Annotated in this window: 54 protein-coding genes (2 of these 54 running past the window's edge); 18 read left to right on the plus strand and 36 right to left on the minus strand. The window is 57.4% G+C overall.

The window, feature by feature from the left end:
• The 8 genes from ACKF11_RS04400 to gspG all read right to left on the minus strand — a co-directional run.
• A protein-coding gene (locus ACKF11_RS04400; protein WP_407996102.1) for a secretin GspD/PilQ domain-containing protein crosses the window boundary here: on the minus strand, positions 1-57 show its beginning. 1,890 nt of this gene lie to the left of the window's left edge; only the first 57 of its 1,947 coding nucleotides appear in the window; it begins with the start codon at positions 55-57; its stop codon lies off the left edge, out of view.
• Positions 58-654, minus strand: coding sequence for a hypothetical protein (locus ACKF11_RS04405; RefSeq protein ID WP_407996103.1), 597 nt, complete (start codon positions 652-654; stop codon positions 58-60).
• On the minus strand, positions 651-1,235 hold the full coding sequence (locus ACKF11_RS04410; RefSeq protein ID WP_407996104.1) for a hypothetical protein: 585 nt from the start codon (positions 1,233-1,235) through the stop codon (positions 651-653). Before ACKF11_RS04410 ends, ACKF11_RS04405 begins: the two co-directional genes overlap by 4 nt.
• A gap of 11 nt (positions 1,236-1,246) precedes the next feature.
• Entirely contained in the window at positions 1,247-1,786 is a 540-nt protein-coding gene (locus tag ACKF11_RS04415) for a hypothetical protein (RefSeq protein ID WP_407996105.1), read from the minus strand.
• Positions 1,783-2,439, minus strand: coding sequence for a hypothetical protein (locus ACKF11_RS04420; protein ID WP_407996106.1), 657 nt, complete (start codon positions 2,437-2,439; stop codon positions 1,783-1,785). The genes ACKF11_RS04415 and ACKF11_RS04420 overlap by 4 nt, the downstream gene beginning before the upstream one ends.
• A gap of 112 nt (positions 2,440-2,551) precedes the next feature.
• On the minus strand, positions 2,552-4,231 hold the full coding sequence (locus tag ACKF11_RS04425) for a GspE/PulE family protein (protein WP_407996107.1): 1,680 nt from the start codon (positions 4,229-4,231) through the stop codon (positions 2,552-2,554).
• On the minus strand, positions 4,228-5,409 hold the full coding sequence (locus tag ACKF11_RS04430; RefSeq protein WP_407996108.1) for a type II secretion system F family protein: 1,182 nt from the start codon (positions 5,407-5,409) through the stop codon (positions 4,228-4,230). Before ACKF11_RS04430 ends, ACKF11_RS04425 begins: the two co-directional genes overlap by 4 nt.
• Before the next feature lies 1 nt (position 5,410).
• Positions 5,411-5,839, minus strand: a complete 429-nt coding sequence (gene gspG / locus ACKF11_RS04435) for a type II secretion system major pseudopilin GspG (RefSeq protein ID WP_309565668.1) — start codon at positions 5,837-5,839, stop codon at positions 5,411-5,413.
• A gap of 246 nt (positions 5,840-6,085) precedes the next feature.
• Here gspG and ACKF11_RS04440 point away from each other — a divergent pair, with 246 nt between their 5' ends.
• Positions 6,086-7,864 (plus strand): EAL domain-containing protein, encoded by a 1,779-nt coding sequence (locus ACKF11_RS04440; RefSeq protein WP_407996109.1) that lies wholly within the window; start codon positions 6,086-6,088, stop codon positions 7,862-7,864.
• 10 nt (positions 7,865-7,874) lie between these two features.
• Here the strand turns inward: ACKF11_RS04440 and ACKF11_RS04445 are convergent, their stop codons facing one another.
• From ACKF11_RS04445 to ACKF11_RS04455, 3 genes are all read right to left on the minus strand, one after another.
• Complete coding sequence (locus ACKF11_RS04445) at positions 7,875-8,837, minus strand: PEP-CTERM sorting domain-containing protein (RefSeq protein ID WP_407996110.1); 963 nt, start codon at positions 8,835-8,837, stop codon at positions 7,875-7,877.
• A gap of 152 nt (positions 8,838-8,989) precedes the next feature.
• Entirely contained in the window at positions 8,990-9,499 is a 510-nt protein-coding gene (ssb, locus tag ACKF11_RS04450) for a single-stranded DNA-binding protein (RefSeq protein WP_407993233.1), read from the minus strand.
• Positions 9,500-9,501: 2 nt separating this feature from the next.
• Positions 9,502-10,878 (minus strand): MFS transporter, encoded by a 1,377-nt coding sequence (locus tag ACKF11_RS04455; RefSeq protein WP_407996111.1) that lies wholly within the window; start codon positions 10,876-10,878, stop codon positions 9,502-9,504.
• 94 nt (positions 10,879-10,972) lie between these two features.
• Here ACKF11_RS04455 and uvrA point away from each other — a divergent pair, with 94 nt between their 5' ends.
• Positions 10,973-13,792 (plus strand): excinuclease ABC subunit UvrA, encoded by a 2,820-nt coding sequence (gene uvrA / locus ACKF11_RS04460; protein WP_407996112.1) that lies wholly within the window; start codon positions 10,973-10,975, stop codon positions 13,790-13,792.
• A 720-nt stretch (positions 13,793-14,512) separates the two neighbouring features.
• Here the strand turns inward: uvrA and ACKF11_RS04465 are convergent.
• The 3 genes from ACKF11_RS04465 to ACKF11_RS04475 all read right to left on the minus strand — a co-directional run bounded on the left by ACKF11_RS04465 (position 14,513) and on the right by ACKF11_RS04475 (position 16,835).
• A complete protein-coding gene (locus ACKF11_RS04465) occupies positions 14,513-15,208 on the minus strand; it encodes an FxDxF family PEP-CTERM protein (RefSeq protein WP_407996113.1) in 696 nt (231 codons plus the stop codon).
• Between the two features lie 66 nt (positions 15,209-15,274).
• Complete coding sequence (locus ACKF11_RS04470) at positions 15,275-16,186, minus strand: SdiA-regulated domain-containing protein (RefSeq protein WP_407996114.1); 912 nt, start codon at positions 16,184-16,186, stop codon at positions 15,275-15,277.
• 220 nt (positions 16,187-16,406) lie between these two features.
• Entirely contained in the window at positions 16,407-16,835 is a 429-nt protein-coding gene (locus ACKF11_RS04475) for a GNAT family N-acetyltransferase (protein ID WP_407996115.1), read from the minus strand.
• Between the two features lie 176 nt (positions 16,836-17,011).
• On the opposite strand from ACKF11_RS04475, the gene ACKF11_RS04480 reads away from it, so the two are divergent.
• Complete coding sequence (locus ACKF11_RS04480) at positions 17,012-17,416, plus strand: DoxX family protein (RefSeq protein WP_407996116.1); 405 nt, start codon at positions 17,012-17,014, stop codon at positions 17,414-17,416.
• A 64-nt stretch (positions 17,417-17,480) separates the two neighbouring features.
• Here ACKF11_RS04480 and ispH read toward each other — a convergent pair whose 3' ends face one another.
• The 3 genes from ispH to ACKF11_RS04495 are packed head-to-tail and all read right to left on the minus strand — an operon-like array spanning position 17,481 to position 19,913.
• Positions 17,481-18,407, minus strand: coding sequence for a 4-hydroxy-3-methylbut-2-enyl diphosphate reductase (gene ispH / locus ACKF11_RS04485; protein WP_309565679.1), 927 nt, complete (start codon positions 18,405-18,407; stop codon positions 17,481-17,483).
• Positions 18,408-18,441: 34 nt separating this feature from the next.
• Positions 18,442-19,356, minus strand: a complete 915-nt coding sequence (locus ACKF11_RS04490; RefSeq protein ID WP_407996117.1) for a CobD/CbiB family protein — start codon at positions 19,354-19,356, stop codon at positions 18,442-18,444.
• Positions 19,353-19,913 (minus strand): GyrI-like domain-containing protein, encoded by a 561-nt coding sequence (locus ACKF11_RS04495; protein WP_407993239.1) that lies wholly within the window; start codon positions 19,911-19,913, stop codon positions 19,353-19,355. Before ACKF11_RS04495 ends, ACKF11_RS04490 begins: the two co-directional genes overlap by 4 nt.
• Before the next feature lie 274 nt (positions 19,914-20,187).
• On the opposite strand from ACKF11_RS04495, the gene purU reads away from it, so the two are divergent.
• The 7 genes from purU to ACKF11_RS04530 all read left to right on the plus strand — a co-directional run bounded on the left by purU (position 20,188) and on the right by ACKF11_RS04530 (position 31,683).
• Complete coding sequence (gene purU, locus ACKF11_RS04500; protein ID WP_407996118.1) at positions 20,188-21,042, plus strand: formyltetrahydrofolate deformylase; 855 nt, start codon at positions 20,188-20,190, stop codon at positions 21,040-21,042.
• 402 nt (positions 21,043-21,444) lie between these two features.
• Positions 21,445-23,322, plus strand: a complete 1,878-nt coding sequence (locus ACKF11_RS04505; RefSeq protein ID WP_407996119.1) for a TolC family protein — start codon at positions 21,445-21,447, stop codon at positions 23,320-23,322.
• Positions 23,323-23,335: 13 nt separating this feature from the next.
• The gene (locus ACKF11_RS04510) at positions 23,336-24,097 is read left to right on the plus strand and encodes a hypothetical protein (RefSeq protein ID WP_407996120.1); all 762 of its coding nucleotides are present in this window, start codon (positions 23,336-23,338) and stop codon (positions 24,095-24,097) included.
• Between the two features lie 17 nt (positions 24,098-24,114).
• Positions 24,115-25,401, plus strand: a complete 1,287-nt coding sequence (locus ACKF11_RS04515; protein ID WP_407996121.1) for an HlyD family type I secretion periplasmic adaptor subunit — start codon at positions 24,115-24,117, stop codon at positions 25,399-25,401.
• A gap of 27 nt (positions 25,402-25,428) precedes the next feature.
• Positions 25,429-26,766 (plus strand): hypothetical protein, encoded by a 1,338-nt coding sequence (locus ACKF11_RS04520; protein ID WP_407996122.1) that lies wholly within the window; start codon positions 25,429-25,431, stop codon positions 26,764-26,766.
• 73 nt (positions 26,767-26,839) lie between these two features.
• Positions 26,840-29,968: a beta strand repeat-containing protein gene (locus ACKF11_RS04525; RefSeq protein ID WP_407996123.1), complete on the plus strand. Its 3,129-nt coding sequence runs from the start codon at positions 26,840-26,842 to the stop codon at positions 29,966-29,968.
• Positions 29,968-31,683: a peptidase domain-containing ABC transporter gene (locus tag ACKF11_RS04530; RefSeq protein ID WP_407996124.1), complete on the plus strand. Its 1,716-nt coding sequence runs from the start codon at positions 29,968-29,970 to the stop codon at positions 31,681-31,683. The genes ACKF11_RS04525 and ACKF11_RS04530 overlap by 1 nt, the downstream gene beginning before the upstream one ends.
• A 72-nt stretch (positions 31,684-31,755) precedes the next feature.
• Here ACKF11_RS04530 and ACKF11_RS04535 read toward each other — a convergent pair whose 3' ends face one another.
• Genes ACKF11_RS04535 through ACKF11_RS04560 form a run of 6 tightly spaced genes read right to left on the minus strand, consistent with a single transcriptional unit; the run spans position 31,756 to position 35,392 of the window.
• Positions 31,756-31,944: a YqaE/Pmp3 family membrane protein gene (locus ACKF11_RS04535; RefSeq protein WP_230348638.1), complete on the minus strand. Its 189-nt coding sequence runs from the start codon at positions 31,942-31,944 to the stop codon at positions 31,756-31,758.
• 39 nt (positions 31,945-31,983) lie between these two features.
• The gene (lysA, locus tag ACKF11_RS04540) at positions 31,984-33,234 is read right to left on the minus strand and encodes a diaminopimelate decarboxylase (protein ID WP_407996125.1); all 1,251 of its coding nucleotides are present in this window, start codon (positions 33,232-33,234) and stop codon (positions 31,984-31,986) included.
• A 7-nt stretch (positions 33,235-33,241) separates the two neighbouring features.
• Positions 33,242-33,370 carry an LPS translocon maturation chaperone LptM gene (lptM, locus tag ACKF11_RS04545; RefSeq protein WP_407993248.1) on the minus strand — a complete coding sequence of 43 codons (129 nt, stop codon included), beginning with the start codon at positions 33,368-33,370 and terminating at the stop codon, positions 33,242-33,244.
• 59 nt (positions 33,371-33,429) lie between these two features.
• Positions 33,430-34,119: a monofunctional biosynthetic peptidoglycan transglycosylase gene (gene mtgA, locus ACKF11_RS04550; protein ID WP_407996126.1), complete on the minus strand. Its 690-nt coding sequence runs from the start codon at positions 34,117-34,119 to the stop codon at positions 33,430-33,432.
• Positions 34,116-34,928 carry a shikimate dehydrogenase gene (gene aroE / locus ACKF11_RS04555; protein WP_407996127.1) on the minus strand — a complete coding sequence of 271 codons (813 nt, stop codon included), beginning with the start codon at positions 34,926-34,928 and terminating at the stop codon, positions 34,116-34,118. Before aroE ends, mtgA begins: the two co-directional genes overlap by 4 nt.
• 8 nt (positions 34,929-34,936) lie before the next feature.
• On the minus strand, positions 34,937-35,392 hold the full coding sequence (locus ACKF11_RS04560; protein WP_407996128.1) for a rhodanese-like domain-containing protein: 456 nt from the start codon (positions 35,390-35,392) through the stop codon (positions 34,937-34,939).
• 250 nt (positions 35,393-35,642) lie between these two features.
• Here ACKF11_RS04560 and glnA point away from each other — a divergent pair, with 250 nt between their 5' ends.
• From glnA to ACKF11_RS04590, 6 genes are all read left to right on the plus strand, one after another.
• Positions 35,643-37,052, plus strand: coding sequence for a type I glutamate--ammonia ligase (gene glnA / locus ACKF11_RS04565; RefSeq protein WP_309565695.1), 1,410 nt, complete (start codon positions 35,643-35,645; stop codon positions 37,050-37,052).
• Positions 37,053-37,156: 104 nt separating this feature from the next.
• Positions 37,157-37,645, plus strand: a complete 489-nt coding sequence (locus ACKF11_RS04570) for a DUF4124 domain-containing protein (RefSeq protein ID WP_407996129.1) — start codon at positions 37,157-37,159, stop codon at positions 37,643-37,645.
• Positions 37,646-37,697: 52 nt separating this feature from the next.
• A complete protein-coding gene (gene glnL / locus ACKF11_RS04575) occupies positions 37,698-38,795 on the plus strand; it encodes a nitrogen regulation protein NR(II) (RefSeq protein WP_309565697.1) in 1,098 nt (365 codons plus the stop codon).
• A 55-nt stretch (positions 38,796-38,850) separates the two neighbouring features.
• The gene (gene ntrC, locus ACKF11_RS04580) at positions 38,851-40,239 is read left to right on the plus strand and encodes a nitrogen regulation protein NR(I) (RefSeq protein ID WP_287110050.1); all 1,389 of its coding nucleotides are present in this window, start codon (positions 38,851-38,853) and stop codon (positions 40,237-40,239) included.
• Positions 40,240-40,294: 55 nt separating this feature from the next.
• A complete protein-coding gene (locus ACKF11_RS04585; protein WP_287110048.1) occupies positions 40,295-40,765 on the plus strand; it encodes a helix-turn-helix domain-containing protein in 471 nt (156 codons plus the stop codon).
• Positions 40,758-41,501 (plus strand): nucleotidyl transferase AbiEii/AbiGii toxin family protein, encoded by a 744-nt coding sequence (locus tag ACKF11_RS04590; RefSeq protein ID WP_407996130.1) that lies wholly within the window; start codon positions 40,758-40,760, stop codon positions 41,499-41,501. Before ACKF11_RS04585 ends, ACKF11_RS04590 begins: the two co-directional genes overlap by 8 nt.
• Positions 41,502-41,629: 128 nt before the next feature.
• Here the strand turns inward: ACKF11_RS04590 and ACKF11_RS04595 are convergent, their stop codons facing one another.
• The 9 genes from ACKF11_RS04595 to ACKF11_RS04635 form a co-directional block, all read right to left on the minus strand.
• Complete coding sequence (locus ACKF11_RS04595) at positions 41,630-42,853, minus strand: porin (RefSeq protein WP_407996131.1); 1,224 nt, start codon at positions 42,851-42,853, stop codon at positions 41,630-41,632.
• Between the two features lie 254 nt (positions 42,854-43,107).
• A complete protein-coding gene (locus tag ACKF11_RS04600; RefSeq protein WP_407996132.1) occupies positions 43,108-44,226 on the minus strand; it encodes a deoxyguanosinetriphosphate triphosphohydrolase in 1,119 nt (372 codons plus the stop codon).
• Positions 44,223-45,302 carry a 3-dehydroquinate synthase gene (gene aroB, locus ACKF11_RS04605; RefSeq protein ID WP_407996133.1) on the minus strand — a complete coding sequence of 360 codons (1,080 nt, stop codon included), beginning with the start codon at positions 45,300-45,302 and terminating at the stop codon, positions 44,223-44,225. The genes ACKF11_RS04600 and aroB overlap by 4 nt, the downstream gene beginning before the upstream one ends.
• 2 nt (positions 45,303-45,304) lie before the next feature.
• Entirely contained in the window at positions 45,305-45,817 is a 513-nt protein-coding gene (gene aroK / locus ACKF11_RS04610; protein WP_407993257.1) for a shikimate kinase AroK, read from the minus strand.
• 63 nt (positions 45,818-45,880) lie between these two features.
• Positions 45,881-48,052 (minus strand): type IV pilus secretin PilQ, encoded by a 2,172-nt coding sequence (locus ACKF11_RS04615; protein WP_407996134.1) that lies wholly within the window; start codon positions 48,050-48,052, stop codon positions 45,881-45,883.
• A 10-nt stretch (positions 48,053-48,062) separates the two neighbouring features.
• Positions 48,063-48,596: a pilus assembly protein PilP gene (locus ACKF11_RS04620; RefSeq protein WP_405029506.1), complete on the minus strand. Its 534-nt coding sequence runs from the start codon at positions 48,594-48,596 to the stop codon at positions 48,063-48,065.
• Complete coding sequence (locus tag ACKF11_RS04625) at positions 48,593-49,228, minus strand: type IV pilus inner membrane component PilO (RefSeq protein WP_407996135.1); 636 nt, start codon at positions 49,226-49,228, stop codon at positions 48,593-48,595. Before ACKF11_RS04625 ends, ACKF11_RS04620 begins: the two co-directional genes overlap by 4 nt.
• Entirely contained in the window at positions 49,225-49,815 is a 591-nt protein-coding gene (locus ACKF11_RS04630; RefSeq protein WP_407996136.1) for a PilN domain-containing protein, read from the minus strand. Before ACKF11_RS04630 ends, ACKF11_RS04625 begins: the two co-directional genes overlap by 4 nt.
• Positions 49,815-50,885: a pilus assembly protein PilM gene (locus ACKF11_RS04635; RefSeq protein WP_407996137.1), complete on the minus strand. Its 1,071-nt coding sequence runs from the start codon at positions 50,883-50,885 to the stop codon at positions 49,815-49,817. Before ACKF11_RS04635 ends, ACKF11_RS04630 begins: the two co-directional genes overlap by 1 nt.
• Before the next feature lie 163 nt (positions 50,886-51,048).
• Here ACKF11_RS04635 and ACKF11_RS04640 point away from each other — a divergent pair, with 163 nt between their 5' ends.
• Positions 51,049-53,424, plus strand: coding sequence for a penicillin-binding protein 1A (locus ACKF11_RS04640; RefSeq protein ID WP_407996138.1), 2,376 nt, complete (start codon positions 51,049-51,051; stop codon positions 53,422-53,424).
• Positions 53,425-53,490: 66 nt separating this feature from the next.
• The gene (locus tag ACKF11_RS04645) at positions 53,491-54,123 is read left to right on the plus strand and encodes a hypothetical protein (protein WP_407996139.1); all 633 of its coding nucleotides are present in this window, start codon (positions 53,491-53,493) and stop codon (positions 54,121-54,123) included.
• Positions 54,124-54,282: 159 nt separating this feature from the next.
• Here ACKF11_RS04645 and hemB read toward each other — a convergent pair whose 3' ends face one another.
• The 4 genes in view from hemB to trpD are tightly spaced (at most 30 nt apart) and all read right to left on the minus strand, a layout consistent with a single transcriptional unit that may run on beyond the window.
• Positions 54,283-55,290, minus strand: a complete 1,008-nt coding sequence (hemB, locus tag ACKF11_RS04650; protein ID WP_309565710.1) for a porphobilinogen synthase — start codon at positions 55,288-55,290, stop codon at positions 54,283-54,285.
• 9 nt (positions 55,291-55,299) lie between these two features.
• A complete protein-coding gene (gene trpC, locus ACKF11_RS04655) occupies positions 55,300-56,088 on the minus strand; it encodes an indole-3-glycerol phosphate synthase TrpC (protein ID WP_407996140.1) in 789 nt (262 codons plus the stop codon).
• A gap of 30 nt (positions 56,089-56,118) precedes the next feature.
• Positions 56,119-56,709 (minus strand): DUF3465 domain-containing protein, encoded by a 591-nt coding sequence (locus ACKF11_RS04660; RefSeq protein WP_407996141.1) that lies wholly within the window; start codon positions 56,707-56,709, stop codon positions 56,119-56,121.
• 10 nt (positions 56,710-56,719) lie between these two features.
• Positions 56,720-57,671, minus strand: partial view of an anthranilate phosphoribosyltransferase gene (gene trpD, locus ACKF11_RS04665; RefSeq protein WP_407996142.1) — the 3' portion only. It continues 74 nt past the right edge of the window; the window shows 952 of its 1,026 coding nt (coding positions 75-1,026); the start codon falls outside the window, past its right edge — the gene reads right to left on this strand; it ends in the stop codon at positions 56,720-56,722.

Raw genomic sequence — 57,671 nt, forward strand, 5'->3', positions numbered from 1 at the left:
CAACACCAGCACTACATTGACAAGGCCAGTGACGCGCCATGCATAACTCGACAACATTTAAAGATTCCCCTGTAAATCATCCGGATCGCCCGGCAAATGGCTGGCAGGATTGGCGGCCGGCGCCAGTTTGCTCTTCTTGAGCAGCGTCTTCGGCAGATTAAGCGGCAAATAGGTCAGGTAGAGGTTCTGGTCGTCCTCCTTGTCCAGGCGCCAGGCACGGTCGATATTGCCGCCGACGCTGACGGAATAGAGCTGGCTGGCGCTCGCCAGCAGAATGACGGTGCCTTGCGGCCCGTCCTCGAGCTTGCCGATATAGGCAAATCCCGGCTGCGGCACCGTTGGCGGCGGGGCCAGCTCGGCTGCCGTCTTGGGCGGCGGCACATACCAGCGCTGGGGCCTGAACAAATCCGCCCGCACCTGCTCCGCTCCCGCCGCGACGGAACGCCCTTGCAGCAAGCCCCAGTCAAGGTAATGCTGCCGGGTTTCGATATGTCGGCTGACAGGAGACTGCGCTGATGGCGCAGCTTGGGAGCGCGCGGGCCGGGCGGTTGGCAACAATCCGGCATCCTCTTCGCCCTCCATGCTGAACACCAAGGCCAGGGTCGCCAGCAAGCCCAGCGCCAGCAATCCATGCCGCGTGAATTGCAGCTTCATGCGGCGCGCTTCCTGATGAAGAACACCAAGCGCAGGCGCGTCTTGACCTCATTCTCCATCGCCTCGCCGCGCTCGAAACCAAGCTCGGCCAATGCCACGTTCGGCAAGGCGTCCAATATGTCGAGCACCAGCGCCTTCACCGACTGGTAGCTGCCATGCACCGGCACGTTGGCCTCGAAGCGCCGCACGCTGCCTTGCTTCTTTTCCGAAAGTGAATACTCGCCCTTGACCACTTGCAGGCCATGGCCTTCCGCAAGGCGGAACAACACGCCCAGCTCGTCCGGCAATTGCTGGATGCCGGAAAAGCGCGCGTCAAACTCGGCCAGCTCGTGAGCCAATGCCTGTTCCGGCGAACTCACGGGCTGGCGCTGCGGCTGGGGATGCAAGCGCAACGCCGCCTCCTGCGCTTGCAATTGCTGCTGGAGTTGCGCAACTTCGGCTTGCAATGGCACCAGCCACACCGCCACCAGACAAACCGTCGCCGCCAGCAGCGCGGCCAAGGCCATCCCGGGCCAACCCAACCGGTACTGCACGCGGCGCATGGCCCATCGCAACCACTTGAAGTCCACAGACGCGGCCATCCCAAGCTGCATCACATAGCCCCCCACCTGGCCGTGATGCCGAAACGGATGAAATGCGCCATGCCTTCGCCTTCCGGCTTTGCCATCATCTCATGCTCGTCGAGCACGACGTCATGCATTTCCGGCACGCCTTCCAGCCATTGCAGATAAGCGAGCAGGGAGGCGATATCCTTGGCTTCCCCCTTGAGGCGCAGCTTGCCCTTCGCAGCGTCAGGACGTATCGCCAGCAAGGCGATTTCCGGCTGGGCCACCTGCTCCAGCCGGTTCAGCAAGGCTGGCCATGGCCTGCCCAACTCGTCCAGTATGCCGTTGGCTTCCTTGATTTCTGCTTTTTGCACGGCTGACAATGCCTGCGGCTGGATTGCAGCTACCTGCACCGGCTTGCGTGCCTCCTGTATTTGCTGCAGCTTCTGCTCGATATCCATGCGCTCGGCGCGCATGTTCATCAGCTGCCAGCCACATAGCAAGGCCACAACCGCAGCAACGGCCAGGCCCGCCTGGTAACGGGAGCCCTGGCCCGCTGGAGCCACATGGTTGAGCTCCAGCCTCATGCGATGCCTCCGGCCATGGACCAATCCGCCCACCAGGGCGTCATGCGGAGCTGCACATCCCCTTGTACAAGCTCGCATAATTGCACCGGCGTGGTTTCCGGCAACGCCAGCTGCAGACGCAGCCTGTGCAAGCCTGCGTCCAGCGTTGCCTGCCAGTCGGCAAGCACGGGTTGCAGCTGCACGGCAGACCAGCTGCGGTTTTGCCAGGCCAGCAGGCACAGCCGCTCGGGTTCGCGCAACACGAAAATACCGTCTTGCCCAACCTTGGCAAGACGGTTGAAGGCATGCGCCAACACAGGTTGCACGCTGGTCAATTGCCCTTTTTCCGTTTTGACATGCTCCGCCAGGGCATCCAGCCAATCCTGGTCCACCGCGCTGGCAAGCCCGTTGCCGCCCAGCGCGGCCAGGCTGAGCTGGATACTCCATTGCGCGACGACATCCCCATGCACCCGCTGGAAAGCATGGCGGCACAATAGCGTCAGCTCTTCCCCATTGGCTGCCCCGTCCGGGTTGGGGACGATGGCGTAGCGCATGAAGGCATTCGACAGCACCAGTTCGACCCTTGCCCCTGCGGCGCGGGCCTCACGCATCACTTGCGGCAATGCCGCGAGCAATGGCTGCAAATCCTTGCCATGGTGTTCAACATGCATCACCCCTTGATCCAGCATTTTGGGTTTTAGCCCGCCGCGTTGGCGGGACCAAGCAATATGCCGAGGCTGAATGTGAATGACCACTCTGGACCGCCACCAGTCTGGCAACAGGAACTCACGCCACGAAAGTGACACGGTTGATCTCCTCCAATGTGGTCTCGCCGCGCGCGACGGCTTCCAGCGCCGCCTCGCGCAGGCTCTTCATGCCCCTCGCACGGCCGGCTTCCTTGAGCTTGCGCAGCGGTTCGCGCGCAATGATCATCTCGCGCAGCTCGTCATCCAGCGCCAGCAGCTCCGCTATCGCTTTACGGCCTTTGTAACCGCTGCCACGACAATGCCCGCAGCCCTTGCCTTGGCGCAATTGGTAATGGGCTGCCTGCTCGCGCGTGATCTTGGATTGCAGCAGCAATTCATCATTAGCCTCGACCACTTCGGCGCAATGCGGGCAAACCAGGCGCACCAAACGCTGCGCCATCACGCCGTTCAGCGCCGCCACCAGGCTGTAGGCCTCAACGTTCATGTGCAGGAAGCGGCTGATGACGTCGAAGACATTGTTCGCGTGCAAGGTGGTGAATACCAAATGCCCGGTGAGCGCCGACTGTACGGCGATCTGGGCTGTTTCCGGGTCGCGGATCTCGCCCACCATGATTTTGTCGGGATCATGGCGCAGAATGGAACGCAAGCCGCGCGCGAAGGTGAGCCCCTTCTTCTCGTTGACGGGAATCTGCAATACGCCGGGCAACTGGTATTCCACCGGGTCCTCGATGGTGATGATCTTGTCGTGGCCGTGGTTGACCTCGCTGATGGCCGCATATAACGAGGTTGTCTTGCCGGAACCGGTCGGCCCGGTCACCAGCACCATGCCGTAGGGCTCACGCACCAGCCGGCGGAAATCCTCGATGATGTAATCGTCAAAACCCAGTTGCTTGAGCGACAGCCCCTTGGCCTGGTCGGAGAGGGATTTCCGGTCCAGCACCCGCAGCACGGCATCCTCGCCATAAATGCTCGGCATGATGGACACGCGGAAATCCACGTCGCGCCCCTGCATCATCACCTTGAAGCGGCCGTCCTGCGGCACGCGGCGCTCGGCGATATCGAGCTCGGCAAGAATCTTCACCCGCGACACCGCCTGCTCGGCCATGTCTGCGCCCTGCATGCTGCCAACATGGACGAGCACGCCGTCGATGCGGTACTTGATCACCAGCCCGGCGGCCACGCTTTCCATATGGATATCGCTCACGCCGGCCTTCAAGGCGTCGTACAGCGTGGAATTCACCATGCGGATCACCGGGCTGCTGTCGGCGTTGATGCTCTGCAGGCTCAGGTGCTCCACGTCCGTCTTGTTCGCCTCGGCAGCCTCGCCCGTGGCAATCAGGTTGCCATCCATGGCGCGCAGATCTTCCTCGTGCCGGCTCAGGTAAGCCTCGATATCGCGGAAATGCGCGATCCCGGTATGGAAGCTTTCCGGGATCCATTCCGCGGCCCAATCCAGCACCGTCTGGTCGAACGGGTCGGCAAGCACCAGCCAGAGGGTGTCGTTTTCACGCAAGGGCAGGCACTGCAGGCGGCTGGCCATGGTGAAGCTCATCACATTGAAGGTGGGCTGCATCGCATGCAGGTCTTCCATGCTGAAAAGCCGCAGTTGCACGGCCCCGGCCAGAGCTGCCGCATATTCCTGGTCGTCCAGGGAAGACAATCCCTGCAGCATATCCATCATGCTGCGGTTACTGCTCGCCGCCAGGCTGCGGGCCTCGGCCATGCGCGCCTGGCTGAACATCGTTTCCGCCGCGCTCATTGCAGGCTCCCGGCAAGTTCGAAGATCGGCATATAGAGCATGACCACGACGGCGCCGATGATAAGGCCGATGAAGATCATGAGCAGCGGCTCGAACAAGCGGGTGAACCACTCCAGCCAGCGTGCGATTTCCTCGTCGTGCAAAGTCGCGATATGCTCCATCATCTTGCCCATCTCGCCGCTTTTCTCACCGACGCGCAACATACGCAGCGAGACCGGCGTCACCAGTCCGGCGGCTTCCATCGCCTCTGAAATCGCCCTTCCCTCGCGGATCAATGCCGCCGCCTTGTCCAGGCTCTGGTGCATGGAGGCCGTCAACAGGCCGCGCGCCATTCCCAATGCCTGTTTGATGGTGATGCCGCCCTCCAACAGCATGCCCAGCGTGCGGTAGAAACGCGCCAGCTGGAACACGCGCATTTGCTCGCCTATCGCCGGCAAGCGCCATAGCATGGTCATGATGCGCCCGCGTACGCCTGGGCGCATGAGCGCCGCCACCGTCAATCCAAGAAAAACCAAACCCCCGAGCAACAGGCTCTGCCCATGGGCCTCCATGATGTCGGCCCAGCCCAATACCAGCCTGAGCATCCAGGCCTGGTTCTCGCCGGCATCGGCATATATCTGGGAAAAGCGCGGCACCACGTAGCCGAGCAGGAACAGGACCACCAGACCACCCACGGTGATGAGAAGGAAGGGATAAATAGAGGAAGCGATGAGTTTCTTGCGCAACACTTCCACCTGCTGCTCGTAGCCGATGTAACGCAACAAGGCCTCGGGCAAGTCCCCGGTACGCTCGCTGGCCTTGACCATGGAGGTATACAAGCCAGGAAATGCGGACGGATAGGCTGCGAGCGCGGCCGAGAAGGTCTGCCCGCGGTATAACGCGTCCAGCACGCCCTTGAGCACCTGGGCGATTTCCGGGCGCTGCTCCTTCTCGGCAATGCCCTCAAGGGACTCTACCAGCCCCAGGCCCGCCTTGAGCAGCGACAATAACTCCCGGCTGAACAGCAGCAAGGGGAAACGTGTGCGCTTACTCCTGGCCAGACCTTGCGTACCTGACTTGGTCGCCAGGACCTCATAGCCTTGGCTGCGCGCCTTGGCCGCCGCCTCTTCCGCATGCTGGGCTTCGAACTCCAGCGACACCAGGCGGCCCGCGCTTATCGCCCGTACCTGATAGCGCATATCACCAGTTCACGATATCGACGTTGTCATCGCTACCGCCGGGCTGACCGTCCTTGCCCAGGGAATAGAGGTCGAAATCCCCATGCTCTCCGGGCGACTTGAATTGATAAGGCCGCCCCCAAGGGTCGTTCGGCACGCTCTTCTGGAGGTAGGGCCCTGCCCATTTGCTTTCGCCCGCAGGCGCGGTGTTCAAGGCAAGCAGGCCTTGCTCGGTGGTGGGATAATGCCCGACATCGAGGCGGTATTGATCCAGCGCTTTTTCCAGCGCGCCGATCTGCGCGCGCGCCGTCTTGACCTCGGATTTGCCGAGCTGGGCAAAATACTTGGGCGCCACGTAACCGACCAGCAAACCCAGGATGACCAGTACCACCAGCAACTCCAGCAAGGTAAACCCTGCCTGGCGCTGATTCATTGAATAGGGGTTCTTCATAGCGGCATTGCCAGGTTCCACCCGGCGTTCATACATAAGATTTGATGCCCAGCATAGCCACGATTTATGACGTTTTCATTAAACCCAACCCAGGCGGTTGCCTACATCAATCAAGCCTTCCGTTGCGGCAGGCCGTCATAATTCTGCAATCTTCGCGTGCATAATCTGGGCGGCACATGGTGATCACCTGATCACTTTGATTTCCCATATTGAAGGATTTCCACACGAAGGCCCGGCTCCTGCCTCATGAACACTGCAACCCACTTCAGATTCAACCACAGCGACGACAACCCCACGGTCAAACGCCTGCTGCGGACAGTGGCACCCGTACCGGACGACATGCCCTGCCTGCAAGTGCTGATGATCTTCCAGGAAAACCAGTACATTTTTGCCCTGCCCGTGGTCAACGCGCAGCACCAGCCGGTGGGAATAGTGGAACGGCACGCCTTCATGGAAACCTTCATCAAGCCCTACACCCATGAAATCTACGGCAAGAAGCCAGTTGCCGAATTCATGAACCGCAAACCGCTTGTAGTAAGCAGTCACACCTCGATTGACGACATCTCGCGCATCATCATCGATGCGGGCATGCAGCATATGGTGAGCGGCTTCATTGTCACGGAGCAGGGCCGGTACGCCGGCATCGCCAACGGCCACGACCTGCTCGATGAAATCACGCAGCGCAAGCAGGCCAACTTGTTCTACCTCGCCCATTTCGACCAGCTGACCAAGCTGCCCAACCGGGTGTTGTTCATGGACAGGCTTGCAATGACGCTGGCGGAAGCCTGCCGCACCAATGCGCAAGTCGGCCTGCTGTTCATCGACCTGGACAAGTTCAAGCACTTCAACGACTCCATGGGGCACGCCTTTGGGGATCAATTGCTGATCGCGCTGGCAGGCATCCTGGCTCGCTGCTCGCGCGAGATGGATACAGTGGCCCGCCTCTCCGGGGACGAGTTCACCATCATCGTGGACAACATCAGCAGCCAGAAGGACCTGGACAGCCTGTGCTGGCGCATCCTCGACACCTTGAAATTGCCGCAGCAGATCATGGGACGCGAAGTTTTCATCTCGGCCAGCATCGGCACCGCCATCTATCCGCTCGACGACGAGGACGCCAACAACTTGCTGGTCAAGGCCGATGCGGCCATGTACGAAGCCAAGCGCAGCGGTCGCAATACCTACCGGCATTATGCCGCGGGCATGCAGCTATACTCGCTTGACCGCATGTCGCTGGAAACCGACCTGCGCCTAGCCATCGAGCGCAATGAATTCGAACTGTATTACCAGCCGCAAATTGCGCTCGACAGCGGCAGGGTGGTCGGCAAGGAAGCCCTGATCCGCTGGCACCATCCGCAACGCGGGCTGCTCACGCCAATCCACTTCATCGAGATTGCCGAGGAAACCGGCTTGATCGTGGCGATCGGCCAATGGGTGATCAGCGAAGCCTGCCGGCAGCACCAGGCCTGGCTGCAAGCCGGATTCCAGCCCATGCGCATCTCCGTCAATATTTCCGCGATGCAGTTCTACCAGAACGACTTCTGCGAGATGGTGGAAAACATCGTCACCGACACGGGCATCAACCCGGCCTATCTGGAATTCGAGCTGACCGAGAGCATGTTCATGCAGGATGCGGATGCCGTGGTGCGCACGTTGCGCAAGCTGCACGGGCTCGGCATCAAACTGGCGATTGACGATTTCGGCACCGGCTACTCCAACCTCAGCTACCTGCGCAAATTCCCGATCGACCGCCTCAAGGTCGACCAGTCCTTCATCAAGGGCATAGAACACGAGCCGATCAATGTGGAAATCGTCAAGACGATCGCGGCATTGGCGCGCAGCATGTCGCTGGAACTGGTGGCCGAAGGCGTGGAGACGGACGTGGAGCTGCATTGGGCGGAAAGCAGCGGTTGCACCTTCGTGCAGGGCTACCGCTTTTCCCAGCCGCTGCCGGCAGAAAAATTCACGCGCTGGGTGACGGAATACAAATACCAGGCCAGCCAGCATTCGCTGGCGAATATATAGGCAGGCGGGTTTACTTCTTGACGATGGCGCGCGGCTGCTTGCGATGCCAGCGGCCGAACACCCCGACCAGCCCCAGCAGCATCCAGAAAGTCGAAGGCTCGGGCACCGCGCTCACCTGCCAACCGATGTCGGCCAGCGCCGCATAATCAAGATCGCTCATATATTCCCGATTTCCTGGGGCGGTTCCGGGATCCATCAGGTTGGCAACAGGAACACCATCAATGGTTCCATACACGCCATAGGCCCAGTGGGCGCCTGCGCCATCCACGGGTACGGCGTCGCCGTATACCGCAACCGCGTGCCCACCAGTAAAGACCCATCCACCGTCACCTTGCTGCAATAGGGCCCGCCAGGCAGGAGAGGCGCCGAATCCCAGCAAATGCGCCAACTCATGCGTTGCCGTCGTCAAAAAATCCGGTTGCCCAGCGGACAAGCCGTCGTCGTCCAACCCAAGATACCAGTCATGATGAGTATTGAACCAGATGGAACCACCCCATGGGCCGAAATCCGTGGCAATTTCATCCAGCGCTCCTTCCTGGCCGCGCACCGCCACGGCATCCACGAACTCCTGACTGCCCTGGGCACGTACAGTGCCGGAACCGGCAGCGCCAAGCACAGAGCCGTTGAAGGAGGATGCGCCCACGAAAATCACCAGGCTGTTTTCCGGCACATGCAAGTCCATCACCGTGACATTCTCGATCCAGCTGTTCCAGCTGGGATGCTGGAACCTCACACTCCAGCCATCGCCTGCGCCAGGCTGGATCGCCGACAGGTTGTCGGCCAATCCGCTGAATACCGAGGCCACCTGCTGCAACACGCCGCGCCGCATCAAACCCGCATCGCTATCGGTGCTGAACCAACCGTTGCGATCAAACCGGTAATCAAAAATGATATCGAGCGCATGGGCCGAGCTTGAGACCAAGGCAAGACCGGCGAACAAGGCTGCTTTCAGGGATTTGTGCAGTGAATGCATGATGCAATTCCGAAAATCATTATTGAGAATCATTATATATTTTATCAATAATGATTCTCAATATTATTTTATAGGCAAATGCTTCGCTTCACTGCACTCCAAATAAAAAGCCCCGTAGAAACGGGGCCTTGGAATTTCAGCATTGCCTTACATCAGAACGGAATGTCGTCCTCGAAATCATCGAAGTTGCCACCGCCAGCGGGCTTGGAAGCCGGAGCGGGCGCTGGACGCTGGGCAGGTGCAGCTTGCTGCCTTGGAGCAGACTGGCCGTAGTCCTGGTTGAAGTCATCGCCGCCGCCGTCATAGCTCGCTCCGCCGCTGCCTCCACCGTCGCGACCGCCCAGCATCTGCATCTGGTCGGCAATGATCTCGGTGGTATAGCGGTCCTGACCTTCCTTGGTCTGCCACTTGCGGGTTTGCAGGCGGCCCTCGATGTAGACCGGGCGTCCCTTCTTCAGGTACTCGCCCGCAATTTCCGCAAGCCTGCGGTACATGACGATATTGTGCCACTCGGTGCGCTCCTGGCGCTGGCCGTTCTTGTCTTTCCAGTTGTCGGTGGTGGCAATGCTGAAATTGGCCACCGCCTCGCCGTTGGGCATATAGCGCACTTCCGGGTCGCGGCCCAGGTTGCCTACCAAGATTACTTTATTGACCGATGCCATCCTTAACCCCTTATCAATTGCAGCGCTGCGGAATCATCCCAGTCCGCCTGCATATCCACTTTCAATATCACCATGCCCTCTGCGGGCAAGACAACCGACTCCTTCACGCCGGGCAACGCCGCCAGATGCCGCGACAATTGCGCCGCATCATGCGCGTGCCCTTCCGGCAGGTGGTACATTCTACTACGTACCGCCGCAGGTGCGCGCATTGTCGTCACGCTGACCAGCCATAGCACCATGAGCGCGCCGCAGAAGGCGAACACCGCCGTATATCCGTATTGGCTGGACAGCCAGCCGCCCGACACGCCGCCGACGAATATGCCCAACGACTGCGCCGTGTTGAACACCCCGATCGCCGTGCCCTTGGCTGCGGCAGGCGCCTGCTTGGAAATGGTGGAAGGCATGATCGCTTCCAGCACGTTGAAGGCGATGAAGAAGGTGGTCAGCGCCGCCATGATGCCCCAGAAACTGTCGATCATGAGGCCGAATGCGAGTTCTGCCATCAGCATCACGGCGACACTGATGATGAACACCTGCTTAAGCTTGGCCTTTTTCTCGCCGACGATGATGGCAGGCACCATGAGGACCAGGGAGATCACCATGATCGGCAGGTAGATCATCCAATGGTCGTTCTCGCTCAGCCCGCTGGTCTGCTTGATCGCGAACGGCACCACGACGAACATCGCCATGTGCGAGGCATGCAGCGCGAAGATGCCGAAATTGAGCCGCAACAGCTGCGTATCCTGCAATACAGGCCCCAGCTTGGCCGGCGCGGCCTGAGTATCGGAATGGAACCGGCTGACTTCGGGATCGGGCACCAGGTATTTGATATCCAGCATCGCCAGCAAGGCCAGAATGCCGGTGAGCACGAAAATGCCGGAAACCCCGATCCACTGGTTGAGGGTAGGCCCGAGGATCAGCGACAGCGCAAAGGTGATGCCGATGCTGCCGCCTATCATCGCCATCGCCTTGGTGCGGTGCTCCTCGCGCGTGAGGTCGGCGACCAATGCCGTCACCGCGGCGGATACCGCGCCCGCGCCCTGGATGGCGCGGCCGATGATGATGGTGTGGATGTCGTCCGCCATGCCGGCGACGAAGCTGCCGACCGCAAAGATCAGCAGGCCGATGTAAATCATGGTCTTGCGGCCGAAACGGTCGGACGCCATGCCGAACGGCAGCTGGAACAAGGCCTGCGTCAACCCATAGGCCCCCAGCGCCAGGCCGATATAGAAATGGTCATGCCCGGACGGCAGGGTTTCCGCATAGATGGCGAAGATCGGCAGGATCAGGAACATGCCCAGCATGCGCAGGCCGTAGATCGAGGCCAGGCTCAGGGTGGACCGTAGTTCAACCGGGGACATGCGTTCAGGCTGTGACATTAAAAATCATTGAATTCAACACGCGAAGTTGCGTATATTAACAGGTTGCCCCATCAGACGTTAACCAAACTCAAGGTAAACAGCCCCTACCCCCATGGACTACATACGTATACGCGGCGCACGCACGCACAACCTGAAAAATGTTTCGCTGGACTTGCCCCGCAACAAGCTGATCGTGATTACCGGCCTGTCCGGCTCCGGCAAATCCTCGCTGGCATTCGACACCCTGTATGCCGAAGGGCAGCGCCGCTATGTGGAATCCCTCTCCGCCTACGCCCGTCAGTTCCTCGCGCGCATGGACAAGCCCGATGTCGACCTGATCGAAGGCCTGTCGCCCGCCATTTCCATCGAGCAGAAATCCACCTCGCACAACCCGCGTTCCACCGTGGGCACGGTCACGGAAATCCACGACTACCTGCGCCTGCTCTATGCGCGTGCGGGCGATCCGGAATGCCCGGACCACGGCATCAAGCTGGAGGCGCAAACCGTCTCGCAAATGGTGGACAGCGTCCTGCTGCTGCCGGAGGACACCAAGCTGATGATCCTCGCACCGGTAGTGAGCAACCGCAAGGGCGAGCAACTGGACTTGTTCGAGGAACTCAAGGCGCAGGGCTTCGTACGCGTGCGCGTGGATGGCGAGATTCACGAGCTCGACAGCGTCCCCAAGCTTGCCAAGACCGTGAAGCATAACGTCGACGTCGTCGTAGACCGCCTCAAGGTGCGCGCCGACGTCAAGCAGCGCATTGCGGAATCCTTCGAAACCGCGCTGCGCCTTGCCGACGGCAAGGCCGTGGCGCTGGAAATGGACAGCGGCAAGGAACACCTGTTTTCCGCCAAGTTTTCCTGCCCGGTGTGCGACTACTCACTTGCGGAGCTGGAGCCGCGCCTGTTCTCCTTCAACAACCCGATGGGCGCCTGCCCCAAGTGCGACGGCTTGGGCCAGATCAGCTTTTTCGATCCCAAGCGCGTGGTCGCCTTCCCGCACCTCTCGCTTGCCAGCGGCGCGATCAAGGGCTGGGACAAGCGCAACCAGTTCTATTTCCAGATGCTGCAAAGCCTGGCTCAGCATTACGGATTCGACCTGGAGACGGCTTTCGAGGCATTGCCCGATGAAGTGCAGCAGGTGCTGCTCAACGGCAGCGGCAAGGAAGCGATCACTTTCCAGTACCTCAACGAGCGCGGCAAGCTGTATGAAAAATCCCATACCTTCGAAGGCATCCTCAACAACCTGCAGCGCCGCTACCACGAGACCGACTCCATCACGGTGCGCGAGGAGCTGTCCAAGTACCTAAACTCGCAAGCCTGCCCGGATTGCGGCGGCACGCGCTTGCGCCGCGAGGCGCGCCACGTCAAGGTAGGCGGCAAGAACATCCATGAAGTGTGCGAAGCCCCGCTGCGCCAGGCACTGCATTTCTTCGAGCATATCGAGCTGACAGGGCAAAAGCTCGCCATTGCGGACAAGATCGTGCAGGAAATCGGCAGCCGGCTGAAATTCCTCACCAATGTCGGGCTGGAATACCTCTCCCTGTCCCGTTCCGCCGAAACCCTTTCGGGCGGCGAGGCGCAGCGCATCCGCCTGGCCTCGCAGATCGGCTCCGGCCTTACCGGCGTCATGTATGTGCTTGACGAACCTTCCATCGGCCTGCACCAGCGCGACAACGACCGCCTGCTGCAGACCTTGGTGCGCCTGCGCGACATCGGCAACAGCGTCATCGTCGTCGAGCACGACCAGGATGCCATCATGGAAGCGGATTATGTAGTGGATATCGGCCCCGGGGCAGGCGAGCATGGCGGCAACATCGTGGCCGCAGGCACCCCGGCCGAAATCCAGAACAACCCGCAATCGCTTACCGGGCAATATCTCAGCGGCGCCAAGGAAATTGCCGTCCCCAAGAAGCGCCACGTCCCTGATCCCAAGCGCTGGCTCAAGCTGACGCAGGCCAGCGGCAACAACCTCAAGAACGTGGACCTCGCGTTGCCGGTCGGCCTGCTCACTTGCGTCACCGGCGTATCAGGCTCGGGCAAGTCCACGCTCATCAACGATACCTTGTACCGCGTGGTCGCACGGCATCTTTACGGCAGCTCGACCGAGCCAGCGCCTTTCGAGGAAATCTCCGGCCTGGAATTCTTCGACAAGGTGGTGGATGTCGACCAAAGCCCGATCGGCCGTACACCGCGCTCCAACCCGGCCACCTATACCGGCGTATTCACGCCGATCCGCGACCTGTTTGCCGGCGTGCCGGAAAGCCGCGCCCGCGGCTACGGCCCCGGCCGCTATTCCTTCAACGTCAAGGGCGGACGTTGCGAAGCCTGCCAGGGCGATGGCGTGATCCGCGTCGAGATGCATTTCCTGCCGGATGTCTACGTGCCTTGCGACGTCTGCAAGGGCCACCGCTACAACCGGGAAACACTGGAAATCCATTACAAGGGCAAGAACATCCACGAAGTGCTGGAAATGACCGTGGAACAGGCGCGTGAATTCTTCGATGCCGTGCCCGTGGTCGCCCGCAAACTGCAGACGCTGCTCGATGTCGGCCTCGGCTACATCACGCTGGGCCAGTCCGCGACCACGCTGTCGGGCGGCGAGGCGCAGCGCGTAAAGCTGGCGCTGGAACTATCCAAGCGCGATACCGGCAGGACCCTCTATATCCTCGACGAACCTACCACCGGCCTGCATTTTGCCGACATCCAATTGCTGCTCGACGTATTGCACCGCCTGCGCGACCACGGCAACACCATCGTCATCATCGAGCACAACCTGGACGTCATCAAGACCGCGGACTGGATCATCGACATGGGCCCGGAAGGCGGCGATGGCGGCGGCACCATGATTGCCTGCGGCACGCCGGAAGAAGTTGCTGATACCAAGGCCAGTTATACCGGGAAATACCTCAAATCAATGCTGAAACGCTGAAACAACATCCAAATAAGGGCGAGCGCAGCAATGCCAAGTATGGGGTTGACGTTGAACTCCCCGTCTGGCTGCGCCGAGTAGCGCAGCTTTTAATGGAAACAGGACTGGCGTCTGTCTGAGCGCAGCGAGTTCAGCCAGTCCCCATTAAAAGCGAGCAACGCAGGTTGCCCGGAACGTAGTGTAGGGACGCAGACAATCGGGTCGCCTTTTCTTTCGTATCTTTCTTTTGGCGAAACAAAAGAAAGATACTCGCCCGGCGGGGCGAAACCCTTCCTTGCATCACGCTTCAGTAATGATAAAGACCAGAGCTCGTTGAATTGGATGGGTTTAGTTAGATAGTTGTTGGATTAGAAAGTGGTCTTGACCCCTATCGCAAGTCATTGACCCGTTGCCTTTCGCTTGTCAGCGAGTCCCTTTATTTTGCTTCGCCAAAATACAGGAACCAAACAAAAGGCGACCCCGGAGTCTACGCCGGGAGCAAAGCTCCCGGTCCCCTGCGTTGCTCGTGCTGGATGGCGGCTTGCTGAACTCGCTGCGCTCAGACAGACGCAAGCCTTATTTCCATCCAGCACTGCGCTACTTGGCGCAGCCAGACGGGGAATCCAAACCCAACGTCAAAAGCAACAGTGACTTGGCTTCGCTGCGCTCGCCCTAATAAAAAAAAACGGCCCTCCTTATGGAGAGCCGTTTTCATTTAGATAGTACTTTTAGCTTTACCGCTCAAGCTGCCTTACGGCGGCGTGCTGCAAAACCTACCAAGCCAAGACCGGCCAGCAGCAAGGCATAAGTTTCTGGTTCCGGTACAGCCGCAATCGTCAGGTTGGTCTGGCCAGGGCTGCCGATATCGCCCACTGTGGAACGCCAGGAGCCTTCGGAATCGCCCACTTGCGACAACACCCAACCGTGTACGTTGTTTTCGCCCAGCACGTCCACGCTGCCAGGAATACCGCTGTTGTAGCGTGCGCGAATACCACCAATGGTATTGTCGCCATAGGTCAGGCGGTCCACCAGGTTTTCATCGGCATCGTAGATGTTGATTTCATCAGCGCGGCCCAGATTGGGGTTAAAGTCGCCGATGATCTTGACGGAGTCATCCAGGCCCCAGCGGGTACGGAACAAGTCAGCGCTGATTTCGGTCAGGATGACGGACTCGCCGACCTTGACGATACCAAAATCGGACAGGTCGAAAGTAAAGCTTTGACGGCTGTCGTCGTCGTAGCTCCAGTAAGTGAAATCGACATCGAATTGGCCAAGGTTGGTAAGCTCGATGTACTCGCCCTTTTCATCCGCAACGCGGCTCTGGTAGTTCCACTCGGTGATATAGACGTTGTAGGCGTTAGCCGCGAAAGCAGGAACGGCGGTAAAAGCGCTGGCAGCGAGAACGCCGGCAGCAATCAATTTATTGATGGCATTCATGATTAACCTCTCTGATTTGAAAAATATTATTAAAAAAACAACAACACAGGCACTACAGAAGAATCTTTATGCAGCGCGGCGGCGTGCAGCGAAGCCAAGCAGGCCAAGGCCGGCCAGCAGCAGTGCATAGGTTTCAGGCTCAGGCACGGCAGGCGTCGGGCGCAGGAATACAAACACGCGAGGCTGTTCATCAGAAATATAAATATTGCCCAGTTCATCAATCGTCACGCCTTCGGCAGTGCCACTCAGACGGCGGAGATCGATGGAGCCCAGTATTTCGCCGGTACGAGTCACTTCCAGCAGCAGGCGTGACTCCTGGCTGATGATCAACAGGTTGTCATCCAGTCCGGTGCCGAGGAATGAAGGTACGGTAGCAAGCACTTGCACATCGGAAAGGTCCTGCAAGCCAAGCAGTGCGGCATTGAACAAAATGCTCTGGCTGCCTGTGCGGGCATCGAAATCAACTTCAGCCTCGTAAATTGCCTGAGGATTCTTTTCCTTCACGGCAATCAAGGTGTTAGTACGCGGATCCCAGCTCAAGCCCTCCAGACCCTCGTTATTGCTGTAGCTACCGAAAGAGTAGGCAGGCGTAACTGAGGAAAGGCTCAGCGTCGTGCCAGCCTGGTAATCAATCTTGTACACGCTCTGGGTACGCTCTTCGCCCAATGCGAACTGGCCGTTGCCGATATAAGTCAAGGATTCGGCGTCGAAATTAGAGCCAAAATTCAGTGTCATATGACCGACGACTTCGCCGGTCTTGGTCACTTCGACGATGGCTTCGGCCTCATCGCCGACGACGAACAAGGTGCCGGTATCCCAGTTGTAGGTAATGGCCGAGGCTTCGCCTACCATGCCTATCTGGCCGGGCAGGTTGAATCTGTAACCCAGGGTATAGTCGGAAAGGTTGAGAGAGGGTTGGGCAAATGCCAGGGCAGACATGGAAAGCCCGGCAAGGAGCACTAGAGTACGCGCAATCATTTGAAATTCCCCTAAAAATGGTGATGCAAATATTGTTGATAGTGAACAAGCGGAGGGAATATTGCAGACGGCGAAAGACAACAGGATGAAGACGTGCATAGTCCTCCACCTAGTCTTGAAAACAGGCTCGAGAGACTATTTGCCTTTAAAATGAAGAAAGAAAATGTGCCACATTCGCCGACGCAATGCGGTCGAATAGCAACTTGATAAGAAAAGATAATTAGTTGCTGATGTGCAGCTTCATGGCTTGATGCGGGATGCCCGCATCCATGTACTCTTCGCCGACGCCGTGGAATCCGGCCTGCTCATAAAAAGCCAGCGCATGGGTTTGGGCGGAGACGTGGATATCGAACCAGCCATTCTGCCGGCACGACTCGATGGCCGCCTGCAATAGCGCTTGGCCGACGCCTTGCCTGCGCCAGGCTTGCAAGACGGCCATGCGGCCAATGCTGCCGTCGCTGAGGATACGCGCACAGCCGATCGATTTGCCGTCCTCTGCGACGGCAAGCAGATGCAGGGCCGTCTCGTCCAATCCGTCCCACTCCAGTTCGGCCGGCACATGCTGTTCGTCGATGAAAACTTGCTGGCGAATCGCCGATATCTGCGCTTGATCGCTTATCCAGTCAGCCTGCCTTACATAAAAGCTCATGTCAGTGTTCTTTCTTTTCTTGTGAGGGAAATTCATGCCGGCCCAGCCATGCAGCCTTCACAAGTATTGCGGTGCATGGCGCTTACAGGCATCATCTATGCTCGCCTCGATTGATGAAATCGATATAAAAATTAACGTAGACACATGTTTGTGTACTTGGACGAGAAGGTAAGACGATGACGAAGTTTTTAGGTTTCCTTGGACGTATTCTATTGGCGCAAATTTTCTTGGTCGCCATCCTGTTCCAGCTGGCGATCATCTTTCAAAACCCCAGCGGCTACGAGCAATATCAGATGTACCTCGGCCACTTCGGCCTGCCGGGCGTTTTCGCGCCCTTGATGATCCTGGTGCAGTTGATTTTTGGCCTGAGCCTATTGCTGGGCTTCAAGACCAAGCTGTCCGCCTATGTGCTGGCAGTCTATGCGATCTTCGTCGCCATTTTCCTCAAGCTGCCCGACCCTACCCCCGGCAGCGGCTTGATCGGCCTGATGCAGTACCTTGCCCTGGCCGGAGGCTATATCACCCTGGCCTTGCACGCGCCGACGGCATTCAGCCTGGACAACCTGCGCAAACAATCCTGACGATAGCTCATGTACACAAAAAAGGGCGGTTTGACCGCCCTTTTTTATTTTCAATTTCGATATTTCAAGCCTCGGCCAAGTTGCGCGGTATCTTGAACACCACGTTTTCCACCACGCCGTTGAGTTCCTGCACCTCGGCAGCCCCCAGCTCCCTGAGCTTGTTGATCACTTCCTGCACCAATACCTCGGGTGCGGAAGCGCCCGCAGATACGCCTACGCGCTTCTTGCCGGCGATCCAGGCAGGATCGAGGAAAGAGGCGTTATCGACCATGTAGGACTCGATCCCCTGGTTCTGCGCCACTTCGCGCAAACGGTTGGAATTGGAGCTGTTGGGCGAGCCCACCACGATCACGAGATCGCAATCCCGCGCCATGACCTTGACCGCATCCTGGCGGTTCTGCGTCGCGTAGCAGATGGAATCGCTGCGCGGCGGGGTGATCTCGGGGAACCTGGCCTTGAGCGCGCTCACGATCGACGCGGCATCGTCGATCGACAAGGTCGTCTGCGTCACATAGGCCAATTGCGCCGGGTCTTTCACCTGCAGCGTCGCCACATCCTCCGGCGACTCCACTAGGTACATGCCGCCCTCGGATTGGCCCATGGTGCCTTCCACCTCGGGATGCCCCTTATGCCCGATCATGATGATTTCCTTGCCGGAGGCGCGCATCTTGGCCACCTCGATATGCACCTTGGTCACCAACGGACAAGTGGCGTCGAATACCTGCAGGCCGCGGGCTTCCGCCTCGGCACGCACGTCCTTGGAAACCCCGTGCGCGCTGAAGATCACGGTATTGCCGGCGGGCACCTCGTCCAGTTCCTCGACGAAGATCGCGCCTTTTTTCTTGAGGTCATCGACCACGAACTTGTTGTGCACCACTTCGTGGCGCACATAGATAGGCGCGCCGAATTTCTCCAGCGCCTGTTCGACGATAATGATCGCGCGGTCTACGCCTGCACAAAACCCGCGCGGGTTGGCTAATACAATATCCATAGTCTCTCTACAATGTCGCTCGCTGCAACGCTTGTCACTGGCCCAGCCAGTGGGCAAACGTCAGCAGCAGCAATAATCCGATCAGCAATACCAGCACACGCCAGACGAGGCCCACCGCGCTGCGCAGGTAGTCCGCATCGGCGGCATCGCCCAAGCCGATTTCAGGGCGGAACACCAGAATGCCGTTCATCGGCAACGGCTCGCCTATCCTCACGCCCAATGCGCCTGCGCCGCTCGCGAGGATCATGCCCATCGCCTTGTCCGACCAGGTCTCGGCCTGGGAACGCCAGCAATAGATCGCATCCTCGAAATCGCCCACAATCGCAAAACTGCCCGCGGTCACGAATGCAGGCGGCCAATTGAGCCAGCGGAACACCTTGCGCGCCCAGTCATTGAAGGGCGTCGCCTCATTCGGTTGCCACTCCATGGTAACGATATGGGATAACCGGTAGAACAACGCGCCAGCCGGGCCCAGGATGACAAACCAGAAAATCGGCGCAAACAGGCCGTAATGGGAGCGCGACAAGACCGTCTCCACGCTCACCTGCGCTACCTGGGTCAGCGTGAAGCTGTCGCTGTCGATTTTCTCCCACTGCCCCAGCAAGAGGCGGGCCTCGTCGATATTGCCGGTGCGCAATGCGGCAATGATCTCCTCTGCACGCGGGCCGAACTGGCTCAAGCGCAAGGTGAAGTAAAGCAGCGCCACGCCGAATACGATGCCGAGAATCGCGTTCACCTGCAGCAGCACGTAATAGACCGCGCCGACCAGCAGGCTGGGCAACAGCACGACCAGCGCCCAGGCCGTCATGCCCTGCAGGCGGTTGCCGCCGTTGAAGTTACGCTCGAGCAGCTGGACCAAGGGCGCGACGATCTCCTGCAACCAGTCCAGCTTGCGATGCGGCCGGTAGTAAGTCAGCGCCAGCGCGCCAATCAGTGCAATGAAGTTCAAGGCGATTCTCCCGCATTGCGTTCCGTATTCTGTTCCGCTTCCTCGACCGGCTCCAACGGCATTTCGACACTCAGCACGCTGTCATCCACAATCTCCACTGTGGGCAGGTTCAAAGTCGTATCCTTGGCTTTGACGAAATCCAGCACTTTGGAATACGTCTTGCCGTAAGCAAGCAAGGGATGTGCCTTGATGCTCGCGACAAACACCTTGCGCACAGGCACGGTATCCACCTGGATCGGTGCGGCCGGCTTGGCGTCGGCGTCAATGATGAACCCTGCGCGCGCATGCAGCTCCTTGTACGGCGTGGTGCGCGGATCGCTGAAGATCAGGGTGATTTCCGGGCCGGGCTTTATATTCTGCTCCACCAGTTCGTGCAGCACCTCTTCCTGCTTGCTGGAAAGCTTGGAATACGGCCCTTCGGCTTCCAGGTAGGCGTAACGGTAATTGCCGCGCTCGGCGATCTCGACATCGGCAGATGAAAACAAACCCCACCACCACAGCACCAGGGTCACAGGAATCAGGAATACCAGCAGGAAATAAGGTAATTGTTTTTTCACGGTCTTGACCACACCATCAGACAATTGTCCGCAACGCGCCTTGCGGGCCTGAACAACAGGCTGAGGCTACTGTTATTGTTACTGGCAAACGATACCACAGACACGGCTTGTCTTCATCATAACTTTCAATCCTCCGCAGGCAGGCCGGATTGCCTGCATGAGAGGCTGTTCACGATATTTTCGCCAGAGAGGCAAGCGACAAATCGCCGCCGGACAATGCTCATCAAATCCCAGTATAATGGCGGCTTTTGCGTTTAATGCCGCCAGAGCCACGATGAAAAACACCGCAACCCTACTTGTGACATGTCCCGACCGCAAGGGCATCGTCGCATCGATTGCCGATTTTCTCTATCGCCACGATGCCAACATCCTGCATGCGGATCAGCACCAGGATGCCGAGAACAGCCTGTTCCTGATGCGCGTCGAATTCGACCTGGACGGCGCAAAAGTCAACCTCGACAACTTCAACGAGCATTTTTCGCCGATTGCCGACCAGTTCAGTATGGATTGGGAACTCAAGGGCTCCCAGCGCCGCGCGCGCATGGCCATCATGGTCTCGCAATATGACCACTGCTTGGTCGACCTGCTGCACCGCCACCAGAGCGGCGAGCTGGATTGCGACATCCCGCTCATCATCAGCAACCATCGCGATACTGAGAACCTCGCCAAGTTCTACGGCATTCCTTTCTTCCATATCGAAGTCTCCAAGGAAAACAAGGCCGAGGCAGAAGCGCGGCAATTCGCCTTATTCGACGAATACCAGGTCGACCTCATCGTACTGGCGCGCTACATGCAGATTCTCTCGCCGGATTTCGTCAAGCGCTACCCGCATCGCGTGATCAACATCCACCATTCATTCCTTCCAGCATTCATCGGCGCCCGTCCCTACCACCGCGCTTTCGAGCGCGGGGTCAAGCTGATCGGCGCCACCAGCCACTATGTCACGGAAGTCCTGGACGAAGGCCCCATCATCGAGCAGGATATCGCCCGCATTTCCCACCGCGACCAGGTCGAAGACCTGATCCAGAAAGGCCGCGACCTTGAGCGCGTCGTATTATCCCGCGCCGTGCGCTGGCACATCGAAAACCGCATCCTGCTCTACGCGAACAAAACCGTGATCTTCGATTAAGCGGCCAAGCCGCCGAAAAGCCGACAACAGTGACGGAATGTCGACATTCCGCCGCTGGATTTTGATCGTCCGCCATCCCACCTCAACGCCGCCTTCAAGATATCCCCATAGTCCGATAGGACTAAAAACCCTATAAAAACAATGACATTTATCTAGTACATCATTAGACTAGCCCGCGGCTCATCACATTGGCGCAATAAATGCTCTGTGATGAGTTGCTGCCAGTCGCGTGAGCCAACGGAAGCTCGGTGCGATTCACAATGATTGACATTCAAGCAATGGGTTTTGAGCTAGATTGAAACAACAGGTAGGGAAAAATCCCGCCTGGTTATCTATAAAAATCACTAAGGGTTGAACGTGTTAAACAACCGCAAACACTTCATGTTTAAATGTACATGGCCTATGTTAGTGGTGACAGCAGCCTGGGCTGCCGAACCGCAAGGGGAAATCACCAACGCACCTGCCAGCGTATTGCAGACTGCATCAAGCGCCGCACATGCGGCGGTTGAGGCAGCCAATGCAGCTGCCGCAGCTGCGACGGCCGCAGCCAGCGCCGCTACCGCAGCGGCCAATGCCGCCAGCGAAGCGGTGAAGGCAACCGAGCAGGGCCTGAAACAGCCCCAGCTAGTGGTCGCGCCGACAACGCCCGAGCAGCTGGCCGCGCCTCCCGCAGCGCCAGCACTCGTTGGCAATGCAGCTCAACCACAGCAGGCAGCCCAAACCCGTGTCGCGCCGATTGGCCTGCAATCGCTCAACCTGGACCTGCCGACCCAAGCCCAGTCAGCGGCCGCAGTCGATGAGCTGCACTTGTCGCGCCTGTTCGGCATCAGCACCATTCCCGTGGCGGTTGCCAATGAAATCCACAATGAATACCTGAGCAGCGAATACGCGGAGCAAGTCCACTCCGCGCAATTGCCGGCTACGATCACCGACACCATGGATATCCGCGCGGCCACCGATGCCGCGGTGGACTTCAGCCGCGACGTGCATATCGCCGACGAACGCGTGAACCAGGCAGAAGCGCAATCCAAGCAGGCACGCGGCCTGCTGCTGCCCAATCTTTCCGTGCGCTACGGCAAGGGACGCGAGATATCGTCGCCCTCCTCCGCCATCGACGCACGCACCGGCTCTCGCATGGAGGAGTCGCACCATACCCGCACCGACCGCGTGATCACACTGCGCCAGCCGTTGATGGACCTGCCCAGCATCTATGACTGGAAGCGCCGCCAGGCCGTCATCAATTCGCGCGAGGAAAGCCGCCGCGGCAGCCAGGGCGATGCCTGGCTTTCCACCGTCAACGCCTACCTCGGCCTGACCACCAGCCGGTTGATCGCCGACCTGTCGCTGGGTTACGAGAACCAGCTCAACGAACTGTTCACCTACGTGGACAAGCGCGCCACCGCGGGCGCTTCCAGCGATGCCGACCGCGAACGCGTGCGTGCGCGCAGCCTGTCCGCCCGTTCGGCACGCACCCAGCAGGAAGCCGCCCACTCGGCCGCCAGCATTGAATTCCTGCGCCTGACCAACGTCGCGCCGCAAAACATCCGCCTGCCGGAACGCGAGGACATGGGCGTCATCCCGTCCACGGCTGCCGACGCCATCAAGATCGCGATGAACAACAGCCCCGACATCGCCTCGATACGCGAAGAGCTGCGCGCTTCCCAAATCGACCAGAACGTCGCACGCTCGCGTTATGCCCCGCGCCTGGACCTGGAGCTTTCCAGGTGGACCACCGATAACGCCGGTGGCCCCGTAGGCGAACAGGACGACAAGCGCTTCATGGTGGTATTGAACTGGAACCTGCTCAACGGCGGCAGCGATTACTACATGACCAAGGAAAAGCTCTCGCGCATCGAGGAGGTGCGCTACCGCCTCGACGACCTGCAGCGCCGTATCAGCCAGGCCATGATCTCGCAATACGCCATCCTCGAATCTTCCCGCGAGCAACTGGTGGCGGGCTATCGCGAACTGAACGCCATCACGTCGGCCGCCAACGCCATGTCGGAGAAAATGTTCGCGGGCAACCAATCCCTGCTGGACCTGCTGGATGTTTACGACCGCCAGTACCAGGCGCGTACCCGCCTGGTGACGCTGCATGCGCAGGAAATTGACGCCCTGTCGCAAATCAACCGCCTGCTCGGCCAATCGCAGCCCATGACCGTGGTCGCCGCCAGCAAGACGCCTGGCTTCGGCCCGGCCAGCAATAGCACGGACGATGCCGTGACAATGCCGCTGAACCCGCAGGAAGAAGGCACGGCCACGCCGCTGCCCAAGGAATAGGTGAGAGAACGCCATGCAGCTTGATAACGAACAGGAAGACTCAGGCATTTTCTGGCCCGGCTACGTCGATGCAGTCAGCAACCTGGTGCTGAACCTGCTGTTTGTCGTGGTGATCCTCACCATTGCCGTGTTCATCTTCGCCATGGAACTGGGACGCCGCCATATTAGCGCAGAAACGCCAGTAGCTCCTCCGACCGAGGAACAGCAGTTGGTCTCTCAGCTAACGCCTTCCGATATGGAGGCAGTGGAATCCACTTCGCATCAATCCGATGACGATGCCGCCCGTCTGCGATTGCAGGTCGATGCATTGCAAAAGCAACTCGCTGCGCTCAAAGGCAAGGACGATGAGGCACGCCGCCTCAAGCAGGAGCTGGCCGCATTGCAACATGAAAAATCTGCCGGCCGCGACAGCCCGCGCCGCGTGGTTTCCGCCACCATCCGCGCCGAAGAGCCCGACATGACCATTACCGGTTCCCAGGGCGGCCTGATCGTCGACTTCGTCGATGATGCCATCACCATCTCCACCAACGAGGCCGATGAATTGCGCGGCCCATTGCAAGCCATCGTGGAGAGCGGCGGCGCGACCCTGGAAGTCAGCGTGCCCCCGGGCTTCACTGAAGCGCGGCGCCTTGCGTTCTATCGCGCAATGGCGGTACGCAACCTGTTGATCGAAATGAAGCTGCCCGCAGACCGGATCCGCGTTTCCATCGTAGATGGCAACGCCAGGTCGGACAGCTCGCTGGTATCGGTCGTACCGGCTGGCAATAAGCCTTAAGCAGGTCGCTGAACGGCATGAGCTGGCTACGCAAACAATGGACTGCCATGACGCCTTCCCGGGCCTTCGTCCTGGTCAGTGTCCTCGCAGTCGTGGCGCTGGTCGCCTGGGCAGCCCTGGCGCGGGTTGACCTGATTGTGCGCACGGTGGGCCGCGTAGTGCCGGCAGGCAAGGCGCAGATCGTGCAGCACCTCGAAGGCGGGATTGTCAGGACCATCCTGGTGCAGGAAGGCGAAGTCGTCAAGGCAGGCCAGCCGTTGATCGAGCTTTCCGACATCAAGGCACGCTCCGACCTCGGCCAGGAGCGCACCAAGCGCGACGCCCTGCGAGGCCGCGAGGCGCGGTTGCTGGCAGAAGCACGCGGCAAGAACAGCATCGAATTCCCTGCCGACCTGCATGACGCAGAAGTGAAGCAAGTGGAAGCCGCGGCGCTGCAGGCGCGGGTTTCCAGCGTGAATGAAGAATCCCGCGTGTTGCGCGACCAAAGCGCCCAGCGCCGCGGTGAGATTGCCGAGATCGAGACCCGGCGCAGGAACCTGGTTTCGGAGATAGAGCTGGCGCGCCAGCAGCACAGGCTGATCGAAGGCCTGAACAAGAACGGCGCAGCTTCGAAGATGGAGTTGCTGGATGCGGAAAGCCGCTTGCAACGCATGGAGTCGCAACTGCGCGAAGCAGAAGCGGCGTTGCCCCGCCTGAAGGCGGCGCAAGCGGAAATCGAGTCCAAGATAGGCGAACTTTGGGCGCGCTTCCGTGCGGATGCCACGGCCCAATTGACGGATGTGCGGGCAGAACTGCAAAGATCCACGCTGGAATTCGAGACCAATGTGGACCGCCTGGACCGCAACATCGTACGCGCGCCGATGGCGGGGTTCGTCAACCGCATGATGTTGTCGACGGTGGGGGGCGTGATCCGGCCGGGCGAGCCGCTGCTGGAGATCACCCCGGAAGACGAGCACATCGTGGTGGAAACACGCTCCAGGCCGGACGACCGCGCCAACCTGCGCAACGGCTTGCCGGCGCGGGTGCGCATCGGCGCATTCGACTATGCCACTTACGGCGCCTTGCCCGGCAAGGTCACCGAAGTGAGCGCGGACACGCTGTTCGACGAGCGTGAAGGGTATTACTACCGGGTGAGGGTAGATGTAGGGAGCATCAGCGAAATCAAGCTGGCGAAATCCGCCGGCCCGATCTCGCCGGGGATGTCAGTGACGGCGGATATTGTCGTGGGGAAGCGCACCGTGCTTTCCTACCTGCTGTCGCCGATGATGCGTTTTGGGGATCGCGTATTCCGCGATCCGAGATAAAGATTATTTGTTAAAGGTAAGTTCCACATGCTGAAGCGACTAAGAATTTATTACTTTTACGCGGCTTTGCCATTTGTGCTGCTTTTGCTGGGGGCTGCCGTCTATCATGAGGCCATCCTCAAGACGCTGGTCGAGAACCCTCATCCGCAGATCAATTACGCCATCTTCTTTATCACCATCCTTGGAGGCATCCTGATCCTGTTCAATGTGCGCCGCCTGCTAAAGGAAGCAAACAAGCTGGAGGACTATACCAACGCCGTGCAATCCGGCGAGAGCCCAGCCCAACTGCAGGATAGGGCACAGGCTTACGATGGCGACATCGCATACGTGCTGCGCATGATGGCCACCTCCAGCGGCCGCGGCATCGCCCACCAGGAACAGGTCGCCATCGATGCCGAACTCAACAGTGCCGGCCGCCGCCTGACCAACCGCAACGCCCTGCCGCAGTTCCTCACCAGCCTGCTGGTCGGCCTCGGCCTGCTGGGTACGTTCATCGGCTTGCTGGCGACCCTGGATGACATTGCGGTGCTGATTTCCAGCTTCGCCACCATCAACGTCGGCGTGGACAGCCCGGTCGAAGTCTTCCGCGACATGGTATCGCGCATGCGCGCCCCGATGCGTTCCATGGGCATCGCCTTCTCGGCCTCCCTGTTCGGCCTGCTCGGTTCCATCGTGTTGGGATTCATGATGGTGGCAGTGCGCCGCTGTACCCAGGAAGTCCTCTCCATCCTCGGCTCCGAAGTGGCCCAGCACATCGAACAAGCGATTGCACGCCTTGCCAACAATGGCCAAAGTGGCAATGTCGCCACCACGACAGACGGCGAAACAGTGGTCATCGAGTCCGGGACTGCCGGCGGCGCTGGCTATCTTGCCAACATGGACCCTGCGGAGCTCAAGTTCCGCCGCGAAGTGGCCACCGAGGAAATCCGCGTGCTACGCCGCATCGAGGAACGCCTGAGTGAATCCTCACGCCTACAGGATCGCGCCTTGCAGGCCGAGCTGGACAACTTCAACAAGCAACGCAGCGAGATGATGCGCGCCATGGCGGACCACAACGAATCCGTCTCGCAATTCCGCGGCGAACTGCAACGCGTGGGTCGTCAGCTCGGCACCATCTTGAGCATGATGGAGCGCGGCAACGCCGATATGCTCTCCCAGCTCAACGACCACTTCTCCGAATTGATCCAGACTACCGCACGGCAGGGAACCGATCTCTCTCGCATGAGCGACATGATGACGCGTATGACGGACGACTCGATGGAGCTGCGCACCAACATCACCAACATGATGGACAGATTCTCGCCCGCCGAACAACGCGCCGTGCTGGCGAGCCTGCTGGAAGAGGCAGGCAAGCAACGCCGTTGATGACGACGGCCCGGCCTTAAGTTTTGAGTGTCCCGGCAATAGCCGGGCAGCAAATTAAAGAAGGAGCACTACCATGGCAATTACCCAACCCGCAGTCACTGAACAGCGTAACGGCCCGAGCACCAAGCAGAACCACGTGACCAACGTCACGCGGGTACATGCGGATGCAGACGGCATCATCCGCCTGACGGAAAGCCATGGTGCGCTCAAATCGGTAGACGTTGCCGACGTCGACCTGGTGCTGGGCTTTGCCGATGGCAGCTACATCATCATTCCCAACGGCGCGCTCGACGCCCTGGAGACCGACGCCCCCAAGGTCGAGTTCGACGGCGACAAATTCAACACCAGCCTGACCGAGCTGTTCCAGCAGGTCGGCACCGTCGATGCCGCCGATGCCGGCAACCTGCGCATCATCAGCGAGAACATCGATACCCGCTTGACCGAGCTGCAGCCTGACGAGATCGACTACACCTCGCTGTTCATGGCTCTGAACAACCATACATCGGCTCCTACAGCACCTGCTGCCCCATTGCCGCAAGCACCTACCTTGCCTCAAGCCGCGCAAGTACAACGCGGCAGTATCAATGGGCGTGGTAATAACAGCGGCGAATTCATGGATGCGATTATTCCGCCGAGAGTGGATCAGCCATCTACTTATCGCTTGGGGAATCGGGTTGAATCGTCAGAAACATTAGAAAAATTACAAAATATTGGATTTCCAGTCATTGATGGCAAGTTATATGTAAGTGCTGATTTCAAAACTGGCGCATCATTGCGCAGTGACTTGCCAACTGGTGCACGTGACCCGAATGATGCAACTCACACAGCTAATGCGGGAGAAGCTGCCGCACAAGCTTACCGGGAAATTATTACTGGCAGTTCATCAGGCAATGATGTCATCAATACAAGTGCTCAATTTTCCGGCAATGAATGGAGTAAGAATCTCTTCATTTCAACAAATGGATTTAATACCGTTGATTCTTTTGTCATCATTCCTACCAATCTGCCGGCGGGAGTAACATTAAGCCTAAGCACTGGCAATCCTGGTTCGATTGTACAAGATGGCTCTGGATGGAAAATTTCTGCTGATGCATTAGTGCAGCAAGCAGATGGCTCATACGGTGTCAGCTTAGAAATTACCTATCCGTTGACTGCAGATGGTATAGATGTCACGGATCAGGATTTCACCCTACAAGCGGTTATCCATGGCTCAACAGGCCCATTAAGCTTCCAAGTAGCGAAAGACTTCTATTTCACATATCGAGATGCCACAACTGAAGCACAATTTGCTGCAGTTGATGCTAAAGGGAATGCATTATTTGTGCTACCTGCACGCGGCCTTGGCTATGACATTAATGCTGGCGATGGAAATAACCAAGTCACTGCTGGTGCAGGCAATGACTCTATTGTTTCTGGCAATGGAAATAGCACATTAAATGGTGGTGCAGGTAACGACACTATCGTGGCTGGCGATGGGGATAACGTCATAAATGGTGGTACAGGCAATGATCTCATTATTGTAGGCACAGGCAACAATACGATTGACGGTGGTGAAAATACAGCTACAGGTGCAACAAAAGATTCTGACACTATTAGCTACGTTAACGTAAGTCAATCTGTGTTCGTTGATTTACGCGCTGGTAAAACATGGTGGGATGGATTAAATGGGAGCAATACCAAGGATACGTTAAGCAATCTTGAGAACATTGTTGGCTCAGGGGGCGATGACCATTTAATTGGTAATCAAAATGCCAACTATATTTTAGGGGGCAATGGCGATGATACGATTGAAGGTATTGCTAACACTGGAGCTGCTGGTGACACGCTGGATGGTGGCAGTGGAAATAACAACACACTGAGTTATCTTAACGCCACAGATACTGTGACTGTAACGCTAGGAAATGGTGATGCAAAAGGCTCTGGCAAAATTGGTGCATCTCAGATAGATGACCTATATCACTTTACCCATATCATCGGTTCTGCTACAGCGACCAATAATATTACCGGTAACGACGCGAATAACCTTATCCAAGGCGGTGCCGCTAATGACACGCTGAATGGAGGTGCTGGCGACGATACGTTATATGGTGGCGATGGCGATGACAAGTTAATTGGCGGCACAGGTACCAATCAACTTCATGGGGGTTCAGGCAATAATACAGCCAGCTATGAAGGTATCACCATCAATGTCACAGCCACCTTAAATGATGATGGCACTGGTACCGGAAGTGCTGGTACAGTCGGCCCCAATAACATCTATGTTAGAGACACCTATTCCGACATTAACAACTTAATTGGTGGATCAGGCAATGATAGATTGAGAGGCAACATTCACGACAATCTCATTGAAGGTGGAGCTGGAAATGACACTCTGCTAGGTGGCGGTGGACGAGACACTCTAGATGGTGGTGCTGGAACCAACACAGTAAGCTACGAATACTCATCAGGGGTACCTACCACTACTAATGATTTCAGCTTAATTAACTTGAGCAACGTAAATCGCACTGTCACTGTTGGTGGTAACTCTTATACCATTGCAGCACAATCAACCAATATTAAGGACTACGCAAACTCCGACTTTAATAGCCAAGATACATTGCGCAATATACAAAATGTCATCGGGACTAGCGGTAACGATATTATTATTGGAAGTAGCGGTAGTAATCGCATTGAGGCTGGCGCTGGCAATGATTGGATTGATGCTCGGCAAGGAAAGGACACTGTGCTCGCTGGCTCTGGTAACGACACAATTCTAGGCTCAGTGGATGCATCCGGTGGTACAGCATTCAACAACCGATTCACCAGCATTGATGGTGGTAGCGATACTGATACACTGATTCTTAGTGGCTTTAACGGCTCAGGATATGCACTCTCCACATTAAGTAGCCTAGTTAAAAATATCGACATCCTAAACATCCAGGGGGATAGCACTGCAATTTCCACGACCCTCACCGTTGACTCATCAAGCATAAAAAGTATTGTCACAGGAAATGCAAATGCCTCCGGCAATACCATATTGAGGCTAGAACATGGCAGCGAAGATAATCTGAACTTTGCATTGAACACTGGAGAATATGTCCGTTTAGGTACAGCTTCAACTGACCCAATGGTCACCAACTTCAGCAATCTCTCAGACGGTGTCTATACTATCTACAATAGTGCAAATGTAGCTATAGCACAGGTTACTTGGCACACTGTGTAATGACAGTACCAAGCACACAACGCCCACTTAATTCACTTTGGCAGTTGCTTAAATCGCAATGGCTTGAAGTCAGCCTCTCCAGCCTATTGATCAACAGCGGCCAGATCCTGCTGCCGCTGTTTTCTATGCTGGTGTACGACAAGATCGTCAGCAATGGCGTGTTCGAGACCTTATGGGCACTGGTGATCGGCATGCTGATCTTCATCGCGCTGGACGTGGGCATGCGCGTGACCCGAAACTGGACGGTGGAGCGGGTGGCGGCGGATATGGCGCGCAAGACCGATGAAGGGCTGTGGCACAAGCTGCTCGCTGACCGTGACATGCCGGCAGGCGGCGTGGCGACTTTCCTAGCGCACTATCGTGACCTCACCAATGCGCTGAATTTCGTTTCCTCCACTTACCTGCTCGCCATTGCCGACCTGCCGTTTTACCTGCTCTACATGCTGGTGATTGGCTTCATCGCCTGGCCCATCATGATCCTGGTTGGTGTGCTCACCCTGTTCTACGCTGGCATCGGCTATCTGGTACAGCGCCAGACGCTACGCCTCAATCGTGATGCCGAGAAAACCTCCACCCAGCGCATGGCTTATATCGGCGAGATATTGCAGGGCATGGAGGTCGTGCGCACCATTCCAGGCGTCACCGGCCTCTTGCAAGGCTGGCGCACGCAATCCGATAAAGTAAGTGAACTGGAAGCCGCACGCAGGCTTTCTGCCAGCCATAGCAACACCCTCTCAGCAGGCATGATGACCTTCACCACGGTAGCCGTGCTCACCCTAGGCGCCTACCTGATCGAGGCACGCATGTTGTCTGTGGGCGGCCTCATTGCCTGCTCACTGCTGGCAGCGCGTGCCATGATGTTGGTAACCTCGCTATATCTGGTACTCGGCAAATGGGAAGACTTTGCCCGCTCTGCCAAACGGATGGATGACCTGCTGGAATCCGGCAAGGCTGCGCACGGCGTCAGCCAAGACATTGCACAATCCGCGCCGCATGCCTCCTTCAAGGTGAACAAGCCAGAAGCTAAGGGTGACATCACCCTATTGCGTCTGACCAAGCGTTATCCTGATCGCCCTGCTGCACTGGATAACGTCAGCCTCAACATTATCGCGGGCGAAAAAATCGGCCTGCTGGGCCGTCCAGGTGCAGGCAAGAGCACGCTACTCAAGCTGATAGCAGGATTAAGTATTGCCGATGAAGGTGAAATATTAATTGATGGCTATGAGCTGCATGCCATTGCCCCTGAAGACCGTGCACGCTGGATGGCTTACAAGCCACAGGAGCCTGTGCTGTTTGCAGGCACGTTGGAAGCCAATTTATTGCTGGCTGGTAGCAAACCGCAGAGCGAACGCCTGCAACGCGCATTGTGGGCCTCTGGCTTAGAGGATGAACTCAAGCAAGGCAGGCTTACGCTCACCATGGCCATTGCTGACCGCGGTAGTAACCTCTCCGGCGGCCAACGTCAGAAAGTAGCCTTGGCAAGAGCCTTTGCCCAACAAAGCAACATCCTGCTACTGGACGAACCTAGCCTAGGCCTAGACCCCGAAGGCGAACAACTCTTGGCCCAGCGCCTGCCGCAAGTGATCGGCAATGGCAACCTGGTCATGATCAGCCATAGCGCCGCCATGATGACGGCAGTACAACGCATCATTGCCATGGATAGCGGCAAGATTGCCGCTGATGGGCCAAAGGAAAAGCTCCTGAGGCCTGCCTAAAGATCCTCATGCAAAAGACAATAAAAAAGCCAGCAAATTGCTGGCTTTTTTATTTTAGGGAAACCTCCCAGGTTACTTCTGCAACGCTCTCTGGATTTTCTGATCAGTCTTGTATTCGCTCAACGCATATACGGACCAGATCGCAGCAGGCAGCCAACCGATAATAGTAATTTGCAGGATGAGGCAGATGATGCCTGCAATCGGGCGACCTATGGTAAAGAACTGCAACCAGGGTAGGAAAATGGCAAGTATCAGGCGCATTTCAATCTCCTTTTATCTTTTTTGACTTGTCGCAACAGTTTAGCCGAGAATCTTTTCCAGGGCGAACAGTTGCTCTATGGTTTCACGCTGACGGATCAGGTGCACCTGGTCTCCATCCACCATAATTTCAGCCGCTCTTGGGCGCGTGTTGTAGTTTGAGCTCATGCTCATGCCGTAAGCGCCAGCAGACAGAACTGCCAGTAGGTCACCTTGCTGCAATGCCAGTGTACGGTCATGTCCGAGGAAGTCACCGCTCTCACACACCGGGCCGACAATTTCATATACCTGAGCCTTAGATTGATCAACTGCTGGGGTAATAGCAGCGATCTCATGATACGCGTCATACAGCGCTGGACGCATGAGATCGTTCATCGCTGCATCGACAATCGCAAAATTCTTGGCTTCGGTATGCTTCAGATATTCAACCCTGGTGATCAAGGCTCCAGCATTACCGACCAATGCACGCCCTGGCTCAAACACCAACTTGACCTGACGATCACCTAGCTTCTCAAGCATAGCCGCTGCGTATACGGCGAAATCTGGCGGGGTTTCATCTGCATAACAGATACCAATGCCACCACCGAGATCAATATGCTCGATATGAATGCCTTCTGCCTCAAGCTGATCCACCAGCACCAGTACGCGATCAAACGCATCAAGGAAAGGAGATAGTTCCGTCAATTGCGAGCCAATGTGGCAATCCACCCCATGCACAGCGATGTGCGGCAAACCAGATGCGCGCTTATAAAGGCTAAATGCATCTTCGTAAGCCACGCCAAACTTGTTGTTCTTGAGCCCGGTGGAGATGTAGGGGTGCGTCTTGGCGTCCACGTTCGGGTTGACGCGCAATGAAACCGGCGCCGTCTTACCCAAGCGGCCAGCAACGTCATTGAGCCGGTCCAGCTCGCTGGCGGATTCCACATTGAAGCAGAAAATCCCCGCATCCAATGCGGCCTGCATTTCCACTTCGTTTTTCCCTACGCCGGAGAACACCACCTTCGCAGGGTCTCCGCCTGCGGCCAGCACCCGCGCCAGTTCGCCGCCGGAGACAATGTCAAAGCCGGCGCCCAGGCGGGCGAACAGGTTGAGCACCGCCAGGCTGGGGTTGGACTTCACCGCGAAGCAGACAAGGTGGTCCGTGCCTGCAAACCCCGCCGCAAAACGGGTATAGGCGTTTTCCAGGGCGGCGCGGGAATAGACGTAGCTCGGCGTGCCGAACTCTTCGGCAACACGGGTCAACGGCACGTTTTCGGCATGCAGGATGCCATTCTTCAACTGAAATGGATTCACGGACAACTCATCGGGAAGGTTGTTGTTGCGGCTGCGGTTCCTGCGGGTACTGTTTTTCCGGGATATAAAGGTCGCCCTTGGTGCCGCATGCGGCCAAGGCCAGGCTTGCAATCAGGATCAGGAAGCAGAAGCGCATATTGTTTGGATGCAAAGAGATTATTTTAACACAAGGCTATCGCGGCTTCGGCAATGCCGTCAGGGCACTTCCGCGTAGCGCATGCGCGATTCGATGATGCCCGCCTTGCGGATCAGGCCGCGCGCTTCACGATGCTTGTCGTAATAGCGCGGATTCGGGATCATCGCCGCCAGCTTGGCGGCCTGGGCGGCGCTCAGGCTGGCGGCGCTGGTCTTGTAGTAATGCCGCGCGGCAGCCTCGGCGCCGAACACGCCATTACCCCACTCGATCACATTGAGGTAAATCTCGAAAATCCTGCGCTTGCTCATCATGCGCTCCAGCATCCAGGTGATCGCGGCCTCTTCCAGCTTGCGCCAGGGCGTGCGCCCGGTGGAAAGGAACAGGTTCTTGGCAAGCTGCTGGCTGATGGTGGAGCCGCCCGCGACGATCTTGCCTTTTTGCCAGTTCTTTTCATATGCCTTCTGGATGCCGTCCCAATCGAATCCCTCATGGCCGACGAACTTGGCGTCCTCGGACGCAATCACCGCACGCTTGAGGTTGCGGGAAATCTTCTGGTACTCCACCCACTGATGCTTGAGCGTCGCGTCGGGGTTGTCTTGTCGCAACGTCGCCAAACTGGTGCGCATGAAAGCGCTGCTTGAGGGGTTATGCTCCACCCACCAGAGGATATGCATGAATATCCAAAGCTGGTACAGCACCACCAGCACCAGGGCCAGCAGCAACCCGCGCCACAACAACCGCTTGATCATGATGTCCGCAATGCGGCAATCACGGATGCAGTGTCCGGCCGTATTTGACGCCAGACATAAAAAGCTTCTGCCGCCTGCTCCACCAGCATGCCCAGCCCATCGGCAATTTTCTGCACGCCTTCTTCACGCGCATACTGCATGAAAGGCGTTTCGCGCCCATACATCATGTCGTAGGCCAAGGCATCGGCGGCAAACAATCCAGAAGGCAACGGCAGCCGCTCGTTGCTCAAGCCGCTCGAGGTGGCGTTGATCACAACGTCGAACACCTTGCCAGCCAAGGCATCGAAACTGCATGCTTCCAGCACAGCATCAACAGGACTGGCACGCCCTGCCATCGCCTCGGCCTTTTCCACGCTGCGGTTGGCAATGCACAGCAATGCCGGAGATGTATGCAGCAATGGCCCCAATACGCCTTCAGCGGCGCCTCCTGCTCCCAGCAGCAGCACGCGCTTGCCTGTCAGGGAAAACTCCAGGTTTTGCAGGATGTCGCGCACCAGGCCGATTCCATCCGTATTGTCACCATGGATGCCGCCATCCTTGAAGCTCAGCGTATTCACCGCGCCGGCATCACGCGCTCGTTCGCTTAATTCGGTTGCCAATGAATAGGCCTCGAACTTGAAAGGCACGGTGACATTGGCCCCGCCATATCCTTGTACCTGCAAGCCAGCCACAGTGGCAGCAAACCCATCCAAGGGCGCCTGCACCTTGCCGTATTCGATCTGCTGTCCCGTCTGCTGCGCGAATGCGGCATGAATCAAGGGCGACTTACTATGCTCCACCGGGTGGCCGATCACGGCATAACGATCCATGCAAATCCTCAGGCGTTGGTCCAGGGCAGGCCGGCAGCCTTCCAGCCGTTGATACTGCCGCGCTGCTTGGTGTCCGGCGTGGACTCGCCTTCAAAACCTTCGAGCACGTTGTAGGCCTCGGCATATCCGGCCTGGGCGGCCAAGACGGCTGCATTGTGGGAACGCCCGCCGGTACGGCAGAGGAACATCACCAACGCCTCGTGATCGACCTGCTTGTCCAATTGGGACAGGAAATCCGGATTAGCCACCATTCCAGGATAAAACGCCCATTCGATGTGCGTCGCATTGGGCACGCGGCCCACCAGTTCAAGCTCCGCTTTGGTGCGCACATCCACCAGCTTGGCCGACGGGGCCAGCTCCAGGACCTTCTGCGCCTCCCGCGGCGTCAATGCTCCGGCATAGGGAAGCCCGTGCTGCTCGGCACGCTGCTTTGCATTCAGCAAAATGGCATTCAATGTTTCCATTGCTCTCTCCTTTACCCTCTCAGAAATGCGGAGTATAGCGTTAAATTTTGCCACAATCTTCTATGCACATTAATGGTGCACAAAACCGAGTGAACGCAATATTTTGGTGCACACATAGCGTTTCTCTTTTATAACCTTATGTGTGAAAATGGGAATTTGCGCGAATTCAATGGCACAGTTCCTGCTTCACCTTAGTGTCAAGCATAGTGCTTAATTAACTTCTTAATCCAAAAAGAGCTAGGAGAATCAAATGGCGGTGGCCGACGTATTAAAGCTTGTGAAGGAAAACGACATCAAGTTTGTCGATTTTCGCTTTACTGACACCAAGGGCAAGGAACAGCACGTGACCGTGCCGATTTCCGCATTCGACGAAGACAAGTTTACTGAAGGCCACGCTTTCGACGGGTCTTCCATTGCAGGCTGGAAGGGCATCCAGGCATCCGACATGCTCCTGATCCCCGATCCGGAGACTGCCAACATCGACCCTTTCATGGACGAGCCCACCCTGTTCCTCACCTGTGACGTCGTGGACCCTACCGACGGCAAGGGTTATGACCGCTGCCCGCGCAGCATCGCCAAGCGCGCTGAAGCTTATCTGAAGTCCAGCGGCATCGGTGATGCGGCCTTCTTCGGCCCAGAGCCGGAATTCTTCATTTTCGACTCCATCAACTGGTCCGTGGACATGAGCGGCAGCTCCGTGAAGATCAACTCCGAAGAGGCCGCATGGGCTTCCAACGAGAAGTTCGAAGGCGGCAACACCGGCCACCGTCCAGGCGTCAAGGGCGGCTACTTCCCTGTGCCTCCAATCGACTCCCTGCACGATATCCGCTCCGCCATGGTAGTAGCCCTGGAAGAGCTGGGCGTGCCTGTCGAAGTTCACCACCATGAAGTGGCGACCGCCGGCCAATGTGAGATCGGCACCAAGTTCAGCACCCTGGTTCAACGCGCCGACTGGACCCAGATCCTCAAGTACGTCGTATTGAACACGGCACATGCATATGGCAAGACAGCCACCTTCATGCCCAAGCCTATCTTCGGCGACAACGGTTCCGGCATGCACGTACACCAATCCGTATGGAAAGACGGCAAGAACCTGTTTGCAGGCAACGGTTATGCCGGCCTGAGCGAATTCGCGCTCTACTATATCGGCGGCATCATCAAGCACGCGCGCGCGCTGAACGCCATCACCAACCCAGGCACCAACTCCTACAAGCGCCTGGTTCCTGGCTTCGAAGCCCCCGTGAAGCTGGCTTACTCCGCGAAGAACCGCTCCGCGTCCATCCGCGTTCCTTTCGTTCAATCCGACAAGGCGCGCCGTATCGAGGCACGCTTCCCTGACCCAACCGCCAACCCATACCTGGCATTCAGCGCATTGCTGATGGCCGGCCTGGACGGCGTACAGAACAAGATCCACCCCGGCGAGCCTGCCACCAAGGATCTCTACCACTTGCCGCCAGAAGAAGATGCAGCGATCCCAACTGTCGCCTCTTCCCTGGAGCAAGCGCTGGAAGCCCTGGACAAGGATCGCGAGTTCCTGACCCGCGGCGGCGTGTTCTCCGACGACTGGATCAATGCCTACATCGACCTGAAGATGGAAGAAGTGACCAAGCTGCGCCAGACTCCGCACCCGGTCGAGTTCAGCTTGTACTACAGCGTTTAATCAGCGCATTGCATAAAAAAAGCGGGGAAACCCGCTTTTTTTATGCCTGGAATCCGCCTCGGCGGCAATTGCCTGCACCAGACTTCTGCTCTACACTGAATCTCATGAAAAGAATTCGCCTGTCCCTTTTTACTTGGCTTGCATATGCATTCACCTGTGGCAGCGCCCATGCCGAAATCTATAAAAGCGTCGACGAGAACGGCCATGTCACTTACTCCAACGTCCCCAGCAAAGGAGCGATCAAGCTGGAGATAGACCCACCGCCCCCAGCTGCGACACCAGCCCCCAAATCCAAACCCCAGGCTACGCCCAGCAACTTCCCGCGCGTCGACAGCCAGACGCAGAAAAAGCGTGACGATCAACGCAAGAAAATCCTGCTTGAGGAACTGGAAGCAGAAAAAGCGGCTCTGGAAGAAGCCAAGAAAGCCTATGCCGAAGGCGAGTCCAAGCCTGAGGTATACCGTGGCGCCAACGGAAAAACCTATCGCAACGTCGCAAAATTTGAGGAAAAAATGCAGCGATTGCAGGCCGACGTCGATGCACACGAGCGCAATGTGCAGCTTCTGCAAAAAGAGCTGGAAGCTTTTAAATAAAAGGCTTCTGCTCTGCTGAAGTAACTGGCCTGGCTTTTGCTTAAGAGAAGCCATGGAACATAAAATCCCCCCCTCATTCGCAGGATTGGAACATCTATCCACTGCGGTCATCCTGCTCGATAAGCAACGTCGCGTCGTATATGCCAATCCCGGTGCCGAGGTATTATTTGCCATCAGCGCCAAGCAGATCGCAGGCTTGCCCGTCTCACAGGTATTTCCCGGCTGCGACATCCTCGACTCCGCCATGGAACATGCGATCAAGCACCACAGCCCGTTCCGCGAGCACGAGTTCCCGATCACCACGCTGCGTCAGCAATCTTTCGCCGTCACCTGTACCGTGACGCCGGTGGAACTGGCTCCCGCCTGCCTGGTCCTGGAATTCCAGCATATGGATCAACAGCTGCGCATTGCGCGCGAAGAGCGCATGCTCATCCAGCAACAAGCCAATGCCGAGCTATTGCGCAACCTGGCCCATGAAATCCGCAATCCGCTAGGCGGGCTGCGCGGCGCGGCGCAATTGCTGGAACATGAATTGCCGCAAGTCGGCCTGCGCGAATACACCCAGGTCATCATCAAGGAAGCCGACCGGCTGCAATTGCTGATGGACAGGCTGCTGGTACCGCACCGCGTACCGAAATACGAGCCTACCAATATCCACGAGGTGCTGGAGCGCGTGCGCAGCCTGCTGCTGGCTGAGTCGCCCCGCGGCATACACATCCGCAGGGATTACGACACCAGCCTGCCCGAGTTGATCGGGGATCGCGAGAAACTCATCCAGGCCGTATTGAACATTGCCCGTAATGCGGTGCAGGCCATGCAGAACAACCCTGGAGCAGAAACGCCGGAGATCATTCTGCGCACCCGTGCCGCCCGCCAAGTCACCTTGGCAAAGAAACGCTACCGGGTCGCCATCAAGCTGCAGATCATCGATAACGGCCCCGGCATCCCGCCTGATATCCGTGAGCGTATTTTCTACCCACTGGTGTCAGGCCACGATGGCGGCACCGGGCTCGGCCTGACCCTGGCCCAGACCTTCATTACCCAGCACCACGGCATGATCGAGTGTGAGAGCGAGCCAGGCCACACCAGCTTCACCATATTGCTGCCCATTGAAAGCACGGCGATGAAGTCTTACATTGCAAGACAATAACGCGTGCACAAGAACAATTACTTCTAATAAAAGACAGACTACACAGGTAACCATCATGAAACCAATCTGGATCATAGACGACGACAAATCCATACGCTGGGTATTTGAAAAGGCCCTGGCACGCACCGATATGGATTTCAAGACCTTCGCATCCGTACCGGAAGCCTTGAACGCCCTCAACAGGGAAGAACCGCAAGTCATTGTCAGCGACATCCGCATGCCTAACGGCTCCGGCCTGGATTTCCTCCACGAAGTGAAGCAAAAACACCCGGACATTCCCGTCATCATCATGACGGCTTACTCCGACCTTGAAAGCGCGGTTGCCGCCTTCCAAGGCGGCGCTTTCGAATACCTTGCCAAGCCTTTCGACGTGGACCAGGCCATCGAAATCATCCGCCGCGCCGTCGATGAGAGCATGCGCCAGGCCACTGAAGTGGTCATTCAAGAAGAGACGCCGGAAATCATCGGCCAGGCGCCTGCCATGCAGGAAGTCTTTCGCGCCATCGGCCGCCTGAGCCGCTCGCATTCCACCGTATTGATCAACGGCGAATCCGGCACCGGCAAGGAATTGGTGGCAAGCGCGCTGCACCGCCACAGCCCTCGTTTCGACAAGCCATTCATCGCCATCAATACCGCAGCCATTCCCAAGGATCTGCTTGAGTCCGAATTGTTCGGCCATGAACGTGGCGCATTTACCGGAGCGCAAGCCGCAAGGCGCGGACGCTTCGAGCAAGCCGACGGCGGCACCTTGTTCCTTGACGAAATCGGCGACATGCCTTCCGACCTGCAGACGCGCTTGCTGCGCGTGCTATGCGACGGCCAGTTCTACCGCGTAGGCGGCCACCAGCCAGTCAAGGTCAATGTGCGCATCATTGCCGCGACACACCAAGACTTGGAAGAAAGGGTCAAGCTCGGGCTGTTCCGCGAGGATTTGTTCCACCGCCTCAACGTCATCCGCCTGCGCCTGCCGCCGCTGCGCGAACGCCGCGAAGACATCCCGTTGCTGGTCAAGCATTTTCTGCAACATAGCGCCCGCGAGCTGGGCGTCGAAGCCAAGCAGCCATCCACCGCGGCCCTGCGTTATCTCGGCACGCTGAGCTGGAGCGGCAACGTGCGCCAACTGGAGAACGTCTGCCACTGGCTCACCGTCATGGCGCCGGGCCAGAACATCGACATCGCCGACCTGCCGCCTGAACTCAAGGAAGATGCCGCCAAACCCGCCAGCGCCACCTCTTGGCAGAATGCCCTCGCATCCGAGGTCACGGATGCCCTCAACCGCGGCGAACACGATATCCTCGATAGCCGTACCCAGCAATTCGAGCGCATCCTGATCACCAAGGCACTACAACATACCGGAGGACGCCGTATCGAAGCCGCTACACAACTGGGGATGGGCCGCAATACGCTGACACGCAAGATTCAGGAACTGGGGATAGACGAATAAAATCAAAATGTAGAATATATTTGATATAAAGTTCAAGCTATGTAAAATATCATTCATGATCAATATCTTGGAAATAGGGTCCAGCATCAGGCACCGTCGCATTAAAAGCGGGTTAAGCCAAGCCGAACTTGCGGCTCGCTCCGGCGTATCGCGGGCAACCATTAATGCGCTTGAGAAAGGCACTATCAAAGAAATAGGCGTCAATCGGCTTTCAGCGATTATTCGCACTGCAAATGCGCTCCAACCCAAGACAAAGGGAATGAGCCTGCAAGCATCAAAAAGAAAATCTGAAAAACTGGGTTTATCCTTCCCCTACGATTGGAGCAATCCCAGTCTGCCAGATGAATTATTGATTGATCGTGTGTTGGAAAGAGGCATTTATGAAGATATTGCCCGTATAACCGCAGCGTACGGAATACAGGCAATATCAGCCAGGGCAAAAACCGTCATCAGCAATATCCCTCATGCTGCAGCCAATATCAACCGTATGCTTGAGAATTTGCAGGCAGCCTTGAGCCATGCTTAATTTGGAGTTTGCACCTCCTAGAACTGCTGAAGTCTTTCAAGCATTGGCCAGACAACCACTGATGTCCGGCTTCAACCTAATCGGCGGCACGGCGCTATCCTTGCAAATCGGTCACCGCCTAAGTGAAGACCTAGATTTCTGGCTCCCAGCAGAACAGATGTCGAGCACACGCATTGATGCCATCGTCGAAGATTTAAAAAACAATGGTCATCATATCCAGTTAGCTACACCGGCCTGGAGAATTACCCAAGCCAGAATCAACAATCAAGACCTTCTCTCACTATCCCGGGATTACTCTATCAATGGAGTCAAGGTTACCTTTTTTGCAAGAAATGATGTTCCCTATCAGCATTTTGCAACATTAGGCCGTCATCAAACCCCGGATACAAATTTCCAGATCATGGATATCAACGCCATTTTTGGAATGAAGGCATGGCTCATTTCAAAACGCATACGCTCCAGAGACCTTTACGACTTAATGATACTGTTACGGGATTACGGCAAAACAGTAAGAGATATCTTTGATGCAGGACTTGCAGCAGATGCTTCCTACAGTATAGAGTTTGCCAAAGATGTTCTATTGGGTGCAGCGCCGATTGATGCAGATGACGAGGGATTCAATTCCATTCAACTTGATATCAAAATGGAAGAGATTTATGCATTCATGCTCCACTGCGTTAATCAATACGAAATTGATATAGCCAAGGAAATCTTCAGATCAGCACCAGAAATATAAACTCTTTCAATGCAAGCCTTGGACACCCCCTCCAGCAACCCCTTCCACATCTTTCGCGCAATAAAAAACGGCACCCGAAGGTGCCGTTTTTACGATTGCTTTCTAAGCTAAATCTTGCGATTTAAATCCTAGAAGAACAGGATCGCGCCCAAGCTGATAGTCTTGGCCTTGCCATCCAGACCACCTGCAACGTTGTTTTCCAACTTCTGGTTAGCATATTCTGCAACCAGGTTCAGGCTCTTGGTCAGAGGGTGATAAGCACCAACGATCCAAGACTTGTTTTCACGATCAAAGGTATCATCACGAGCTTCAGACTTGCTGATACCGTAGGACAGACCCAGCTTAGTACCAACGCCAGGCAACTTGTATGTACCTTGTACATAACCACCCTTGTCATCAGTCTTTTGACCGCTCAGGAACTGCAGACCACCAAGTTGACCGCCAGTCTGAATATCCAGACCCTTGCCATCATAGTAGTAACCAACCAAGCCGAAGTCAGCAATATTAATCTTACCGCCGATATCGTAACCACGGGATGTATAGTTATCCACGACAATAGCAGCGCCAGTTCCATCTACAGATGCACCGCCTTCATGCTTCTGAGTAATGTAACCAGCCCAAATCTTACCGGATACATCACCAGTCCACTCGTAGCTTACCTTACCGTCAAAGCCCAATTTGGAATCTTCTGCAGCTATAGAATTCAGGTTGTTACGCAAGCCTTCACGAGCAGCTACAGCGAAGCTGAAACCGTTCCAGTTAGGGGATGCGTATTGGATTTGACCGATCCAGTCAGCATAAACATAACCGGAACCGATACGGCCCAGTGTGGAGTTACCAGGACCACCTGCACCAACACCAACGCCCAACAGAGTCATGTCGGAGAGAATAGCATCGGAACCGAACAGACCGAGGTCACGACCGGCCTTGATAGTACCCCAGGAAGCATCACCGAAAGTCAAGTAAGCTTGACGAACGTTGATGGAGTTACCATCACCTGCACGACTTTGTGTAATTGGGCCGTTAGGGCTAGCAGAACCGGTAGTACCGAAACCACTTTCGCTGTTAGCGCCAACGAAGAATGTGAACTGGAATGCAATGTCCAGGTCGTTCTGACGAGTCTTACCACCAATACCCAAGGCGGATGGCAACAGACCTGTAGAAACCTGATTTGCCTTACCAATACCATCAAAAGCGTCGCCGGAGAAACGAGTGTTAGTGTAGTAAGTATTGACGTTACCACCGATATCGATGGTCCAGTCGCCTGCTGGGATGATGATACCTGCGTTTGCAGCGGAAGCGCCAAACGCCATTACAGCGCCGGCAACTGCCAAGCCTAGTTTCTTGTTCATGTATATCTCCTAATGCGTTTTAGTTAGCTCCCGTGCGGTTTTTGACCACCGCTTCGAGAGTATTTCGCCTACTTCTTGTTAAAGAAGTTATGGGCAGTATGCCAAAGGCGATTCAGGGGCTGCAAGCAATCTTGTGGTTTTTTTATGCTGAGCTGGGGATTGTGTTGCAATTACGCAACACATTAATGCCATAACCAATATTTCCTGGGAAAACTGCTTCTCTGCTAAACAGTTAGAAAAGAATGCTAAAGTTTTTACTCAGAAATGGAGAAGAGCCGCTGGTGTTCTCGGATCGCGTAACGATCCGTCATGCCCGCAATGTAGTCCGCAATCACCCGCGGCTGTGCCTCGCCATCTGCAACCTGGTACTCATCAGGCAGCAGGGTGGGATCTGATAGAAAGGCGTTGAATAACTCCGCAATGATGCGTCTGGCCTTGGAAGTCATGCGGTTGACGCGGTAATGCCGGTAGAGGTTGGCCCTGAGAAAGCGCTTCAACTCAAGCTGCTGCTCATCAATGGCCGGACTGAAGCCGATCAACGGCGGAAGGGCCCGGACATCGTCAAGTGTCTTGGGAGCATGGTCTGCGATATTCCTGCGGCTTTGCTCGCATAAATCCGTCACAAGGATATGGATCATGCGCCTGACGGTTTCATGAATCAGGCGGCGGCCGGCCAATGCGGGGTATTGCCGCTGCACCAGGGAAAACTGCTCGGCAAACAGGCGTACCTCGGCAAGCTGTTGCATCGTGATCAGGCCGGAGCGCAAACCGTCATCGACATCATGGTTGTTATAGGCAATCTCGTCGGCCAAGTTCGCCACTTGCGCCTCGAGTGAGGGTTGCTGCTTTTTGATAAAGCGCTCCCCTAATTCGCCGAGCATCCTTGCATTGGGCAGGGAGCAATGCTTGAGAATGCCTTCGCGCACCTCGAACGTCAGGTTAAGGCCGTCGAACTCGGCGTAGCGCAATTCCAGATGGTCCACGACACGTAATGACTGCAGGTTATGCTCAAACCCGCCGTATTCACGCATGCACTCGTTGAGCTGGTCCTGGCCGGCATGGCCGAATGGCGTGTGTCCGAGGTCATGCGCAAGCGCCACCGCCTCGATCAGGTCTTCGTGCAGATTGAGGTTGCGTGCAATCGCTCGGCCTATCTGCGCGACTTCAAGGCTATGGGTCAGGCGGGTGCGGAACAGGTCGCCTTCATGGTTGATGAATACCTGGGTTTTGTATTCCAGCCGGCGGAATGCACCTGAGTGGATGATACGGTCCCGGTCGCGCTGGAAATGGTTGCGTGTTGCCGGCGCCGGCTCTTCATGGACCCGCCCTTTGGTCAAGGCCGGGTCGGCGGCATAGGGCGCCAATCCGATCATGCAGCGATCGCCAGGGTTTCTTTCAACAGGCTGGCATCGTAGTCGCTGGTAACCAGCGATTTGCCGATGCCTTGCTGCAGAACCAGGCGAATCTGGCCATCAACGACTTTCTTGTCCAGCCCCATCAGGTCGAGGTAGCGATCCACGCCCAGCGCCGGCGCCTCTATTGGCAGTCTGGCTTTCTTGAAGATAGCTTTAATGCGGTCGATGTCCCCGTCATTGAGCCACCCCAGGCGATGCGAAAGATCAGCAGCCAAGATGGTGCCTGCCGCCACAGCTTCGCCATGCAGCCAAACACCATAGCCCATGGCATTTTCGATGGCATGGCCAAAGGTATGGCCCAGGTTGAGCAAGGCCCGCTCGCCAGACTCGCGCTCGTCGGCCGCCACAACTTCCGCCTTGTTCTCGCATGAGCGGTAGATGGCATAGCTCATGGCTTCCGTCTCCAGCGCGAGCAGCTTCTGCATATTGGCTTCCTGCCATGCGAAGAATGGCTCGTCGCGGATCAGGCCATATTTGATCACCTCGGCAAGGCCAGCTGATAGCTCACGCTCGGGCAATGTGGACAAGGTATCGATATCGGCCAGCACCACTTGCGGTTGGTAAAACGCGCCGATCATGTTCTTGCCGAGCGGGTGGTTGATGCCGGTCTTGCCGCCGACAGAAGAATCCACCTGAGACAACAGGGTCGTCGGCACCTGGATGAAAGGCACGCCGCGCAAATACGTCGCCGCCGCATAGCCGGCCAAGTCGCCAATCACCCCGCCGCCCAAGGCAATGACGGTTGTGCTGCGCTCGCAGCGGTTTTCGAGCAGGGCGTCATAAATCAGGTTGAGCGTGGCTGAATTTTTGTAGGCCTCGCCGTCCGGCAGCACGATGGGAATGACCTTGACTCCGGCATCGCGCAAAGGCTGGGCCAGTTTTTCCAGATACAAGGGCGCCACTGTGGTATTGGTGACGATCGCCACCTGCTTGCGCTTGAGGTGCTGCAAAATCAGGTCTGGCTGAGTCAGCAAGCCGCGGCCGATGTGGATAGGATAGGAGCGCTCGCCCAAGTCTACGTGTAATGTTTGCATGGTTATAAAGATAAAAGTTTCTGTTCGATCTGGTGGACGATGGCATTCACCGGCTGCCCGCCGGTATCTACAATAATGGAGGCCACTTCGCGGTACAAGGGATCACGCTGGGCGAACAACTGTTCCAGTTTTTTTCGCGGGTTGTCGTTTTGCAGCAGCGGGCGGTTCTTGTCGTTGCGGGTGCGTTGCCAGAGTTCCTGCACGTTGGCGCGCAAATAAATCACTGTACCATTTTCCATGAGCTGCTTGCGGTTCTGGGGCAATAAAACCGCCCCGCCGCCCGTCGCCAGGACAATATCCTGCATGCGGCTCAATTCTTCTATCACCGCGGCTTCGCGCTTGCGGAAACCGTCCTCCTTCTCCAATTCGAAGATGACAGGGATGCTGACGCCCGTGCGGCGCTCGATCTCATGATCGCTATCGTAAAAGGTCTTGTTGAGATGCTTGGCAATAATACGGCCTATGGTGGTCTTGCCCGCCCCCATCAACCCGACAAAGAAAATATTTGCTGCCATAAAAAATGCCCGCCATACGCAAGCGAGCATTTTAAGGGAATCTGGCTTAACTGTCAGATATGGCTAACGCAATGACAGGCTTTCGTCCATGACTTTGGGAGTGATGAAGATCAGCAACTCGGTCTTGTCGCTTTGCTTGATGCGGCGCTTGAAGACGTTGCCGATGAATGGCAGGTCGCCGAAGAACGGCACCTTGTCCACGTCGTTACGCTCGGTCTGTTCATAGATACCGCCAAGCACGGCCGTTTCGCCGTTTGCCACCAGCACCTGGGTCTGCACACGCTGGGTATCGATGGAGGGCACCGTATTGAAGACTGTACCGACTCTATCCTTCTTCACTTCCAGGTCCATGATGATTTTCTCGTCCGGCGTAATTTGCGGCGTGACCTCCAGGCTCAGGGAGGCGTTCTTGAACTGCACCGCAGTAGCGCCGCTGCTGGTTGATTGCTGGTACGGGATCTGCGTACCCTGCTCGATGATGGCTTTTTGCTGGTTGGCCGTTGTCACACGCGGACTGGAAACGATCTTGCCGCGCTGGTCTGTTTCCAGCGCGGACAGTTCGAGGTTAAGCAGGAATCCTGCGGGCAGGCGGAACAAGCTGAAGGCAAAGTTACCGAAAGCGTTCGCAACCGGAAGGTTGACGTTCAAGTCCTGCGCTCCATCGGCACTGACGCCCACACCGACCGTGCCGGGAATGGAAGTGGTTGCCAAGGTGGATGAACCTACCCGGTTGGCAATCGTTTCAGTAATGACGCCCGTCGTCGGGTCTATGGTGCGCTGGGTGATGGTATTGCCCAATGTACCGCTGGAGCCGTAACGGGTATCCCCGCTCGCCTGCTGTTTCTGCACGCCGAAACGCGCGCCCAGGCTGCGGCCGAACTTCTCATCCGCAATAACCAGGCGCGACTCGATCATCACCTGCTTCACCGGGATATCGATCTTGTTGATGATGCTCTGGATTTCCTCCAGGTGCTTGACCGTATCCTGCACGAACACCGTATTGGTACGCGCGTCCACCACGGCGCTGCCGCGCTTGGACAGGATCTTTTGTTTGCTGTCGCTGATGATATTCTTGAAGTTCTCGGCCTTTTGATAGCGCAAGGTGAAGACTTCGGTACGCATCGGCTCCAGCTCTTCAATCTGCTGGCTGGCTTCCAGCAAGAGCTTTTCCTTGGCGGCCACTTCGTCAGAGGGCGCCACCCAGATCACATTGCCTGTCTTGCGCTGGGTCAGTCCTTTGCTGGACATGATGATGTCCAGCGCCTGGTCCCACGGCACATCCTTGAGGCGCAAGGTCAGGTTGCCCGTCACGGTATCGCTGGTGACGATATTGAGGCCGGTGAAGTCGGCGATTACCTGCAATACCGAACGCACGTCGATATTCTGGAAATTCAGCGAAAGCTTCTCGCCCGCATAGCCTGGCTTGGAACCCTGCACCAGCTTGTTCGGGTCTTCCACGACAGGGCGGATATCGATGATGAAACGCTTGTCCGCCTGGTAGGCCGACTGTTCCCAAAGTCCCTTGGGCTCGATGACCAGGCGGGTGTTATTCCCCTGCTTGATGGCATCGACATACAAGACCGGGGTATTGAAGTTGATGACATTGAGCCGGCGCTGCAGATTTTGCGGCAACTCGGTATTGTGGAAATCCACGACCACGGTCTTGCCCTGCTGGCGGATATCGATCCCGGCAGAGGCATCGGAAAGATCGACCACAATGCGGCCTTCGCCATTTTTGCCACGCATGAAATCAATATTGTTCAAGGTGTGGAATTTCTCCCCGGCCTTGGCTTCGGCAAAACGGGCAACGGTATTGCTATTGGCCGCACTCGCTTCATTCGCCTGCAGGATGATCGTGGTTTCACGCCCCTGGGTGGTGGCGTTGTATGCCACCATCTTGGCAAGGTTCAGCACGACGCGGGTACGGTCCCTGGCCTGCGCAAGGTTCACGCCCTTGAGCACGCCCTGCCCCGCCTGCACGCTATTCTTGCCGAGCCCGTTGCCTACCGCAGGAAAATCCAGTGCGATGCGCGAAGGGTTATTGAGAGTAAAACCGGCCGGCGGATTTGCCAACGGGGTGGTTGTCTGCACCTGTATCGCCACCCTGCCTCCCGACATGGCAACGAAGTCTATCTTCTCGATCTTGTTGGCAAACTCAGCCTGCTCCTCGGCCGCCTGCGCCAGCGGCACCAGCAGCAGAAAAACCAGCCCAGCGGCCCACTTTATAATATTCATGTGTTCACCCTCAATCCTGCAACTCAATACTGGAGACACGTTCTATCCAGTCGCCGCTTAACTCATCCTGTATGATTTCCTTGATCGTCACGCCGCCTTCGCTGATCTCGGTCACCATGCCAAAATTCTGCCCCATGTATCCGCCCACCTTGATTTGCTGAACCAGGTTATCCGGGGTCAGGATCAGGGCGTACTTCAATTTCTCCTTCGACAAGGAGCCAACAAACTTTAGGCTTTCCAGCGGAAAAGCCTCAAGCGGCTCGCGCGGCCGGTTCATGTTGGGTTGCAGGCTGCTGCGCGAACTGACGATCTTGCGCGCCTTGAACGGGTCGTTCAGCATGCCGTCGGCATTATAGGTCGCCGCGGTATACGGCTTGACCTCAGGCAACGGCTCCACACGCGCATGCATGTCGTTGCCCGCTTCGCGGATAAAGCGGTCAAGGTCATCGCCTTGCCCGTCGCCGCATGCGCTCAGCAATAGGCACAGGCCGAGCATAAGAGTAGAGGCATATTGTCCGCGCTCACGCCAAATATTCATGCTCATTTGCGCGCCTCTTTCTTTTCCGCCTGCTTCTTGCTGGCAATCTCGCTGGCATCCAGGTAACGGTAGGTGCGGGCCACCGCCTCGATGACCAGCCGACCGTCCTTGCTGTCCTTGCCTGCCGTATTGATCACGATGTCGTTCAAGGTGACGATGCGAGGCAGCCTCGCGATATCGCCTGCGAACTCGCCAAGGTCGTGATAGGAACCAGTCACCTTGATGGAAATCGGCATTTCGGCGTAGAAATCGGCAATGACTTCCTGGCCGGGCTTGAACAACTCAAACTCCAGCCCGCGCTCAAGGCCAGCCTGGTTAATATCGGTAAGCAGCCCATCCATCTGCGAGCGGTCGGGCAACTGCTTGACCAGCGCGCCGAACGTGCGCTCGATTTCCACCATTTGCTGCTTGTAGGCTTCGAGGTTGATCGCCTGGCGCTTCTTGGCGAGGAAGGTTTCGCGCAACTCGTTTTCCTTCGCCCGCGCCTGCTCCAGTTCTTCCATCGCAGGGCTCCAGAAAAACCAATACCCAGCAATCACAATCACCACCAGCAGCAAGCCCAGCAAGCCCCCTTTGACAGGCCAAGGCAGGCTGCCGGCATTCTTCAAGTCGATATTGTTGAAATCCTGCAGGTTCACAGTACACCGCCCTTCTGTGCGCCTGCCACCTCATCCTCGGGTGATGGCGGCGCCTTGAGCTGCGCATTGACCGTAAAGTTATTCTGCCTGATGCCATTCACCGTCGCGGACTTGATTTCCACCAGGTTGGGGGATTGCAGCCACTCGGAACCCGAGAGGTTGCGCACCAGGGTAGCGACCCGGGCATTGGTATCCGCCACGCCCTCCAGCGTCACCAGGCGGCCTTGTTGCTTCAAGGCCTTGAGGTACATACCCTCCGGCATCTGACGGCTGATTTCGTCCAGCATCATGACGGACTGGCTGCGGTTGACTTGCAGGTTTTCCACGATCTGCTTGCGGTCCAGCACGTTGCGGATCTGGGACTTGAGTTCCTTGATTTCCTCAATCTGCTTGTCGAGGTTGGCGCTGGCCGTTTCAAGCCGCGCATTGCGATTCACCTGCTCATCCAGCTTGCTGCCCAGGATGGTGCTGCCGAGGAACACGATGGCAACGCCGGCAGCCGCAGCGAATGCCAGCATGAGGTTGAATTCGCGCTGCCGTTCGGCGCGGCGGATCTGGCGGTGGGGGAGGAGGTTGATTCTGACCATTAGTCGAACCTCCGCAATGCCAGGCCGCAGGCGATCATCAACGCCGGCGCATCCGCAATCACTTGCAATTGTTTGAGGCGCGGATTGACGGACATATGGTTGAACGGATTGGCGATCAGGGTATTGGCCTGGGTTTTTTCCTGGATCAGCGCTGCCAGGCCTGGAATCGCAGCACACCCTCCTGCGAGCAGGATATGGTCCACTTTATTGTACTGGGTCGAGTTGGTGAACAATTGCAGGCTGCGCACCACCTCCTGCGCCAACGACTGCACGAAGGGCTGCAGCACCTCGCTCTCGTAGCTCTCCGGCAGCCCGCCGTTGCGTTTGGCAATCTCGGCTTCCTCGCTGGAAACGCCGAAACGGCGCTGGATTTCCAGCGTCAGCTGGTTGCCGCCAAAGGCTTGTTCGCGGCTATGCACGAGTTGTCCGTCATGGAAGACATGCACATGCGTCATGGCGCTGCCCACATCCACCACCATGACGGTTTGTCCCTTGCCGGATTTCGGCAACTCGCTTGCCGCAAGCGCATAGGCCGCCTCGGTCGCGTAGGACTCGACATCGACAACCAGCACCTTGAGCCCCGCCCCTTCGGCCGCAGCGACCCTATCTTCGATCTTTTCCTTGCGCGAGGCGGCAATCAACACTTCGACTTCGTCGGCGCTGCTGGGTGCCGGGCCCAGCACCTGGAAATCAATGTTGACTTCATCAAGCGGGAAAGGGATGTATTGGTTGGCCTCGGCCTCGACCTGGAACTCCATATCCTCCTCGCGCATGCCGCCCTGCATGATGACTTTCTTGGTAATCACGGCAGTGGCCGGCAAAGCGAGGGCGACGCGTTTTTCGCGGGAAGCCAGCAATTTCCAGGCGCGCTTGACCGCATCCGCCACCAGGTCGAGGCCGACGATATTGCCATCCACGACCGCATCCCTTGCCATGGAGGCAATGGCATAGCCCTGCAGGTGATAAGCTCCCTTGTTCCCCTGTGTCAGCTCGACCATCTTGACCGAACTGGAACTGATGTCCACGCCTATCAGAGGCGGTGTGCGCTCTGAGAAAAAGTCGAATTTCAAACGAAATTCCCTTTCCAATACGGTTATTTACAATTATTTCTAATAATTTACTTTAGATGCTAGCAACAAGCATCTGTGAAGTCAAAGCAGATTATTTGATTTTAAAATCACGGTAATGACACTTATAATAACGGCGTCTGTTACCAATACTGAACCCTAATCAATGCTCCCGAAAAAATGGTGGCAGTTCCTGATCCTCACCGGCATTATCCTGGGATTGGTGACAACTGCGCTGGTGGCACTGGCTGCCACATTGATCTATCCCGAACTCCCCTCCCTTGAAGCCTTGACCGACTACAAGCCCAAGGTCCCCATGCGCGTCTATTCCGAGGATGGACACCTGATAGGCGAATTCGGCGAGGAGCGCCGCGCCTTCATCGGCATCAACGAGACGCCGGAGGCATTGAAACAAGCCATTCTCGCCGCCGAAGACGAGCGCTTCTACCAGCATGGCGGCATCGATACGCTAGGCATCCTGCGCGCGGCCATCTCCAACGTGACTTCCGGCAGCTTCAAGGAAGGCGCCAGCACCATCACCATGCAGGTGGCCCGCAACTTCTTCCTTTCCAGCGAAAAGACCGCCACCCGCAAGCTCAGCGAGGCATTGCTCTCGATCAAGATAGAGCACAACCTGAGCAAGGACCAGATCCTGGAGCTTTACATCAACCAGATCTACCTGGGACATCGCTCGTATGGCTTCGCAGCCGCCTCGCAGGTCTACTATGGCAAGCCGCTGGACCAGCTCAGCATTGCGGAAGTGGCCATGCTGGCCGGCCTGCCCAAGGCCCCTTCACGCTACAATCCCTTCGCCAACCCCAAGCGCGCAGAAGCGCGCCAGCGCTACGTGCTGCGCCGCATGAAGGATTTGCACTTCATCGACCAGAAACAATACGAAGCAGCGCTGCAGGAGCCGCACCGCTTCCGCAAGTCGCGCAAGATGCGCGACCTCTCTGCGGACTATGTCGCGGAAATCGTGCGCCAGGCGATGTACGAGCGCTACAAGGATGACATCTACAGCAGCGGCCTCAAGATCTACACCACGATCCGCAAGAGCAACCAGGAAGCCGCCAATCGCGCCATCCTGCAGGGCATCATCGACTATGACCGCCGCCACGGCTACCGAGGCCCGGAAAAGACCGTCACGCCCGGCGCCAACGAGGCGGGCAGCGGCAACTGGCTGGATAACGCCATGGACGACCTGGAAAGCTTCCAGGGCATGATGCCTGCCGTCGTGACCAAGGTCACGCCCAAAGTGGTGAGCGTCTATGCCAAAGACGGCAACAATATCGAGATCAGCGGCGACGGATTGGCATTCGTGCAGAAGCAGCTTGCCGAGAAAGATGCGGCCAAACGCACCATCAAGCCAGGCGCCGTCATCCGCATCATGCGCCAGGGCGACAATTGGCACATCGTGCAACTGCCCCAGGCAGAAGCGGCGCTGGTGGCCATGGACCCAGAAACTGGCGCGGTCAAGGCCCTGGTCGGCGGCTTCGACTTCAACCGCAACAAGTTCAACCACGTGACGCAGGCATGGCGCCAGCCCGGCTCCAGCTTCAAGCCCTTCATCTATTCGGCATCGCTGGAGAAGGGCTTTACCCCGGCCAGCATGATAGAAGACGAGCCCATCTCGGTCTCGGCGCGGGAAACCGGCAGCGGCTCGGCGTGGGAGCCCAAGAACTACGACCGCAAGTACGAAGGCCCGATGCGCATGCGCACGGCTTTGACCAAGTCCAAGAACATGGTATCCATCCGCATCCTGGAAGGCATAGGCGTCAACTATGCACAGGACTACATTACCCGCTTCGGCTTCTCTCCCAAGGACCATCCGCCTTACCTGGCGATGGCGCTGGGCGCTGGCTCGGTGACCGCCTGGCAGATGGCCGGGGCCTACTCGGTGTTCGCCAACGGGGGATATCGCGTCAAGCCGTATATCATCGACAAGGTCGTCGACAGCCGCGGCAAGGTGCTGGAGCAATCCAAGCCGCTGCTGGCCGGCAAGGGCGCCGCGCGCGTGATTGACGGCCGCAATGCCTTTATCATGAATTCCATGCTGCAGGACGTGGTACGCCTGGGAACCGCCACGCGCGCGCGCAGCCTGGGCCGTTCCGACCTGGCAGGCAAAACCGGCACCACCAACAACCAGATCGACGCCTGGTTTGCAGGCTACAGCCCAAAACATGTCGCGATCTCCTGGATGGGATATGACAAGCCCAAATCGCTGGGCAGCCTGGAAACCGGCGGCAAGGCGGCGCTGCCGATCTGGATCGACTATATGAGCTCCGCCCTCAAGGGCGTGCCGGAAGTCGTGCCGGAATTGCCGGCCGGCGTCAGCGCCATCCGTATCGACCCGGCAACGGGCATGCAGGCGAAGGGGGATGGCGAAGGCGTCGTGGAATACTTCTATCATGAATTCCCGCCGCCCGAACCCGAGGAATCCATCTTCTCCATCATTCCCGGCTTCCCCATCCCCGGGCATGGCTCGCCCCCGCCTACGGAGAAGCAGGACAATGCCCCGCCGAGGCCGGATCAACTGTTTTAGGAACCTGCCCGCCCGCAGTCTTTCAAGCGGGCGGCCTGCTTAATTTTTCAGAAGGGCGTTTGCACCATGGCAAAAGACAGCAGCAATCGCCAATCCCAGTTGCGCCAGCTGATTGCGCAGCTGGCTGCCCGCATGATGGCGGAAGAGGGCATCTCCGATTACGCCCACGCCAAGCGCAAGGCGGGCCGCCAGCTTGGCGTCACCGACTCGCAATGCATGCCGACCAATAGCGAGATTGAAGAAGAAATCCGCGTTTATCACGAAATCTACAATAGCGACGACCAGCCCGAAGCATTGCTGCAACTACGCAAGGACGCATTGCTGGTCATGCAATTGCTGGAACGCTTCAACCCGCACCTGACCGGCGCGGTGCTGGACGGCACGGCGGGAAAATACGCCGAAACGCATATCCACCTGTTTGCGGATAGCTTGAAAGAAGTCGAGATATTCCTGCTCAACCAGCAAATCCCCTATGCCACGGATGAAAAATCCTATCGCATCAGCGAGCGCCGCAGCATGGAACGCAAGAAGGTGCCGGTGTTCACCCTGGAAGGCCCGCACGGGATGATCAGGCTCAGCGTGTTCGAGGTCGACGACATGCGCATGCCGACAAAAAGCCCGGTCAATGGCAGCAACGCCAGCCGGGCCAATATCGAAGCGCTCGCCAGCCTGATACAGCAGAGCGAGCCTTTATCCTGAGATTTAAGCGTATTAAAAGCGCCTAGTCGCTATGTACTCCTGATCAAGAGCCGCTAACAAACGCCAGCGAAGCGATTCTGACTAGGCGCTCTGTCGCAGACAGTACAAACTATTACGGCAAGGCAGAGCAACGACGACAGAAGGGTTTTGTTAGCGGCGCTAAGCCTCGCGCAGCCAGCGGGCAATATCCATGGCGTAATAGGTCAGGATGCCGTCCGCCCCGGCGCGCTTGAAGCCCAGCATAGCCTCCAGCACTACCGCTTTCTCATCCAGCCAGCCATTCTGCACGGCAGCCTTGAGCATGGCATATTCGCCGCTCACATGGTAGGCATAGGTCGGCACGCCGAATTCCTGCTTTACGCGGCGCACGATGTCGAGGTATGGCATGCCGGGCTTGACCATGACCATATCGGCGCCTTCCTCGAGGTCGAGGGCCACTTCGCGCAACGCTTCGTCCGAATTGCCGGGATCCATCTGGTAATTGTATTTGTTGCCCTTGCCCAGGTTGGCGGAAGAACCCACCGCGTCTCGGAAAGGACCATAGAAGGCGGAGGCGTATTTGGCCGAGTATGCCAGGATGCGGGTATGGATATGCCCGGCTTCTTCCAGCGCATCACGGATCGCGCCGATGCGTCCGTCCATCATGTCCGAGGGCGCCACCACGTCCGCCCCGGCCTGCGCATGGCAAAGCGCCTGCTTCACCAGGATCGCCACGGTCTCGTCGTTGAGCACATAGCCGGTATCGTCGATAACGCCGTCCTGCCCGTGCGTGGTGTAAGGGTCGAGCGCGACATCGGTAATGACGCCCAGCTGTGGGTAGGCGGCCTTGAGCGCACGCACGGTGCGCGGCACCAAGCCTTCGGGATTCCATGCCTCATCCGCGGTCAGGCTCTTGTATTGCTGGCCGACGACCGGGAACAGCGCCAGGGCCGGGATGCCCAGCGCCACGCATTGCCCGGCAGTTTCCAGCAAGCGGTCTATGCTCTGGCGTTGTACGCCAGGCATGGAAGCGACTTCCTCGACCCGGTTTTCCCCTTCCAGCACGAATACAGGATAGATCAGGTCGTTGGCAGTGAGCACATGCTCGCGCATCAACCGGCGCGAGAAATCGTCCCTCCGCATGCGGCGTGGGCGAATGGCAAGAAACTGGCGTGATGATGCAGTCATACGGATTCCTTATGCGAATACCTGGGCCAACGCCAAGCCGGGATCAGTCTGGCGCATGAACGCCTCGCCGACGAGGAAGGTATGCACCTCATGGCGGCGCATCAAGGCAACGTCCTCGGCAGTGAAGATGCCCGACTCGGTGACGACGGTCTTGCCTGCAGGGATACGGGGCAGTAGCGACAATGTCGTGTCCAGCGTTACCTCGAACGTGCGCAGGTTGCGGTTGTTGATGCCCAGCAACGGCGTCTCCAGCTGCAAGGCCTGCTCCAGTTCCTCGCCGTTGTGCACTTCCACCAGCACACTCATGCCGAGCCGGTGGGCGATGGTTTCCAGCTCACGCATCTGGGAAAGGTCAAGCGCTGCCGCGATCAGCAGGATGCAATCTGCGCCCATCGCGCGTGCCTCATACACTTGGTAAGGGTCTATCATGAAGTCCTTGCGCAATACTGGAATATCGCAGGCGGCGCGCGCCGCCTTGAGATATTCGGCACTGCCCTGGAAGAACTGCTCGTCGGTCAATACGGAAAGACAGGCAGCGCCATGACTAGCGTAACTGGCGGCAATCTCGGCAGGACGGAAATCCTTCCGGATCACGCCCTTGGAAGGGCTGGCCTTCTTGATTTCCGCAATCACGGCTGCCTTGCCTGCCGCAACCTTGTCCTGAATGGCGCCGAGGAAAGGGCGTGGCGCGGGCTGGGCCAGCGCTTCCGCCTTGACCGCCGCCAGCGGCTTGCGTTGTTGCGCGGCATCGATTTCCGCCCGCTTCACTTCCAGAATTTTATTGAGTATGTCTGACATTGCCTTGCAATCGCTTTCGTTCACTCTAATCTATTGATACAGCCTGCCTTGATAACGCAGCCATCCGCCCGCATGCTGGCCGCGAGGGTCATGATGGGTCCAATGTACGACACCGCCCTTGGCATTCCATTCATAAACACCGTTGAATTCCACGGCATCGCCAGCCCGGAGGCCATCCAGCCTGGGGGCAAGATCAATATTATGCGCTACCAGCACCGTCATGCCGTTATCCAGCTCAAGAATAAAGCGCTGGTGACACGATCCGTCATTGTCGTCCGGCAGCACCTTGCTCACGACGCCAGCGGATTGTATTGCCACGGCATGCTCACGCTGGCTGAATGCCTGCGCTATGCGCCGGTTTGCCGCAGCATGGGATGCTGCCGGTACCGCCTGAACTTCGGCAGCGGGAACAGCATGCGGCCCAGGCTGCGTGAAATGGAAAAAGGTATAGGCGACTGCAATGGCAGCCACCAGCCATAAGAGCCTGTTCACGATCTTTTCATAGGGCGCGTTGCCCCGGCGGTGTAGTCGATGCAAGGCGCAAACCGAAGCCGTGCTGATTGCCTGGCGAGGATTTGCAACGCGGCTGCGGCTGCGCTGCCGGGACAACCAGAAGGGCATGAACAGGCTCTCATGCCGCCTGGCTCAGCGCCTTGAGCTGCTGCAGCTTGTTCAATGCCGCGCCGGAATCCAGCGAATCGGCAGCCCGCGCTATACCGTCCTGCAAGTCGACCGCAATGCCCGACACGTAAATGGCGGCGCCCGCGTTCAACAGGACGATGTCGCGCGCCGGGCCATGCACACCTGACAGCACGCCCAGGATAATCTCGCTGGACTGCTGGGCGTTTTCCACATGGATGCTGTCGATGTCGTGCAAAGGCATGCCGAACTGGGCAGGATTCAGCGTATATTCCCTTACTTCGCCATGCTTGAGCTCGGCAACGTAGGTATCCGCGGAAAAGGAAATTTCATCCATTTCGTCCGCGCTGTGCACCACCATCACATGCTCGCTGCCGAGCTTTTTCAATGTATGCGCCAGCAGGCTCACCAGGTCGCGATGGAATACGCCCATCACCTGGCGTTTGGCCCCTGCCGGATTGGTCATCGGCCCCAGCAGGTTGAACATGGTGCGCACGCCGAGCTCGCGCCGCACCGGCGCTGCATATTTCATCGCCGCATGGTGGTTGGGAGCGAACATGAAGCCTATTCCTGCCTCGTTCACGCACCGTGCCACCTGCTCTGGCGTCAGGCTGATATTGACGCCGAGCGCCTCCAGCACATCAGCGGAGCCGCTCTTGGAGGAAGCCGCGCGCCCGCCATGCTTGGCGATACGCGCACCCGCCCCGGCAGCCACGAAGGCCGACGCCGTGGAGACGTTGAACGCCTTGTTGGGCGCACCGCCGGTACCGCAGGTATCGATCAAGTGGCTGCCGTCTTCTACCTGCACCTTGCTGGAAAGCTCGCGCATCACTTGCGCCGCTGCCGCGATCTCCGTGACGGTCTCGCCCTTGACGCGCAAGCCGGCAAGGAAGCCGGCAATCTGTATCGGGGTGAAGGCGCCGCCCATGATCTGCTGCATCACG

The sequence above is a fragment of the Methylobacillus draconifructus genome, assembly GCF_045984385.1.
In the GTDB taxonomy this organism is placed as follows: domain Bacteria; phylum Pseudomonadota; class Gammaproteobacteria; order Burkholderiales; family Methylophilaceae; genus Methylobacillus; species Methylobacillus flagellatus_A.

What these genes read in the sequence shown, in the direction of transcription:
- ACKF11_RS04440 (WP_407996109.1), top strand. Translation starts at nt 6,086, where the DNA reads ATGAACACTGCAACCCACTTCAGATTCAACCACAGCGACGACAACCCC.
- glnA (WP_309565695.1), top strand. Translation starts at nt 35,643, where the DNA reads ATGGCGGTGGCCGACGTATTAAAGCTTGTGAAGGAAAACGACATCAAG.
- ACKF11_RS04600 (WP_407996132.1), bottom strand. Translation starts at nt 44,226, where the DNA reads ATGATCGGATTGGCGCCCTATGCCGCCGACCCGGCCTTGACCAAAGGG.
- ACKF11_RS04475 (WP_407996115.1), bottom strand. Translation starts at nt 16,835, where the DNA reads ATGAGCTTTTATGTAAGGCAGGCTGACTGGATAAGCGATCAAGCGCAG.
- ACKF11_RS04525 (WP_407996123.1), top strand. Translation starts at nt 26,840, where the DNA reads ATGGCAATTACCCAACCCGCAGTCACTGAACAGCGTAACGGCCCGAGC.
- mtgA (WP_407996126.1), bottom strand. Translation starts at nt 34,119, where the DNA reads ATGATCAAGCGGTTGTTGTGGCGCGGGTTGCTGCTGGCCCTGGTGCTG.
- ACKF11_RS04630 (WP_407996136.1), bottom strand. Translation starts at nt 49,815, where the DNA reads ATGGTCAGAATCAACCTCCTCCCCCACCGCCAGATCCGCCGCGCCGAA.
- ACKF11_RS04585 (WP_287110048.1), top strand. Translation starts at nt 40,295, where the DNA reads ATGATCAATATCTTGGAAATAGGGTCCAGCATCAGGCACCGTCGCATT.
- ACKF11_RS04660 (WP_407996141.1), bottom strand. Translation starts at nt 56,709, where the DNA reads ATGCCCTTCTGGTTGTCCCGGCAGCGCAGCCGCAGCCGCGTTGCAAAT.
- aroB (WP_407996133.1), bottom strand. Translation starts at nt 45,302, where the DNA reads ATGCAAACATTACACGTAGACTTGGGCGAGCGCTCCTATCCTATCCAC.
- ACKF11_RS04570 (WP_407996129.1), top strand. Translation starts at nt 37,157, where the DNA reads ATGAAAAGAATTCGCCTGTCCCTTTTTACTTGGCTTGCATATGCATTC.
- ACKF11_RS04425 (WP_407996107.1), bottom strand. Translation starts at nt 4,231, where the DNA reads ATGAGCGCGGCGGAAACGATGTTCAGCCAGGCGCGCATGGCCGAGGCC.
- ACKF11_RS04405 (WP_407996103.1), bottom strand. Translation starts at nt 654, where the DNA reads ATGAAGCTGCAATTCACGCGGCATGGATTGCTGGCGCTGGGCTTGCTG.
- ACKF11_RS04620 (WP_405029506.1), bottom strand. Translation starts at nt 48,596, where the DNA reads ATGAGCATGAATATTTGGCGTGAGCGCGGACAATATGCCTCTACTCTT.
- ACKF11_RS04470 (WP_407996114.1), bottom strand. Translation starts at nt 16,186, where the DNA reads ATGATTGCGCGTACTCTAGTGCTCCTTGCCGGGCTTTCCATGTCTGCC.
- ispH (WP_309565679.1), bottom strand. Translation starts at nt 18,407, where the DNA reads ATGGATATTGTATTAGCCAACCCGCGCGGGTTTTGTGCAGGCGTAGAC.
- ACKF11_RS04515 (WP_407996121.1), top strand. Translation starts at nt 24,115, where the DNA reads ATGAGCTGGCTACGCAAACAATGGACTGCCATGACGCCTTCCCGGGCC.
- ACKF11_RS04535 (WP_230348638.1), bottom strand. Translation starts at nt 31,944, where the DNA reads ATGCGCCTGATACTTGCCATTTTCCTACCCTGGTTGCAGTTCTTTACC.
- aroK (WP_407993257.1), bottom strand. Translation starts at nt 45,817, where the DNA reads ATGGCAGCAAATATTTTCTTTGTCGGGTTGATGGGGGCGGGCAAGACC.
- ACKF11_RS04590 (WP_407996130.1), top strand. Translation starts at nt 40,758, where the DNA reads ATGCTTAATTTGGAGTTTGCACCTCCTAGAACTGCTGAAGTCTTTCAA.
- uvrA (WP_407996112.1), top strand. Translation starts at nt 10,973, where the DNA reads ATGGACTACATACGTATACGCGGCGCACGCACGCACAACCTGAAAAAT.
- ACKF11_RS04560 (WP_407996128.1), bottom strand. Translation starts at nt 35,392, where the DNA reads ATGGAAACATTGAATGCCATTTTGCTGAATGCAAAGCAGCGTGCCGAG.
- lptM (WP_407993248.1), bottom strand. Translation starts at nt 33,370, where the DNA reads ATGCGCTTCTGCTTCCTGATCCTGATTGCAAGCCTGGCCTTGGCCGCA.
- ACKF11_RS04465 (WP_407996113.1), bottom strand. Translation starts at nt 15,208, where the DNA reads ATGAATGCCATCAATAAATTGATTGCTGCCGGCGTTCTCGCTGCCAGC.
- purU (WP_407996118.1), top strand. Translation starts at nt 20,188, where the DNA reads ATGAAAAACACCGCAACCCTACTTGTGACATGTCCCGACCGCAAGGGC.
- ACKF11_RS04480 (WP_407996116.1), top strand. Translation starts at nt 17,012, where the DNA reads ATGACGAAGTTTTTAGGTTTCCTTGGACGTATTCTATTGGCGCAAATT.
- ACKF11_RS04530 (WP_407996124.1), top strand. Translation starts at nt 29,968, where the DNA reads ATGACAGTACCAAGCACACAACGCCCACTTAATTCACTTTGGCAGTTG.
- ACKF11_RS04430 (WP_407996108.1), bottom strand. Translation starts at nt 5,409, where the DNA reads ATGCGCTATCAGGTACGGGCGATAAGCGCGGGCCGCCTGGTGTCGCTG.
- ACKF11_RS04645 (WP_407996139.1), top strand. Translation starts at nt 53,491, where the DNA reads ATGGCAAAAGACAGCAGCAATCGCCAATCCCAGTTGCGCCAGCTGATT.
- trpC (WP_407996140.1), bottom strand. Translation starts at nt 56,088, where the DNA reads ATGTCAGACATACTCAATAAAATTCTGGAAGTGAAGCGGGCGGAAATC.
- ACKF11_RS04445 (WP_407996110.1), bottom strand. Translation starts at nt 8,837, where the DNA reads ATGCATTCACTGCACAAATCCCTGAAAGCAGCCTTGTTCGCCGGTCTT.
- ACKF11_RS04410 (WP_407996104.1), bottom strand. Translation starts at nt 1,235, where the DNA reads ATGGCCGCGTCTGTGGACTTCAAGTGGTTGCGATGGGCCATGCGCCGC.
- hemB (WP_309565710.1), bottom strand. Translation starts at nt 55,290, where the DNA reads ATGACTGCATCATCACGCCAGTTTCTTGCCATTCGCCCACGCCGCATG.
- gspG (WP_309565668.1), bottom strand. Translation starts at nt 5,839, where the DNA reads ATGAAGAACCCCTATTCAATGAATCAGCGCCAGGCAGGGTTTACCTTG.
- ssb (WP_407993233.1), bottom strand. Translation starts at nt 9,499, where the DNA reads ATGGCATCGGTCAATAAAGTAATCTTGGTAGGCAACCTGGGCCGCGAC.
- ACKF11_RS04595 (WP_407996131.1), bottom strand. Translation starts at nt 42,853, where the DNA reads ATGAACAAGAAACTAGGCTTGGCAGTTGCCGGCGCTGTAATGGCGTTT.
- ACKF11_RS04455 (WP_407996111.1), bottom strand. Translation starts at nt 10,878, where the DNA reads ATGTCACAGCCTGAACGCATGTCCCCGGTTGAACTACGGTCCACCCTG.
- ACKF11_RS04640 (WP_407996138.1), top strand. Translation starts at nt 51,049, where the DNA reads ATGCTCCCGAAAAAATGGTGGCAGTTCCTGATCCTCACCGGCATTATC.
- glnL (WP_309565697.1), top strand. Translation starts at nt 37,698, where the DNA reads ATGGAACATAAAATCCCCCCCTCATTCGCAGGATTGGAACATCTATCC.
- ACKF11_RS04520 (WP_407996122.1), top strand. Translation starts at nt 25,429, where the DNA reads ATGCTGAAGCGACTAAGAATTTATTACTTTTACGCGGCTTTGCCATTT.
- ACKF11_RS04505 (WP_407996119.1), top strand. Translation starts at nt 21,445, where the DNA reads ATGTTAGTGGTGACAGCAGCCTGGGCTGCCGAACCGCAAGGGGAAATC.
- aroE (WP_407996127.1), bottom strand. Translation starts at nt 34,928, where the DNA reads ATGGATCGTTATGCCGTGATCGGCCACCCGGTGGAGCATAGTAAGTCG.
- ACKF11_RS04510 (WP_407996120.1), top strand. Translation starts at nt 23,336, where the DNA reads ATGCAGCTTGATAACGAACAGGAAGACTCAGGCATTTTCTGGCCCGGC.
- ACKF11_RS04415 (WP_407996105.1), bottom strand. Translation starts at nt 1,786, where the DNA reads ATGAGGCTGGAGCTCAACCATGTGGCTCCAGCGGGCCAGGGCTCCCGT.
- ntrC (WP_287110050.1), top strand. Translation starts at nt 38,851, where the DNA reads ATGAAACCAATCTGGATCATAGACGACGACAAATCCATACGCTGGGTA.
- ACKF11_RS04615 (WP_407996134.1), bottom strand. Translation starts at nt 48,052, where the DNA reads ATGAATATTATAAAGTGGGCCGCTGGGCTGGTTTTTCTGCTGCTGGTG.